This is a genomic window from Paraburkholderia monticola (genome assembly GCF_001580545.1).
Classification (GTDB): domain Bacteria; phylum Pseudomonadota; class Gammaproteobacteria; order Burkholderiales; family Burkholderiaceae; genus Paraburkholderia; species Paraburkholderia monticola.
The window spans coordinates 1-55965 of sequence record NZ_LRBG01000009.1 but is presented as its reverse complement, the minus strand read 5'-3'; the positions used below and the strand labels follow the sequence as shown (position 1 = coordinate 55965).

Annotated in this window: 56 protein-coding genes and 1 pseudogene (1 of these 57 only partly in view); 18 read left to right on the top strand and 39 right to left on the bottom strand. The window is 63.8% G+C overall.

What is annotated here, in order from left to right; translation table 11 throughout:
* The 8 genes and pseudogenes from CI15_RS35290 to CI15_RS12200 all read right to left on the bottom strand — a co-directional run.
* Positions 1-298: pseudogene (locus tag CI15_RS35290) on the bottom strand (two-partner secretion domain-containing protein); its annotated part reaches 2333 nt to the left of the window's first position; the annotation flags it as partial.
* A gap of 864 nt (positions 299-1162) precedes the next feature.
* Entirely contained in the window at positions 1163-2494 is a 1332-nt protein-coding gene (locus CI15_RS12230; RefSeq protein WP_062128082.1) for an MFS transporter, read from the bottom strand.
* A 76-nt stretch (positions 2495-2570) separates the two neighbouring features.
* The gene (locus CI15_RS12225) at positions 2571-3536 is read right to left on the bottom strand and encodes a hydroxymethylglutaryl-CoA lyase (RefSeq protein WP_062128081.1); all 966 of its coding nucleotides are present in this window, start codon (positions 3534-3536) and stop codon (positions 2571-2573) included.
* Positions 3533-4726, bottom strand: coding sequence for a CaiB/BaiF CoA transferase family protein (locus tag CI15_RS12220; protein WP_062128079.1), 1194 nt, complete (start codon positions 4724-4726; stop codon positions 3533-3535). The genes CI15_RS12225 and CI15_RS12220 overlap by 4 nt, the downstream gene beginning before the upstream one ends.
* A 104-nt stretch (positions 4727-4830) precedes the next feature.
* The gene (locus CI15_RS12215) at positions 4831-5820 is read right to left on the bottom strand and encodes a LysR family transcriptional regulator (RefSeq protein ID WP_062128077.1); all 990 of its coding nucleotides are present in this window, start codon (positions 5818-5820) and stop codon (positions 4831-4833) included.
* Between the two features lie 21 nt (positions 5821-5841).
* Positions 5842-6150 carry a type II toxin-antitoxin system RelE/ParE family toxin gene (locus CI15_RS12210; RefSeq protein WP_062128075.1) on the bottom strand — a complete coding sequence of 103 codons (309 nt, stop codon included), beginning with the start codon at positions 6148-6150 and terminating at the stop codon, positions 5842-5844.
* On the bottom strand, positions 6147-6431 hold the full coding sequence (locus tag CI15_RS12205) for a YlcI/YnfO family protein (RefSeq protein WP_062128073.1): 285 nt from the start codon (positions 6429-6431) through the stop codon (positions 6147-6149). The genes CI15_RS12210 and CI15_RS12205 overlap by 4 nt, the downstream gene beginning before the upstream one ends.
* 66 nt (positions 6432-6497) lie before the next feature.
* Positions 6498-7136: an HD domain-containing protein gene (locus CI15_RS12200; protein ID WP_062128071.1), complete on the bottom strand. Its 639-nt coding sequence runs from the start codon at positions 7134-7136 to the stop codon at positions 6498-6500.
* A gap of 249 nt (positions 7137-7385) precedes the next feature.
* Between CI15_RS12200 and CI15_RS12195 the strand changes: the two genes are divergently transcribed.
* The 5 genes from CI15_RS12195 (at position 7386) to CI15_RS12180 (ending at position 12916) form a co-directional block, all read left to right on the top strand.
* Entirely contained in the window at positions 7386-8348 is a 963-nt protein-coding gene (locus tag CI15_RS12195; RefSeq protein WP_062128069.1) for a GlxA family transcriptional regulator, read from the top strand.
* A gap of 53 nt (positions 8349-8401) precedes the next feature.
* On the top strand, positions 8402-9160 hold the full coding sequence (locus tag CI15_RS12190; RefSeq protein ID WP_062128067.1) for an SDR family oxidoreductase: 759 nt from the start codon (positions 8402-8404) through the stop codon (positions 9158-9160).
* Between the two features lie 890 nt (positions 9161-10050).
* Positions 10051-10428 carry a BON domain-containing protein gene (locus CI15_RS12185; protein WP_062128065.1) on the top strand — a complete coding sequence of 126 codons (378 nt, stop codon included), beginning with the start codon at positions 10051-10053 and terminating at the stop codon, positions 10426-10428.
* Between the two features lie 654 nt (positions 10429-11082).
* Positions 11083-11223: a hypothetical protein gene (locus CI15_RS37270; protein ID WP_162842047.1), complete on the top strand. Its 141-nt coding sequence runs from the start codon at positions 11083-11085 to the stop codon at positions 11221-11223.
* A 46-nt stretch (positions 11224-11269) separates the two neighbouring features.
* Entirely contained in the window at positions 11270-12916 is a 1647-nt protein-coding gene (locus CI15_RS12180) for an NRAMP family divalent metal transporter (RefSeq protein ID WP_062128062.1), read from the top strand.
* Positions 12917-13022: 106 nt separating this feature from the next.
* Here the strand turns inward: CI15_RS12180 and hpaC are convergent, their stop codons facing one another.
* Positions 13023-13559, bottom strand: a complete 537-nt coding sequence (gene hpaC, locus CI15_RS12175) for a 4-hydroxyphenylacetate 3-monooxygenase, reductase component (protein ID WP_062128061.1) — start codon at positions 13557-13559, stop codon at positions 13023-13025.
* A 174-nt stretch (positions 13560-13733) separates the two neighbouring features.
* Here hpaC and CI15_RS12170 point away from each other — a divergent pair, with 174 nt between their 5' ends.
* Positions 13734-14366, top strand: a complete 633-nt coding sequence (locus CI15_RS12170) for a response regulator transcription factor (protein WP_062128309.1) — start codon at positions 13734-13736, stop codon at positions 14364-14366.
* A gap of 28 nt (positions 14367-14394) precedes the next feature.
* On the opposite strand, the gene CI15_RS12165 is transcribed toward CI15_RS12170, so the two are convergent.
* From CI15_RS12165 to CI15_RS12145, 5 genes are read right to left on the bottom strand one after another with little or no spacing between them, the layout of a single operon-like run.
* Entirely contained in the window at positions 14395-15138 is a 744-nt protein-coding gene (locus CI15_RS12165; protein WP_062128059.1) for an SDR family NAD(P)-dependent oxidoreductase, read from the bottom strand.
* Between the two features lie 22 nt (positions 15139-15160).
* Positions 15161-16306, bottom strand: coding sequence for an amidase (locus CI15_RS12160; protein WP_062128057.1), 1146 nt, complete (start codon positions 16304-16306; stop codon positions 15161-15163).
* Positions 16303-16821, bottom strand: coding sequence for a nuclear transport factor 2 family protein (locus tag CI15_RS12155; protein ID WP_062128307.1), 519 nt, complete (start codon positions 16819-16821; stop codon positions 16303-16305). The genes CI15_RS12160 and CI15_RS12155 overlap by 4 nt, the downstream gene beginning before the upstream one ends.
* Before the next feature lie 4 nt (positions 16822-16825).
* Entirely contained in the window at positions 16826-17203 is a 378-nt protein-coding gene (locus tag CI15_RS12150) for a hypothetical protein (protein WP_062128056.1), read from the bottom strand.
* 35 nt (positions 17204-17238) lie between these two features.
* A complete protein-coding gene (locus CI15_RS12145) occupies positions 17239-18408 on the bottom strand; it encodes an acyl-CoA dehydrogenase family protein (protein WP_062128054.1) in 1170 nt (389 codons plus the stop codon).
* 216 nt (positions 18409-18624) lie between these two features.
* Here CI15_RS12145 and CI15_RS12140 point away from each other — a divergent pair, with 216 nt between their 5' ends.
* A complete protein-coding gene (locus tag CI15_RS12140) occupies positions 18625-20100 on the top strand; it encodes a PAS domain-containing sensor histidine kinase (RefSeq protein ID WP_062128052.1) in 1476 nt (491 codons plus the stop codon).
* 13 nt (positions 20101-20113) lie between these two features.
* On the opposite strand, the gene CI15_RS12135 is transcribed toward CI15_RS12140, so the two are convergent.
* Genes CI15_RS12135 through CI15_RS12125 form a run of 3 tightly spaced genes read right to left on the bottom strand, consistent with a single transcriptional unit; the run spans position 20114 to position 22278 of the window.
* On the bottom strand, positions 20114-20488 hold the full coding sequence (locus CI15_RS12135) for a tautomerase family protein (RefSeq protein ID WP_062128050.1): 375 nt from the start codon (positions 20486-20488) through the stop codon (positions 20114-20116).
* A 9-nt stretch (positions 20489-20497) separates the two neighbouring features.
* A complete protein-coding gene (locus CI15_RS12130; RefSeq protein ID WP_062128049.1) occupies positions 20498-20998 on the bottom strand; it encodes an aromatic-ring-hydroxylating dioxygenase subunit beta in 501 nt (166 codons plus the stop codon).
* On the bottom strand, positions 20995-22278 hold the full coding sequence (locus CI15_RS12125) for an aromatic ring-hydroxylating oxygenase subunit alpha (RefSeq protein ID WP_062128047.1): 1284 nt from the start codon (positions 22276-22278) through the stop codon (positions 20995-20997). The genes CI15_RS12130 and CI15_RS12125 overlap by 4 nt, the downstream gene beginning before the upstream one ends.
* Before the next feature lie 166 nt (positions 22279-22444).
* Between CI15_RS12125 and CI15_RS12120 the strand changes: the two genes are divergently transcribed.
* Positions 22445-23365 (top strand): LysR family transcriptional regulator, encoded by a 921-nt coding sequence (locus tag CI15_RS12120; protein ID WP_062128045.1) that lies wholly within the window; start codon positions 22445-22447, stop codon positions 23363-23365.
* A gap of 15 nt (positions 23366-23380) precedes the next feature.
* Here the strand turns inward: CI15_RS12120 and CI15_RS12115 are convergent, their stop codons facing one another.
* The 11 genes from CI15_RS12115 to CI15_RS12065 form a co-directional block, all read right to left on the bottom strand.
* Positions 23381-24349 (bottom strand): PDR/VanB family oxidoreductase, encoded by a 969-nt coding sequence (locus CI15_RS12115; protein ID WP_062128043.1) that lies wholly within the window; start codon positions 24347-24349, stop codon positions 23381-23383.
* A gap of 70 nt (positions 24350-24419) precedes the next feature.
* On the bottom strand, positions 24420-25853 hold the full coding sequence (locus CI15_RS12110; RefSeq protein WP_062128041.1) for a spinster family MFS transporter: 1434 nt from the start codon (positions 25851-25853) through the stop codon (positions 24420-24422).
* Between the two features lie 92 nt (positions 25854-25945).
* Complete coding sequence (locus tag CI15_RS12105) at positions 25946-27253, bottom strand: MFS transporter (protein WP_062128038.1); 1308 nt, start codon at positions 27251-27253, stop codon at positions 25946-25948.
* 158 nt (positions 27254-27411) lie between these two features.
* The gene (locus CI15_RS12100; protein WP_062128036.1) at positions 27412-28332 is read right to left on the bottom strand and encodes a LysR family transcriptional regulator; all 921 of its coding nucleotides are present in this window, start codon (positions 28330-28332) and stop codon (positions 27412-27414) included.
* A 49-nt stretch (positions 28333-28381) separates the two neighbouring features.
* Positions 28382-29086 carry an EthD family reductase gene (locus tag CI15_RS12095; protein ID WP_062128034.1) on the bottom strand — a complete coding sequence of 235 codons (705 nt, stop codon included), beginning with the start codon at positions 29084-29086 and terminating at the stop codon, positions 28382-28384.
* A 2-nt stretch (positions 29087-29088) separates the two neighbouring features.
* Complete coding sequence (locus CI15_RS12090) at positions 29089-29610, bottom strand: flavin reductase (protein WP_062128032.1); 522 nt, start codon at positions 29608-29610, stop codon at positions 29089-29091.
* Between the two features lie 20 nt (positions 29611-29630).
* Positions 29631-30848 (bottom strand): acyl-CoA dehydrogenase family protein, encoded by a 1218-nt coding sequence (locus tag CI15_RS12085; protein ID WP_062128305.1) that lies wholly within the window; start codon positions 30846-30848, stop codon positions 29631-29633.
* A gap of 35 nt (positions 30849-30883) precedes the next feature.
* Complete coding sequence (locus CI15_RS12080) at positions 30884-32236, bottom strand: MFS transporter (protein ID WP_062128030.1); 1353 nt, start codon at positions 32234-32236, stop codon at positions 30884-30886.
* A gap of 604 nt (positions 32237-32840) precedes the next feature.
* Positions 32841-33356 carry a hypothetical protein gene (locus tag CI15_RS12075; RefSeq protein ID WP_062128028.1) on the bottom strand — a complete coding sequence of 172 codons (516 nt, stop codon included), beginning with the start codon at positions 33354-33356 and terminating at the stop codon, positions 32841-32843.
* Positions 33357-33603: 247 nt separating this feature from the next.
* Positions 33604-34083 (bottom strand): nuclear transport factor 2 family protein, encoded by a 480-nt coding sequence (locus CI15_RS12070; protein ID WP_062128026.1) that lies wholly within the window; start codon positions 34081-34083, stop codon positions 33604-33606.
* A gap of 12 nt (positions 34084-34095) precedes the next feature.
* Entirely contained in the window at positions 34096-34752 is a 657-nt protein-coding gene (locus tag CI15_RS12065; RefSeq protein WP_062128024.1) for a TetR/AcrR family transcriptional regulator, read from the bottom strand.
* 121 nt (positions 34753-34873) lie between these two features.
* Between CI15_RS12065 and CI15_RS12060 the strand changes: the two genes are divergently transcribed.
* Positions 34874-35524 (top strand): YceI family protein, encoded by a 651-nt coding sequence (locus CI15_RS12060; protein WP_062128022.1) that lies wholly within the window; start codon positions 34874-34876, stop codon positions 35522-35524.
* A 42-nt stretch (positions 35525-35566) separates the two neighbouring features.
* Here the strand turns inward: CI15_RS12060 and tdh are convergent, their stop codons facing one another.
* Positions 35567-36598, bottom strand: a complete 1032-nt coding sequence (gene tdh / locus CI15_RS12055) for an L-threonine 3-dehydrogenase (RefSeq protein WP_062128020.1) — start codon at positions 36596-36598, stop codon at positions 35567-35569.
* A gap of 28 nt (positions 36599-36626) precedes the next feature.
* Entirely contained in the window at positions 36627-37832 is a 1206-nt protein-coding gene (locus CI15_RS12050; protein WP_062128018.1) for a glycine C-acetyltransferase, read from the bottom strand.
* Positions 37833-37969: 137 nt separating this feature from the next.
* Here CI15_RS12050 and CI15_RS12045 point away from each other — a divergent pair, with 137 nt between their 5' ends.
* From CI15_RS12045 to CI15_RS12035, 3 genes are all read left to right on the top strand, one after another.
* Positions 37970-38608, top strand: a complete 639-nt coding sequence (locus CI15_RS12045; protein WP_062128016.1) for a helix-turn-helix domain-containing protein — start codon at positions 37970-37972, stop codon at positions 38606-38608.
* A gap of 123 nt (positions 38609-38731) precedes the next feature.
* The gene (locus tag CI15_RS12040) at positions 38732-39142 is read left to right on the top strand and encodes a DUF2471 family protein (protein ID WP_062128014.1); all 411 of its coding nucleotides are present in this window, start codon (positions 38732-38734) and stop codon (positions 39140-39142) included.
* A gap of 115 nt (positions 39143-39257) precedes the next feature.
* Positions 39258-40340 (top strand): tyrosine-type recombinase/integrase, encoded by a 1083-nt coding sequence (locus tag CI15_RS12035; RefSeq protein ID WP_062128012.1) that lies wholly within the window; start codon positions 39258-39260, stop codon positions 40338-40340.
* Positions 40341-40410: 70 nt separating this feature from the next.
* Here the strand turns inward: CI15_RS12035 and CI15_RS12030 are convergent, their stop codons facing one another.
* Complete coding sequence (locus CI15_RS12030; RefSeq protein ID WP_062128010.1) at positions 40411-41640, bottom strand: DNA-binding protein; 1230 nt, start codon at positions 41638-41640, stop codon at positions 40411-40413.
* Between the two features lie 1930 nt (positions 41641-43570).
* On the opposite strand from CI15_RS12030, the gene CI15_RS12025 reads away from it, so the two are divergent.
* Complete coding sequence (locus CI15_RS12025; RefSeq protein ID WP_062128008.1) at positions 43571-44920, top strand: replication initiation protein; 1350 nt, start codon at positions 43571-43573, stop codon at positions 44918-44920.
* 59 nt (positions 44921-44979) lie between these two features.
* Here the strand turns inward: CI15_RS12025 and CI15_RS12020 are convergent, their stop codons facing one another.
* The gene (locus tag CI15_RS12020; protein WP_062128006.1) at positions 44980-46035 is read right to left on the bottom strand and encodes a ParB/RepB/Spo0J family partition protein; all 1056 of its coding nucleotides are present in this window, start codon (positions 46033-46035) and stop codon (positions 44980-44982) included.
* Positions 46036-46059: 24 nt separating this feature from the next.
* The gene (parA, locus tag CI15_RS12015) at positions 46060-46722 is read right to left on the bottom strand and encodes a ParA family partition ATPase (protein ID WP_062128004.1); all 663 of its coding nucleotides are present in this window, start codon (positions 46720-46722) and stop codon (positions 46060-46062) included.
* 715 nt (positions 46723-47437) lie between these two features.
* Between parA and arsC the strand changes: the two genes are divergently transcribed.
* On the top strand, positions 47438-47797 hold the full coding sequence (gene arsC, locus CI15_RS12010; RefSeq protein WP_062128002.1) for an arsenate reductase (glutaredoxin): 360 nt from the start codon (positions 47438-47440) through the stop codon (positions 47795-47797).
* A 29-nt stretch (positions 47798-47826) separates the two neighbouring features.
* Here the strand turns inward: arsC and CI15_RS12005 are convergent, their stop codons facing one another.
* Entirely contained in the window at positions 47827-48810 is a 984-nt protein-coding gene (locus CI15_RS12005) for a sulfonate ABC transporter substrate-binding protein (protein ID WP_062128000.1), read from the bottom strand.
* 244 nt (positions 48811-49054) lie between these two features.
* On the opposite strand from CI15_RS12005, the gene CI15_RS12000 reads away from it, so the two are divergent.
* Together CI15_RS12000 and CI15_RS11995 are read left to right on the top strand one after the other, a co-directional pair.
* Complete coding sequence (locus tag CI15_RS12000; protein ID WP_062127998.1) at positions 49055-50431, top strand: GntT/GntP/DsdX family permease; 1377 nt, start codon at positions 49055-49057, stop codon at positions 50429-50431.
* 79 nt (positions 50432-50510) lie between these two features.
* Complete coding sequence (locus CI15_RS11995) at positions 50511-50801, top strand: DUF1272 domain-containing protein (protein WP_062127996.1); 291 nt, start codon at positions 50511-50513, stop codon at positions 50799-50801.
* A gap of 47 nt (positions 50802-50848) precedes the next feature.
* Here CI15_RS11995 and CI15_RS11990 read toward each other — a convergent pair whose 3' ends face one another.
* Both CI15_RS11990 and CI15_RS11985 read right to left on the bottom strand, forming a co-directional pair.
* Positions 50849-51055, bottom strand: a complete 207-nt coding sequence (locus tag CI15_RS11990) for a zf-HC2 domain-containing protein (protein ID WP_062127994.1) — start codon at positions 51053-51055, stop codon at positions 50849-50851.
* Positions 51042-51650: an RNA polymerase factor sigma-70 gene (locus tag CI15_RS11985; RefSeq protein ID WP_062127992.1), complete on the bottom strand. Its 609-nt coding sequence runs from the start codon at positions 51648-51650 to the stop codon at positions 51042-51044. Before CI15_RS11985 ends, CI15_RS11990 begins: the two co-directional genes overlap by 14 nt.
* Before the next feature lie 464 nt (positions 51651-52114).
* Here CI15_RS11985 and CI15_RS38035 point away from each other — a divergent pair, with 464 nt between their 5' ends.
* Positions 52115-52249: a hypothetical protein gene (locus CI15_RS38035; protein ID WP_277621033.1), complete on the top strand. Its 135-nt coding sequence runs from the start codon at positions 52115-52117 to the stop codon at positions 52247-52249.
* Between the two features lie 140 nt (positions 52250-52389).
* Here CI15_RS38035 and CI15_RS11980 read toward each other — a convergent pair whose 3' ends face one another.
* Positions 52390-52605, bottom strand: coding sequence for a hypothetical protein (locus CI15_RS11980; RefSeq protein WP_062127989.1), 216 nt, complete (start codon positions 52603-52605; stop codon positions 52390-52392).
* Between the two features lie 292 nt (positions 52606-52897).
* Here CI15_RS11980 and CI15_RS11975 point away from each other — a divergent pair, with 292 nt between their 5' ends.
* Complete coding sequence (locus CI15_RS11975; RefSeq protein WP_062127987.1) at positions 52898-53452, top strand: NADPH-dependent FMN reductase; 555 nt, start codon at positions 52898-52900, stop codon at positions 53450-53452.
* Positions 53453-53500: 48 nt separating this feature from the next.
* Here CI15_RS11975 and CI15_RS11970 read toward each other — a convergent pair whose 3' ends face one another.
* Together CI15_RS11970 and CI15_RS11965 are read right to left on the bottom strand one after the other, a co-directional pair.
* Positions 53501-54547 (bottom strand): hypothetical protein, encoded by a 1047-nt coding sequence (locus CI15_RS11970; RefSeq protein WP_062127985.1) that lies wholly within the window; start codon positions 54545-54547, stop codon positions 53501-53503.
* A gap of 256 nt (positions 54548-54803) precedes the next feature.
* A partial coding sequence (locus CI15_RS11965) for an ATP-binding protein (protein ID WP_153041101.1) occupies positions 54804-55965 on the bottom strand: 1162 nt, incomplete at its 5' end.

Genomic DNA, 55965 nt, shown 5'->3' with positions numbered 1-55965 from the left:
CAGCCCCCGATGGCTTGGTGATATTCACTTGTGGAAGGCCATTTGCCGTGCTGATGACATTCGGCGCGTGCGCGCCCGAGGGCACAATCTGCGCATCCGCGAGAACAGGTGCGAGTCCGCACAGCACCAGCGCGGCGAATGCTGCGTGACGCATCGCGAACAGTGTGATGGGCCGCAGTGTCGTTGGCAAACGGACTTCGCCCTGACTCGCGTTGCCGTGGGCATTGGCGGTTTCCGCAACAGCGACGAGCATACCCCGGCACCGGCTGAAAACCAGCCTGAACATGTTCTTATTCATTCTGCGTAGCGTGCTTTTTAACTGCCCGAAATTACTTCAAGCCGCAGTTCGGGTGAGTCAAAGATTGTCAACGCAGTGCGGAACCACAACGGAAACTGAAAACAGGATGCGTCTGATAGACACACAGTGACAATATATGCGTCTTGAATATACAAAACGAATCGATGTCTGTTTCTCGCCGTGCAATTGAAAAAGGCGGCATCAAGCCGCCTTCATTGCGGCAACTGAAGCTCGCCGGGCGCCGCCCACAGCGTGCGGTTCATCTGTCGGCGTCATCGGCTTGTCTCGATCACTGCATGGGGCCGGGCCGGGCTGCGACCGGCGATGCCGCATGCGCTGCGCGGTGGCGCGTGCGTCGCCGAGGCGCTGGCGCTCGACCTGTGCGGCGATCCACGCGCGTTGCAGACGTACGCGGCCCAGATACGGGCGATGGTCCAGCCGTTCCGGCTACGCCATTCCGAGGGGTATGCAAGCCGGCGGCAATTGAATGTTGAGGATCGCGGAGTTGCAAACCCGCCGCAAAACTTGTCCACCTAAATTGTTGGCAAGCCTGTGGACAACCTTCTCACAGCGAACCTAAGTGCTTGAAGTGTGAGAACTATCTGCGCGCGGTGCAGGCGTAGGCAGGGCGCGTCGCTATGGAGTCCGTGATACCGGCAACCGTGCTTTGCAAGGATGCCGTATCACTCACGACGATCGCAAAGCGCAGTTGTCCACATAATTTGGGAACAAGCTTGTGGACAACCTGCGCACAGACCAGCCAAGTCATTGATGCGGCAGGCCTATCGTGCGCGGATGCGGTAGCGGGCAGCGGGGCGGCCCGTCATGCGATGCATGCCGACGGCCGCGACCTTCACCGGAATCTCACCGCACCGTTTCACGGCTGCGCAGCGACTCCGGCAGTCCGTACAGCACGATCAGCGCGCACACGAGACTCATCGCACCGATTACATACAACGCGGGCGTCGTGCTGCCGGTCAGATCCTTCACGCGTCCCACCATCACCGGGCTGACGATCCCGCCGAGTTGCCCGAGCGTGTTGATCAAGGCGATGCCGCCCGCGGCGCCGGCGCCCGTCAGCAGCTTGGGCGGCAGCGCCCAGAACGCCGGAATCGATGCGACCACGCCCGCGCCCATCACGGCGAGCGCGACCACCAGCAAGGCAGTCTGTTTGTCGAAGAAGCCCGCGGCGAAGAAGCCGAGCGCCGACATCAACAGCAGCCCGAACACGAACTTGCGCCGCTCGCCGCTCGCATCCGACAAGCGCCCGACGACCACCATGCAGATCGCGCCGCACACATAGGGCACCGCCGTCAGCAGGCCGACCACGGTGGGATTCTTCGTGCCCGCCACGTGAATCAGATGCGGCGCCCAGAAATTCAGTCCATACGACGCAACCTGAATCAGAAAGTACACAAGCCCGAGCGTCAGGAAGCCCGGCGTTTTCAGCGCGCCCAGCAGAGAATGGCCGGTCTCGGCCGGTCGACTCTGCTGCGCGATCTGCCCGGCGAGCAGGCTCTTTTCCGACGACGACAGCCAGCCCGCATCGTCGATGCGGTCCTTCAACAGCTTCAGCACCAGCAGACCGAGCACGACGCACGGCAAGCCGCCGAGCAGGAACAGCCAGTGCCAGCCCGGCATGCCGAGCACGCCGTCCATATGGCCGATCACGAGCCCCGCGAGCGGCGCGCCGACCAGCCCCGAAAACGCCGACGCGAGAAACAGCATCGACGTGATGCGGCCGCGATACTCGGTCGGAAACCAGAGCGTCAGGTAGTACAGCACGCCGGGCGCGAAGCCCGCTTCCATCGCGCCGATCACGAAGCGCAGCCCATAGAACTGCCATTCGTTGTTGACGAATACCATCGCCGCGGTCGCGAGTCCCCAGGAAATCATGATCCGCGCGATCCAGCGTCGCGCGCCGACCTTGTACAGAAACAGATTGCTCGGCACTTCGAACAGCACGTAGCCGATCACGAACAGACTCGCGCCGAGGCCGTACGCGGTATCGGACAAGCCCAGATCGCTCTGCAACTGGAACTTCGCGAAGCTGATATTGATGCGGTCGAAGAACGCGAACAGATAGCAGATCATGATGAGCGGCATCAGCCGCCACGCGACTTTGCGGACGATGGCCGCGAGATCGTCCGCGCCATGTTCGCGGGTGCTGCCCGCCACTACGCCCAGGTCACTCATGCTTGTCTCCAATGCCGGAATCGGCGGTGCCGTCCGGTCGTTTGATTGATTGAGAGGTTGATCGTCGGGGTGCTGTTCAGATCTGCAGAACGTAGTCGGGCGCCGGATGCAGATCGACATTGCGCCCCGCTTTGGCGAGTTGTCCCGGCACGTCGTGGCCGAGCAATGCAGGCAAACCGCGCGACAGTGCGAGCAGCTTGCGCAGATCGATCCCGGTCGGGATGCCCATTTCGTCGCACAGGTTCACGAGATCTTCGGTGCAGATGTTGCCCGACGCGCCCGGCGCGAACGGACAGCCGCCGAGGCCGCCGAGCGCCGCGTCGAAGCGGCGCGCGCCGGCTTCGTACGCGGCGAGCACGTTGGCGAGACCAAGGCCGCGCGTGTTATGAAAATGCAGCGTGAGCGCGGCGGCCGGCAGCCGTTCGAGCACGCGCGCGACGAGCCGCGCGACCTGGCGCGGATTCGCCATGCCGGTCGTATCGGCGAGCGTGATGCCCTCGATGCCCATCTCGCGATAGATATCGACGATACCGATCACGCGGTCTTCGTCGATGCGGCCCTCGAACGGACAGCCGAACGCGGTCGCCACCGTCGCGTTGAGCCGCACGCCCGCGGCCATCGCGTGACGCACGATGCGGTCGAACGCCAGCAGCGACGACTCGCAGCTCATGCGCATGTTGGCGCGGTTGTGGGTCTGGCTCGCCGACATCACGAGGTTCAGCTCGTCGGCGCGCGCGGACAACGCGCGCTCGGCGCCCTTCAGGTTCGGCACGAGCGCGACGTAGATCACGCCGGGCTGCCGCTCGATCTGCTGGAACACGGCTTCGCCGTCGCGCAACGCGGGAATCGCTTTCGGCGAGACAAACGAACCCGCCTCGATGCGCGTGAATCCGCAGCTGGATAGCCCATTGATCAACGCGATCTTGTCGGCCGTTTCGACCCACGTGGGCTCGATCTGCAGGCCATCGCGCGGGGCGACTTCCTGCACGATCAATGGGTCGAATGACGCGTCTTTGAGCGTGGAAAAGATCGGGGTATTCATTGCACGGTTCCTTCGCGGCGAAGCCGCTCGATGTCTTCGACCGCGAATCCAAGCTCGCTGAGTACGCTGCCGGTATGCTCGCCGAGCGTCGGCCCCTGCCAGCGCACTTCGCCTGGCGTGTCCGACAGCTTCGGCACGATGCCCGGCATCTTCACCGACACGCCGCCCGGCAATTGCGCCTGCAGCAACATCTCGCGCGCCTGGTAGTGCGGATCGGCGACGATGTCGGCCACCGAATAGATGCGCCCCGCCGGCACTTCGGCGCCTTCGAGCGCGGCCAGCACGTCTTCGGTCGAGTGATGCGAGGTCCACGCGGTGATCGCCTGGTCGAGCATCGCGACCTGCTTGACGCGGCCATCGTTGTGCGCAAGCGCGGGATCGTCGGCGAGATCGGGGCGGCCGATCAGATGCATCAGGCGTTTGAAGATCGGATCGCTGTTGCCCGCGATCACGACGAAGCCGTCGTCCTCGGTGCGATACGTGTTCGACGGCGCGATGCCCGGCAGCGCGCCGCCGCTGCGCTCGCGCACATGCCCGAGCAGATCGTATTCGGGCACGAGGCTTTCCATCAGATTGAACACGCTCTCGACGAGCGACACGTCCACCACCTGGCCTTCACCCTGCCCCGTCTTCACGCGCAGCAGCGACATCAGCGCGCCGATCACACCGTGCAGCGAGGCGAGCGAATCGCCGAGACTCACGCCGACGCGCGCCGGTGCGCCATCGACTTCGCCGGTCGTGTAGCGGATGCCGCCCATCGCCTCGCCGATCGCGCCGAAGCCGGGCCGGTCGCGATACGGACCGGACTGGCCGTAGCCGGAGATGCGCACCATCGTCAGTTTCGGGTTCAGCGCGTGCAGCACGTCCCAACCGAGGCCGAGCTTTTCGAGCGCACCGGGGCGCAGGTTTTCGATGACGACATCGGCATCGGCGGCGAGGCGCTTGACGACCTCGACGCCATCGGGCGACTTCAGATTCACGCAGACGGACTTCTTGTTGCGCGATTGCAGATACCACCAGAGCGATGTGCCCTCGTGCAGCTTGCGCCATTTGCGAAGGGGGTCGCCGGTTTCGGGCGCTTCGATCTTGATCACGTCGGCGCCGAACTCGGCCATCAGGCGCGCGGCGAACGGCGCGGCGATTAGTGTGCCGATCTCGACGACGCGAATACCTTGCAGTGGTCCACCCATGTTGCTGTCTCCGAACTCGTTTCGTATTGGGAGACAGCTTAGGAGCGGCGTGGCGGCGGCGTCCAACCGCAATTCGCCAACGACCTTTCGCGAACGACGAACGCTCAGCGGCGGCTGCGGGCTCGGCGCGGCGCCTGGGTGGTGGCCGGAGCGGGTTCGATTCGAGCGTCTGCCGCCGCTTCGCGCGCTTCGACCGTGCGCAGATGATCGAACAGCAGCCGGCTCACCGGCGACAACGCATCGACATCGCGCACGACGAGCACGAGGCTACGCTCGGCCCAATCGTCTTCGAGCGTCACGCCGGCGAGGCCGAGCGGGTGCCCCATCAGCTGATAGACCTTGCGCGGCAAGACGCCTACGCCCATGCCCGCCTGCACCATCCGGCACACCGCATCGAAGCCCGGCACGTGGATGCGCAGCCGCAGCGGCTTGCCGGCCTGGCGTGCGGCGAGGTGCGTGCGCGCGTTGATCGAACTGGCCGAATGCAGACCGACGTGATCGCCATCAAGCGTTTCAGCGAACGCGATGCTCGTGCGCGCCGCCAGAGGATGATCGTCGCGCATCACGATCACGAGCGAATCGCGCCGGTAGTGCTCGACGTGCAGTTCGCGCGTATCGGCGTCACCGGAGCAGATGCCGAGATCGGCGAGGCTTTCGTCGATCGCCTTGACGACGCCGCCGCTCGGACGCTCCTCGAGGTCGACCTTCACGCGCTCGTGCAGCAACTGGAACGCGCGTAGGTCTTCGGGCAGAAATTCGACGATCGCCGACAGGTTCGCCATCATCCGCACATAGCCGAGCACGCCGCTCGCATGGCCGGCGAGTTCGATGCCGATGTTCTCGATGTCGCGCAGCACCCGGCGCGCGTGATGCAGCAGCGTCTCGCCAGCCGGCGTCAGCGTCATGCCGCGCGCGTTGCGCTGGAACAGCGACGCGCCGACCGCCTGTTCGAGTTCGAGCAGCCGCTTGCTCGCGGCGGATACGGCGATCGCCTCGCGTTCGGCGGCACGCGTGAGCGTGCCCTCTTCGAATACGGCGAGAAACAGCTGCAGCGTGGTGAGGTCGAGCTTGCGGAGAAGGTTTTTGATGACCATGGCGCGGCGCCGGGAGTTCAGTCAGTGATAATCATCCTCTAGCTGATGGCGCACCGCCAGCACGGTCACGGTCTGGCTGTCGTCGATTTCGAACAAAGCGATGTAGCCGGCGCGACCAAATGGGATCAGCAGCTCACGCAGAAACGGCGTATCGCGTTGAACCTTGCGGCAAGTGAACGGCGATGTGCGCAGCGTGGCAATTCCATCGCGGATGGCTTGCAAGGCACGCTCGGCGAGCGCGAACTCCGTTTCGTCCCGCTCGAGGATGAAGTCGTACAGTCTTTGAAGGTCCTCTGCCGCGGCGCGTGTGAAACGTACCTGATACGTCATCGGTTGTGCTTTGCGCGGGCTTTCGCTTTTGCTTCGTCGAGCCGTGTTTCGAGACCGGCAAGCACCTCGTCGGCCGATACGTAGTCACCGGTTTGCTTCGCTTCAGCGCGCGACACGAGCCCTCGCGCGACGAATTCACGCAAATTCAGGCGCCGCGCGATGTTGTCGCGGATCGCCTGCTCGACGAAACTGGACAGGCTTTCGCCGTCCTGCAGCACGTCTTCGGCCGCGGCCCGCAGTTCGGGCTCGACCCGCACCGACGGAAAAGTAGCGCTTTTCATCCTTGACCTCCTGCATCGCATCTGCGATGCATTATCGCGCTACCCGGTTCGCGCCGCAAGCAAGCCCTACGACTCCCACGACGAACCCAGAATCATCGTGCAGAAACTCTCGCGATGATAATGCGGGTCTTTCAGCGCGAGCACGTCGGCCTTCACGTTGCCGAACGTCGTGTGCGGCTTGTGGATCGTGCCGTGCGCGAACGCGTCGATGATGCCTTCCTTGAAATGCGCGCCGCGCGGATGCGCATGCACGACCGCCTCGCGCTGCTGCTCGCTGAATTCGTCGTAGGCGAGGCCAAGCACGTCCATCTCGACGCCCGCGGTGACGAGCGCGATCACCGGCTTCATATGCTGCGGGATGCCCGGTGTCGTATGCAGTGCGATCGAGGCCCAAACCTGCTCGATGTCGTCCTCGCCGATACGATGCCGCAGCAGAAAATCGCGCGCGGCGTTCGCGCCGTCCACCTCGAAGCGCTCGTGCTCACTGCTGTACGGCGCGACGAGCCCCATGTCGTGAAACATCGCGCCGATGTACAGCAGCTCGGGGTCGTACTTCAACTGCTGGCGTTGCCCGGCCAGCGAGCCGAACAGAAACACGCGCCGCGAATGGTGATACAGCAACTCGGTTTCGGTGTCGCGCACGAGTTCGGTGGCTTCGCGCGCCATCATGCTGTCGGGAATCTGGATACCTGCAATCGTCGTCATGTGATGTGCTCCTTGGATCGATGGGAATGAACGGGACGCGCGCGCTAGCTTCAAGGCGCGTTTTGGTATGCTGGTCCGCGCCGCGATTTCGATGTTCGTCGCCTGCGCGTGAGACCGCGCGTCCCACGAACCCAGTATTGGCGAGTGCGCCGCCGCGAACAATCGCCGCGAGCCGTTGAACACTGCCAAACGCACAGCGTTGACTGCCGCGGCGTGCCTTTCACGTTCTCCGTCCAAGGAAGTCATTCGATGCCCACCGTCGCGATCGCGATCTTCCCAGGCGTGCAGGCGCTCGACGTCGCCGGCCCCGTCGACGTGTTCTCCGAAGCGAACGGCTTCATCGCGCCCGCGCAGCACTACGAGGTCAAGTTGCTGGCCGCAGACCCGGCGCCATTGCGCGCGTCGAATGGCATGACACTGATGGCGGATGCGACCTTCGACGAGGCCCGCGAACCGTTCGATCTCGCGCTCGTCGCCGGCGGCCCCGCGCTGCCGACCAAGGAAGTGCCCGACGCGCGCCTGCTCGACTGGCTCGCGAACGTCGCGACCCGCTGCGCCCGCTACGGTTCGATCTGCACCGGCGCATTCGCGCTCGGTCGCGCAGGCCTGCTCGATGCGCGCCACGTGACGACGCACTGGCAGCACGCGGCGCAACTCGCCGCGGAGTTTCCGCGCGCGCAAGTCGAGTTCGATCGCATCTATCTGCGCGACGGACCGCTCGTCACGTCGGCGGGCGTGACCGCCGGCATCGATCTGTCGCTCGCGCTGGTGGCCGAGGATCACGGTCCGCAGACCGCGCTCGCGGTCGCCAAACGGCTCGTCGTGTTCGCGCAGCGGCAAGGCGGCCAGTCGCAATTCAGCCCCTATCTGACCGCGCCCGCCGACGACACCTCGCCCGCCGCGAAAGTGCAGGCGCACGTGATGGCGCGCATCCACGACAGCTTCACCGTGAAGCAGCTCGCCGACGTCGCGGGCATGAGCGCGCGCAACTTCGCGCGCGTGTTCGTGCAGGAAACCGGCGTGACACCGCATGAATTCGTCGAACGTGCGCGCGTGGATGCGGCGCGCAAGCTGCTCGAAAGCAGCGGCGCCGCGCTGAAGACGATCGCCTACGATTGCGGCTTCGGCACCGCGGACCGCATGCGCATCGTGTTCACGAAGCGGCTTGGCGTGACGCCGATGCAGTATCGCGAGCGTTTTCGACAGGCCTGAATACGACGTGCGAAAATCGTTGGCTCTGCAAGTCAACGATCACAAGGAACGACATGACCTCCTCTTCTCCGATTCGCGCGATCGTCACCGGCCATACGCGCGGCCTGGGTGCGGCGCTCGCCGAACAGCTGCTCGCGCGCAACGTCACGGTGCTAGGTCTGGCGCGTTCGCGGCATGCCGAGTTGAAGGCGCGGTTTGGCGCGCAGCTCGAAGAGATCGAGCTGCCGCTGGCCGAGCCCGCGCGCGTCGCGCAATGGATCGCCACCAGCGCACTGCGCGACTTCGTGAGCGGCGCGCAGACGGTGCTGCTGATCAACAACGCGGGCATGGTGCAGCCGATCGGGCCCATCGAAGGACAGAATCCAGCTGAGGTCGCGGACGCAGTGAGCCTGAACGTCGCGACGCCGCTGATGCTCGCGAGCGCGCTCGCCGCCGCGGCCGTCGACGCGACCGACCGGCGCATCGTGCACATTTCGAGCGGCGCGGCGCGCAATGCGTATCCGGGCTGGAGCATCTACTGCGCGACGAAGGCCGCGCTCGATCATCACGCGCGCGCCGTCGCACTCGATACGAATCGCGCGCTGCGCATTTGCAGCCTCGCGCCGGGTGTGATCGATACGGACATGCAGGCGCAGATTCGCGGCAGCGGCGAAGAGCAGTTCCCGATGCGCGCGCGCTTCGAAGACCTGAAGCGCAACGGACAACTGTCGACGCCCGAGCAGTGCGCGGCCCAACTGATCGACTACGCGCTCAGCGATGCGTTCGGGCAAACGCCGGTCGCGGACATTCGCGAGATCGCGAAATCGGCCTGAGTGGGCTGTTGCTGACGGATTTGCACGCTCCCGAAAATCCTCACCTCAGGCACGGAGCGGTGGCGGATCGGCGTTGGGTGACGTCGCCGCTGCTCCCGAAAAGCCTCACCTTTGCGGTGAAAAGTGCGGTAAAGGGCGTACTTTGACGAGTGCGTTGCTGCTCTCGCACAGAGCTCCCGAAAACGCTCACCTTTGTTCGAATGCGGCCGGTTCGCTTCACCGATACCGGCCGCGCATGCGGCAGATCGCCTGGACATTCAACGACTTACGTCGCGTAGCCGGTATACGGTCAGCGCATCGGATGCAGGGATTCGCGACCGCACGGTGGGCCTTTTCCGCCTCGACAAGGTGTGCAATCTACGGATACCGCGTCCACGTCTCCCGAAAATCCTCACCTATGAGCCAATAGGCTGCGATGAGCGCGTTCGCGTTCACGTCTGGCCCCGCGGTGTATATCGTCGCCGGTGTGGCCGGTTAGTTGCAAAAGAACCGCCCACGCGCAACTCCCGAAAATCCTCACCTTTCGCGCGATGCACGCGCCGCACTCATTCGAAAGACACGCTCCTGAGCCCCTGAACCGCGGCGACGTTCTTCATCACGTCGACGATCGCCGGTCACGCCATGCGCTTCCACCTTCATCTGGACCACCTCCAGACGACTCCCGGATTTCCTCACCTTCAGTTTTGAAGTGCGCGTACAGGTGCGCATATTCTCACCTCCGCGGCTCCCGAATCTTCTCACCTATTGGCGTCGGCACGTTCGCCGCAGAATATAATCGGGGCCGACGGTCGATTACTCGTCGCGAGGCGGCAACGCGTGGCGCCGCCTCTTCCCCGCTGGCATTACGCGGCTCGAACGGCAGTTCCTGACAAACCGGCAAAGGAGGAAGAATGAAATCAAACGGCGTGAGCAGAATCCTCGGCGTGATGTTCGCGGTGGCCATCGCGAGTTGCGCGACCTATGCGAACGCACAGACGGGCGGCATGCCGAACGACGCGTCGATGCAAAGCCAGCCGGCGCCCGCGGCTTCGAACCGTAACGCCACCCGCTCCGACAGCGCCATCGTTCGCGACGTCCGCCGCGCTTTCACTCGCACGACGAGCCTCAATTCGGCGAACATTCATGTCCAGGCGCGCCACGGCACCGTGACGCTGACCGGCACGGTGCCGCAGCAATCGCAAATCGGGCGAGCCGGCAACGCCGCAAGATCGGTTCGCGGAGTCAGAAGCGTACAGAACCGGCTGACCGTGCGACGGCGCGCCAGTTAGTGAGCATTGCGCAGCGGCATCGGTCGAATCGATCGATGCCGCCTGTGCGACCTCCCCCTTCCTATCGGCCTCGACCCGCGCGTCGTTCAGCGTGCGCAGCGTTGTGCGCCGCACACTATTTCTGCTCTGCTTAAGAAACGGGTTGACCTTCGTGGAAGGCGCCCCCTAGAATTCAAGAATCTTCACCAATGGGGCTTACGCCTTGGACACCTGCAGTAGCCGACTTTCGAACAGATTCGCTGCCTGACCGGCAGGACGTCCGCGCTCTCTTCATCAGCCGCCGTCTTGCCAGCAGGCAGACGGTGCGCGCCGCAGTCTCTCCCCGTGCACCTTAAGTAACGTCGTATCGCGAGCCTCGCGCCCGCGGTTGCGTTTGCGCGCGCGTTGGCAGTCAACGCAGTCAGCTCAACGCAATGCGCGCGAACGCCTGGATAAACACGTGCGTAGCGAACGTATCAAGCGCCGTATGTAGCACCCGCTACACACCGACAAGGAGCCGCCATGCCTGACAGTGACAGTTATCCCTTATGCCGCTTCCCCGTTCTAAAAACTGAGGAAAGCGAGTAGACCTCCACCGCCGCGCCCGGACATACGCGGCCTCCGTGTCTGCTGGCTTTCCCCCAGCGCGCCGAAACCGGCGCACGGAGATACCCCATGCAATTCGGCCTCCTTCTTTCGAAGTTCCCGCGCGTAGAGGAATCGCGCGCCTATTACGACGCCCTGCTCGTGCTGCACACCCGCGATCCGCATCCGTTCGTCGCCTTCTGGCGTCGTTTGATGTCACGCGCGGCGTAGCGTTTCGCGATCCGTCCATCGATAAATACAACCAGGAGAGAACCACATGTCTACTCCGACGAACATTTCCTCCGCGCGCAGCGCCGTGCTCGATTCGGCGCACGTCGGCGATATCAAGGGCGCGCTCGGCACGATCGCTCACCATGACACCGCGCCGCGCACGAGCTGGTGGGCGCGCCTGCGCACGCTGCTCGCGATCCTCGGCCCCGGTCTGATCGTGATGGTGGGCGACAACGACGCGGGCGCTTTCGGCACCTACACGCAGGCCGGCCAGAACTACGGCACCTCGTTGCTGTGGACCATGCTATTGCTGGTGCCGGTGCTGTTCGTCAATCAGGAGATGGTGCTGCGGCTCGGCGCGGTCACCGGTGTCGGTCACGCGCGGCTGATCTTCGAGCGTTTCGGCAAATTCTGGGGCGCCTTCAGCGTCGTCGATCTGTTCCTGCTGAACGCGCTGACGATCGTCACGGAATTCATCGGCATCACGTTCGTGCTCGATTTCTTCGGCGTCTCGAAGATCGCGGGCGTGTGCATCGCCGCGGCGCTGACGATGGCCGCTGTCAGCACCGGCGACTTCCGTCGCTTCGAACGCTTCGCGGTGGTGCTGTGCGTATTGAGCCTGCTGCTCGTGCCGGTGCTCGTGTCGATCCATCCGCCGGTCGGCCAGATGGCACGCGACTTTTTCATTCCGAACTGGCCCGCGCATTCGAAGCTGTCCGACGTGATGCTGCTCGTGATCGGCATCGTCGGCACGACGGTCGCACCGTGGCAGCTGTTCTTCCAGCAGAGCTACGTGGTCGACAAGCGCATCACGCCGCGCTTCATGAACTACGAAAAAGCCGACCTGTGGATCGGTATCGTGTTCGTGCTGATCGGCGCGGTCGCGATGATCTCGTTCAGCGCGGCGCTGTTCGACGGCCGGCCCGAGTTCGGCAACTTCACGGACGCGGGCGGCGTGATCGCCGGTCTGGAGCGATATGCAGGGCGCACCTCGGCGGTGCTGTTCGCGATCGCGCTGTTCGACGCCTGCGTGATCGGCGCGGCGGCCGTGTCGCTATCGACCGCCTATGCGATCGGCGACGTGTTCAAGATCCGCCATTCGCTGCACCGTAGCGTGTCGGATGCGAAGGGCTTCTACGTCGTGTACTTCGCGATCGTCGCGGCCGCCGCGGCGCTCGTGCTGATTCCGGGCAGCCCGCTCGGTCTCATCACCGAAGCGGTGCAAACGCTCGCCGGTGTATTGCTGCCGAGTGCGACCGTGTTCCTGCTGCTGCTGTGCAACGACCGTGCGGTGCTTGGTCCGTGGGCCAACTCGAAGAAGCTCAACCTGTTTACCGGCGCCGTGATCTGGGTGCTCGTGATGCTGTCGATCATCCTGACCGCGTCGGTGATCTATCCGGACATCGAGGGCGAGACGATTATCGAAGTGCTCGCAGGCGGCACGTTGCTCGCGGTCGTCGGCTATGTTGCGACGCTCGGCGTTCGCAGGCTGCGCGGCGAGTCCGCAGCCGAGCCGACCCCGGTCTATGCGAAGGACGCCCGCAATACGTGGCGCATGCCGCCGCTCGACGAATTGCCGCCGCCGCGCCTGACGCTCGCCAAGCGCGTCTGGATGGGCGCGCTGCGCGGCTATCTGCTGCTCGCGATCGCGCTCGTGATCGTCAAGGTCGTGCAGATGGCGTTGCTGAAGTAGTGCGAATGGTGAGGAGTTCCAGGAGGTCCCGGCAATGGTGAGGGTTTTCGGGAGCCGAGTCTGAAGCGATGCCGGCGCATAGGCTGAGCGGCATCGCCTGAAAAAATCATTGCCCCTTCCAGGCCCGCGGCACGCGGTGAAAATTCCGGTCGAAGTAGATCAGACTGTCGCCGTCGGCGCGCACGCGAATCTGCGTGGTCTCCACGAACATGACCGAGTGCGAGCCGACTTCCTTCGCTTCGACGATTCTCCCCTGCAAGCTCGCGAGCGCGCCGCGCAGCACCGGCACGTCGTTTTCACCCTGATCCCACACAGGCAGCCTGAAGCGATCTTCCATCGAAAGACTGGTCATGCCCGCAAAATGACGCGCGATACTTTCGAGGCTCGCGGGCAGCACGTTGATACACACATGGCGATTGCCGACGAACACCGCATGCATCGCGCTCGAGCGGTTCATGCAGATCAGCAGCGTCGGCGGCGAATCGGTGACCGAGCACACCGCGCTCGCCGTGATGCCACAGCGCCCGTGCGGACCCGCCGTGGTGATCACGTTGACCGCGGCACCGAGGTGCGCCATCGCCTGTCTGAACTGCTGGCGGTTTTCATCGACCTCGGCGAGGGCTTGTACTGGTTGGCTCGACATGTTGACGTCTCCTGTGTTCCGTAGCCAGTCCCGCAAGATGAACTGGTAGTGTTAGCGAGGCTTTGCGGCCGCTTGTCGGCCAGCTATGATGAAAGCCTTCTGACGATATTTCCCCGCGTGCCATCTCCGCGCACGCGTCTGTAAATTCCCATGCCGCGAAGCGACCGCCCGTCCATCACCGATGCCGCCCCCATCGTCTACATCGTCGATGACGACAACGGCATGCGCACGTCGCTCGCGTGGCTGCTCGAATCGGTCGGCATCCAGTCGCAGGGTTTCGTCAGCGCGGCGGATTTCCTGCGCGCTTTCGATCTCAACGTGCCCGGCTGTCTCGTGCTCGACGTCCGCATGCCGGAGGTGAGCGGCTTCGAGGTGCAGGAGGAACTGAACCGTCGCGGCGCCACCTTGCCGATCATTTTCGTGAGCGGCCACGGCGATATCCCGATGTCGGTGCGCGCGTTGCAGCACGGCGCGATCGATTTCGTCGAGAAGCCCTACAACTCGCAGCAGATGCTCGAACGCATCCAGCGCGCGATGAAACTCGCCTCCCAACGTCACGCGAAACACATGCGCCAACTCGAGCTGCGCGAGCGGATCAACTCGCTCACGGCGCGCGAGAAGGAAGTGCTGCACGGTCTGATCGAGGGTAAGCCGAGCAAGGTCATTGCCGCGGATCTGTCGATCAGCGTGAAAACCGTGGACGTGCATCGCGCGAGCATCAAGGAAAAGCTCGGCGCTTCGTCGATTCCGACGCTCGTGCGCGGCGTGCTCGAAGTCTGGAGCCCGTCGGACGAGCGGCCGGAATGACGCGGCCGCCGCGGCTCATGCGCACGCTTCAGCGCATGTAGAGGCCTCCGTTGACGTCCCAGCACGCGCCGTTGGCGAAGTAAGCATCGCCGGAAGCCAGCATCACCGCGACATCGGCCACATACGACGCGGCCCCGAGCTTGCCGACCGGGATCGCTTCGATCACTTTTGCCAGCTTGTCCGCCGGCACGCTCTCGTGAACGATCGGCAAATCGAGCGGCCCCGGCGAGATCGCGTTGACCGTCACGCCGCGCGCGGCCAGATCGCGCGCGAACACTTTGGTCAGCGTCAGCACGCCGCCCTTCGCGGCCGCATAGTGCGCGCCCGTGGCAGACCCGCCGTTCTGTCCCGCCAGCGACGCGATGTTGACGATGCGGCCCACGCCGCGCTGCGCGAAATACTGGCCGAAGACCTGGCAGCCGAACAGCACGCTGCGCAGATTCACGTTGATGACCTGGTCGAACTGCTCGGCGGTGATGTCCATCACAGGCACGACCTTCGAGGCGCCCGCATTGTTGACGAGCGCATCCACCGCGCCCCAGCGTTCGAGCAGCGCGTCGCGCGCGGCTTCGAAGTCCGCCTTGCGCGTGACGTCGAGCCGGATTGCGCAGGCGCTCGAACCGTCGTCGCTGAGTTCATGCGCGAGCGCTTGCGCGGGTTCGATCGCGATATCGGCGAGGCCGACCTTGTAGCCTGCCTCGTGAAAACGACGCGCGAGAACTGCGCCAAGTCCGCCGGCGGCGCCCGTCACGAGCGCGATTCTGTTCGACATAGTGCTGACTCCTTGTTTGCCTTCAGGCGAATTGCGCGAGGCGCGCTTCGATATGCGCGGCGAGAGCGCACACCGTTTCGTCGTCGTTCTTGCGGCCGATGATCTGCAGGCCGGCCTTCAGCGTCGAGTGTCCGATCGGCACGGGCAGGCTCAACGCCGGATGCCCGCTCAGGTTGAATGGCCGGATCAGCGACGACATGCCGATCACCGACGTGCCGGCACGAGCCGCTTCGAGCGTGATCGGCAGCGAGGGCATCGTCGGCAGCACGAGCACGTCCACACGGTCGAGCGCGCGGTCCACTTCGTCGGTGAACGCGCGCCGCACGCGTTCCGCTGCGTCGAGATCGGTGGTGCTCGTGGCTGCGGCCGCACGCAGGCGCGCTTCAATATCGGCGCCGAGCTTGCCGCTTCCCACCAGATGGCCGAATGCGCGCGAGGTCTCAGCGTTGATCACCGCGAGGCCGGCCGCGAATGCGTCCTTCAACGACACGAGTTCGATCGCTTGCGTGGCGAGGCCGGCCTGCTCGATGGCCGTAGCGACCGCTTTGGCGACATCTTCGTCAGCCTCGACACTGACCACGCCGACACGCAGTTGCGAAACGTCGCGACGCGCATCGTCCGCGCGGAACGACGGATCGATCGCCGTCATCACGCGAATCAGTGTGTCCATCTCGCGCGTGAAGGGTCCAACGCAGTCGAGCGTCGTGACCTGCGGCGCCACGCCGTGTCGCGACACGCGGCCGAAGGTCGGCTTCAGGCCAATCACGCCGCAGCAGGCGGCGGGGCCACGCACCGAGCCACCGGTGTCGGTACCGAGCGCGGCGTCCACGAGCTTCTGACCGACCGCCGACGCCGACCCGCTCGACGAACCACCCGGAATGCGCGCCGCATCCTGCGGGTTGAGCGGCGTGCCGCAAAAATCGTTGATGCCGGTCATGCCGAACGCGAGCTCGTGCATGTTCGTTTTGCCGGTGACGCGCCAGCCCGCGTCGAGCAGACGCTGCACGACCTCGGCATGCTCCGGGGCAGGCGGTGCGTCGGCCAGCGCGCGGCTTGCCGCCGTCGTCGCATAGCCTGCGATGTCGATGCTGTCTTTGATCGCGATCGTCGGCGCATCGACAGCACTGTCCGTTGCGCTCAAATTGAATGTCCGCAGAAATGCGCTCATGCCGAAACTCCCTGGGCCGGGTTGACTTGCCACGGTGCATCGAAAAGACGCTCGGTACGGAAATGGCGGATCAGCCATGTCGTGCCCGCATCGTGAGCGGCGGGCACGAAGTCGACTTCGAGGCGCGCCGCGATCAGTTCGGCTTTCGCATCCACATAACCCGAAGCCTGCAACATGATCCAGCGACCCTTCGCCGTGTCGCCGTTCACCTCGATGTGCTCCGCAGTGAGAAAGTGCACGTTGGTCGCGAAGTGCGGCGTAGGGGGCAGATAACGCTGCAGCATCGCGACGATCTGCGCGGGCCCTTCGAGACGTCCGAACTTGTTCGCGTACTGCGGTCCGATGCCTTCCCAGATCGCGTCTTCGGCGAACAGCGCGGCGAGCGCTTCGCCTTCGAGCGCGCGCACGGGCACGTCGCACAGCGCCATGTAGCGCGCGATCGTCTTGCGTACCGCGTTCTGTGCTTCGAGCGCGTTGACGCGTGCAAGCAGCGCGTCGAAAGCCGCGTCAGTCATCGCGTCACGCATGGTTGGCGACCGCGGGCGGCACCGTCAGCGCACGGCCCACGCGCGCTTCGATCTTGCCGTAGCGCCACAGGTTGTACTCACCGACCGGTGTCGTTCGATACAGATTGCACACGGCCACCGCGGTATCGAAGTCGGCGACGTCGGCCATGATGTAAAAGGTCCACGGTGCGCCATCGGCATTGCCGACGACGAGCCGATCGTCGTCCATCACGCCGAGCACGCGCACGTTTTCCATCGCTTCGACCGCGTTCAGCATCTTGCCGTACGCTTGCCACACTTCGCCGATCTGTTCGCGCGGCAAGTCGAAGAAGTTCTGCGTGACACCGCAGCAGAACAGCACACGCAAAGGCAGGTTTCGGTTGTCGCTCATGGGTACGTTCCTTGATTCGGTTGATTGATGAGTGCTCACAGGTAGCCGGGAATCGGCTGCACGCCGACGAATACGGCGCCGGCTCCGTCGTAATTGCCTTCGCCGAGGAAGGCGTGTTGCGTGACGACCATCGCATCGCGCACCAGACGTTGCAGCGGATGGTTGCGATAGATCGCCATCGTGCCGCCCAGGCGATACGCGCGGTTCACGACGTCGGCGCCCTGGTGCGCGATCTGCGTGGCCGACAGGCGCAGCAGGCTCACCTGATCGGGCGTCACGTCGTTGCCCGCGAGGATCGACTGCCAGACGCTGTCGGTCGCTTCGTAGAAGAACGCGCGCGCCGAACGCAGTTGCGCTTCGGCCTTCGCGAGTTCGATGCGGTAATACGCGCGGTCCGCGAGTTGCGGCGCGCCGGTCGTCGTCTTGCGGCCGCCGGACATCGTGTTGGCGACATCGAGTGCCGCGCGCGCGAGGCCGAGATTGACGACCGCGAGGACTTGCGCCGCGTAGGCGACGGTCGGGTAGCGATACAGCGGCTCATCGACGGTCGGCGTGCCGCCGCGCACGAAGGTCCAGTCTTCCGTGACGAACTGATCGGTGACGCGCAGATCGTGACTGCCGGTGCCTTGCATGCCAACCACGTTCCAGTTCTCGACGATCTCGACCTGCTCGGGTCTGAAGACCGCCGTGCGCGGTTTGCCCGGCGCTTCACCCGCCTTGCCGGTGCCGATACCGACGCCGAGCCAGTCCGCGCCCTTGCAGCCGCTCGCGAATTTCCACGTGCCATTGACGCGAAAACCATTCGCCTCGGGCGTCGCGTTCTGCACCGGGAAGAGACCGCCCGCGAAGACCTGGTCGGGACCGCTGGCGTAAATCTCGGCCTGGGTCGCGAGCGGCAGCGCCGCAAGGTACAGGTTGGCCGAGCCGAAGCTCGCGACCCACGCGGCGGAGCCGTCCACTGTCGCGATGCGTTCGATCAGCGCGAGAAATTCGCCGGGCGCGCGCGCATCGCCACCGAAGCGCTTCGGCGTGGCCGCGCGATAGATGCCCGCGCGCTTGAGCATGTCGATGACTTCGCGTGGCACATGCGACAGGCGTTCGAACTCTTCGCGCCTCTTCGCGATTTCGGCGATTGCGTCATCCAGTGCCTGTTCCGTGGATGGGGCAAGGTAGTCCTGCTTTTTAACCGCAGCGGCGAGCGACATGGACGTCTCCGTATCCTGTGATATTGATTGGTAAGTGGACGTGTACTGCTTGCACACGATGAAGCCAGTCTAGAAACGCCAATAAACAGGAACAATTGGGAAGAGATGACGCGGCTTAGGCAAATCTCCCCATGCGGGTAAGGATTTCTTTAGGGATGCGCCGCAAAACCGGTGGTATGGTTGACGCCGACGGCATTTCCGCACTGAACGACTCCCATGACCCCGCCCACCGAATCTGATTTCCGCGTGCTGCTCGATGCGCTCAACCACTGCGTGCTGCTGCATGACGCCGAGACGAAAGCGATCGTGTGGGCGAATCGCGCCGCCTGTGTCGCGCTCGGCTTCACGCTCGAAGAACTGCTGCCGCTGAAGGCGCACGACATGACGCGCAACGACGCGCGCTACCGGCGCGAAATCGCCGTCGATGCGATGGATCGCTCGGCCACCCAGGGACCGCAAGCGTATGAGTGGTGCTACCGGTCGCGCACCGGTGTCGACATGTTGTCCGAAGCGATTGCCACCTATGTGCCGCTGAGCGGACGGCCGGTCGTCATGGTGCAGTTTCGCGACATCAGCGAAGAAGAGGCGATGCGTCAGAAGCTGCGCAGCTACGAAACGCGTTTGCGCGAGTACATGCACGATCTCGACGAAGGCGTGGCGCTGATCACGCCGCGCGGCAAGGTCGCTTATCTGAGCGAGTCCGGCCGGCGCGTGCTCGGTGTCGCGCCCGATACGCCACTCGGCTCGGCGCTCGACTATTGCACGCGCGCGGACCGCGACCGCCTCGCGAGCCAGCTGCGCGACGCGCCCCGTCAGCATTCGACCGACGCGCAGCGCTACCGGATCAAGCGGCGCGACGGCGTCGAACGCTGGCTGCGCATTACGTGCCGGCGCGTCGACATCGACGGTGAACTGAACGGCGTGCTCGTGCACTTTCGCGACGTGAGCGAAGAAGTGTCGCTGGAAGAAACGCGCCGCACCGAAGCACGCATGCTCGAATACGCGGGACGCTATAACGCCATGGGAGAAATGGCGACCGCGATCGCGCACGAGTTGAGTCAACCGCTCGCGGCGGTGCGCAATTTCATCGAAGGCGCGATCCAGCGTTTGAACCAGCCGAATGCGGTCGAGAGCGCGGTATGGGGATTGCGCGCCGCGGACCGGCAAGCCGAGCACGCGGCGTTGATCATCAGGAGCGTGCGCGAATTCGTCGGCAAGCGCGAACCCGTCGCGATAGACGCGGACCTGCGCGACGTGCTCGCGGACGTCGCGTACTTCATCCAGCTGCGTGCGCGCGACGAAGGCGTGAGCGTGACCATCGAACAATCGCCGCAGCCATTGCCGATTCGTTGCGAGCGCGTGCTGATCGGTCAGGTGATTCTCAATCTGGCGTTCAACGCGGTCGAGGCGCTGACCGAAGCGAAACAGGCCAATCGCGTGGTCACGCTCGCCACGTCGCGAAACCACGACGTGGCCGAACTTCACGTGATCGACAACGGCCCGGGCGTGCCCGAGGACGTGCTCGAGCGCCTGTTCGACGGCTTTTCTTCGTCGAAAGCGGCCGGCAACGGCATCGGGCTGTCGCTGTGCAAGAACATCGTCTCGCGACACGATGGGCGCATCTGGGCGCAGCGCGCGGCAACGGGCGGCCTCGACTGCCGCTTTGCGTTGCCGCTGCTGTCGCAAGCCTGAGCGCATCGCGAAGCTAGCGGCCCAGCGCCCGCGCGGTCTTGCCGCCGATGCCGAAGTCCGTGTTGGGGATGTCCTTGATCATGACGCGCGTGGACGGCAGCGGCACGTCGAGGATCGCGGACATCGCGTCGGATAGCTGAGCAATCAACGCCACCTTCTGCGCGTCGGTGCGACCCGCAATCAGGATCGCAATGGCGACCGGCAACGCGGCAGGCGTGAGCTTGCCGCCAAGACCGGCGTTCGTTGCCCCCAGTTCGGACAACAGGACGCGCACGGACTCCGCGGGCGCACCGATCGCCTGCACGGTCGCCTCGGTCAGGCTCTCGATCAGCTGCGCCTTGCGTTCGTCCGCGTAGCCTTGCGGCAGATAGACTTCGAGTGTCGGCATGATGACCCGTCAGAGCAGGAAGCCGATCGCACTCAGCGCATCGGTGGAATCGATCAGGCGGATCACCTTCTCGACCAGACGCGGCTCGCCGCTCGCCATGCTGATCTTGTGCGTCAGATTGGCCGCGAAGATCGTCGACGTGCCGCGCTTGTACGCGATGATGATCTGCGACGACTTCACTTCGATCATGTCCGCGCTGTCACTCGCCAGCGTGAAGCGCGACACCGTGCGCACCGTGCGCGCCGCATCCGAGGCGGACGCCGAATAGCCGGACGTCATGCGTTGCACGCGCAGCTCGCGCATGTGCTGATCGTCGTACGCGTAGTTCAGCGTCGCCGCGAAATCGGTCGTGTTCGGATCGATCGGCACCACGTAGTGGCCCGCCGGGTCCCACAGGTCGAGCCATTCACGGTATTCGCGCCGATCGAGCAATTCGGCTTCGCGCCAGATGAACTCGATCGCGCGTGCAAAGGTCTGGTGGGAAAAGAGTGCGTTTCTGTCGTCCATCATGCCTGCTCCATCATTGCGCGCCATTGCTTGTAGGCTTCGCGCATGCCGGTTTCATCGGTTGAGTGTGCGGTTTTCTCGCCGTTCGCGGCGGTCGTTTCGCGATTCAAACCGCGATTGACGAGGATCGGTACGTCCGGACCCGCATGCGAGCCGCGCTGCACACGCTCCCATGCTTCGGCGTCGTCGGGACTGCCGAAGCCGAACGGGCCCTGGAAGTGCTCGTGAATGCGCAGGCGCACGCGGTTCGCTTCGTCGGGACCGCCGTCCATTGCGAGCGCGACGTGGCGGATTTCCGTTTCCTCGGCGGAAATCGGCCGCAGCACGCGGAAGAACGCCATCGACAGGGCGAGATTCGGGAACAGGTTCAGGTTGAAGCCGACGCCCATCAGCGAGCGCACGATGCGGCGCACTTCTTCCGGCGTGTGCTTTTGCGCGAGCTGCGCGGCGAGTTCGCTGAAGCGCTCGGGCAGCGGCGCGCCATCGTCCTTGTCCAGATCGACGATCTCGGGCATCAGCACGGCGAGGCTATGGCCGTTGCCGAGCGAGCGGCAGAACGCTTCGTCGCTCGTCATGAAGCTGGTGATCGCGGCGGCCGTTTCTTCGTCGATCGACTTCATCCACGATTTGTGCACGACCGGGAAGTGATACAGGTCCGTCGTATTTTCGAGCTGGATCTTCCAGTTGCCCTTGAACTTGAACTTGTGCTCGCCGTTGGCCTTGATCGGATAGCCCGCGCCCTGCTTCATGAACAGATCGATCCACGGCTTCGCGCCGCCGAGGAAGTCTTCCAGCGGTTCGATCGTTTCGTTGAAGCTCGCGAAGATCAGGCCTTGATAGACGCCCACACGCAGCTTCTTCAGCGGCAGATCGCCCTTCTCGCAGACGCCTTCGTAGCCGTCGCCATACGGCAGCGCGCGCAGCGTGCCGTCGAGCGCATAGGACCAGCTGTGATACGGGCACGTAAAGCCCTTCGCATTGCCCTTATGCTCCTCGCACACGGTCGCGCCGCGATGACGGCAGCGGTTTTGCAGCACGTTGACCGCGCCGCTCTTGTCGCGCACGACGATGACCGGCTGACGGCCGATCGTCGTCGTGATGAAATCGCCGGGCTTCGGCAACTCGCTGTCATGCGCGACCCAGATCCACGTCTTGTAGAAAATGCGTTCGAGTTCGACTTCGAACAGCTCCGGATCGTAGTAGAGGGAAGGCGCGATGCGATCGGGCTCGGCACGCTTGGCTAAAGCGCTGATGTCGATGGTTTGATAGGTCGGCGTACTCATCGTAGGCGGGGGAAAGTTGCGGGTTTGGAATGAAGACGCACTTCGACGCGACAAGCCGCGTGCAACACATCAGCGCATCCTCTCGTTGACATCAGTCTCGCTTTGCGACGATCATGCGTCAAATCGATTAAAAACAGGTTGCCGGATAAATCCGGCTGATATCACCATGACTTCCATCGACCACGTCGATCTCAATCTGCTGAGGGTGTTCCAGGCGATCGTCGAAGAGCGCAGCCTGACGAAAGCGGGCGAACGCCTCGCGCTGTCGCAGCCCGCGGTCAGCTACTCGCTCGGCCGTCTGCGCACGATGTTCGACGACCCGCTGTTCATCCGCACGCGCGCGGGCATGCAGCCGACGCCCGTCGCGCTCGAACTCGCGGAGATCGTCGGTCACGCGCTCGATACCGTGCGTCAGGCGCTGCGTTACGCGGAACGTTTCGATCCGGCCACGAGCACGCGCACGTTTCGTTTGTCGCTCTCGGATGCGGGAGAAATGGCGTATCTGCCCTCGTTGTGCGCGGCGTTGCAGAAGGCCGCGCCGCGCGTGAAGCTCGTCGTCGAGCCATTGCCGGTGGAAGAGATCGAAGAGGCGCTGCGCTCGAGCCGGCTCGACTTCGCGATCGGCAATCTGCCGTCGCTGCTGCCGCGCACGCGGCATAGCCTGCTGTTCGAGGAATCGTATGTGTGCATGACGCGCAAGCGCCGTGACCTGCCGAGCGGAGACACGCTGAAGCTCGAACGGTTTCTGGCCGCCTCGCACATCCAGGTGCGCTCGCTCGAACACAGCCACCATGCGCTCGACGACGCGCTGCGCGCGCAAGGCGTCGGCCGCAATATCGCGTTCGCGTTGCCGCACTTCGTCGCGGTGCCTGGGGTGCTCGCCGTGACGGATCTGTTCGCGACGCTGCCCGAGAGACTCGCGCATATCCTCAATCGCGGCGACGCGTTCCGGATCTACGCGTTGCCCGTGCCGTTGCCGAAAGCGGCCGTGACGATGCACTGGCACGAGCACTTCCATGAAGACGAAGGCATCGCGTGGATGCGCGGCCTCATCGCCGAGATCCTCGCGAGCTTCGAGAAGATGTGATTGCGCGCGGGTGAATCAGAGGTCGAGCACGAGCACCGGCGTGCGCGAGCGCGACACGCAGCAGCAGATCACGCTATTGCTCGCACGCTCGGCCTTGCTCAGGCAGTGATCGCGATGCTCGGGCTCGCCGCTGACCACATCGACCATGCAGGTGCCGCACACGCCTTCGCCGCACGAGGTGTCCACTTCGATGCCGATCGACGCGAGCGCCGCGACGATCGACGTGTTCGCGTCGACCCGCACCGTCTGACCGCTGCTCGCGAGCTGCACGTCGAAGCTGTCGAGCGACGCGTCGGCCGCGGGCGCCGGCTCCGCCTTGAATCGTTCGAGATGAATCGCCTCCGCGGGCAAGCGCTCCTGTGCGCTAGCGACGACGAGATCCATGAACGGCGCGGGGCCGCACGTGTAGACATGCGCACTCGCGCCTGCATCGAGGAGGCAAGCATCGAGCGCGGGCTTCAACTGGTCGGGCTGCACGCCGAAATGCAGCTTCACATGCTGCGCGAACGGCTCGCGTGTGAGCAGCGTCATGAACGCCGCGTGCGCTTCGCTGCGGGCGAAATAGTGCAGCGTGAAGCGCGCCTGCCGCGCGGCGAGCCGATAAGCCATCGACAGCAATGGCGTGATGCCGATGCCCGCGCCGATCAGGATGTGCTCGCTCGCGCCCTCTTCGAGGCGAAACAGATTGCGCGGCGCGCCGACCGACAGCTCGGTGCCGACGCTCACCTCTTCATGAAGCGAACGCGAGCCGCCGCGTGATTGCTCTTCCTTCTTGACCGCGAAAATCTGCGAGTCGAGGCACTCCGGGTCGCCGCACAACGAATATTGCCGCGTGATGCCCGAAGGACTCGTCACGTCGATATGGGCGCCGGGTTCGTAACGCTCGAACGGCAGCCCATCGAGCCGCGAGATGCTGAACGAGCGGACGCCATGTGCTTCCTCGCACAACGCGTCGACGCGGACTTTCAGGGTTGAAGCTTGCATGATTGCCTTCCGATATGCTCCTGGGACGATATGCCGAGATTAGCGCCGCCCGTCGAATAAGCAAAATAGATTAAAAAGCCTCTCTCGCATCAACTGCATTGATATTACCGGCGAGCGGCGTTGCGGCTTCCGCCGTTGCTTGCGTCTGCCCGTTCATGCGCGCCTGCAACGCCTCGCGGTCGAGGCTCACGCGATAGTGCCTGCAGCCGATGAATAGCAGCGCCACCGTCAGCGCGGTCGCAACCGCGTTGACGGTGGTCATCGAATGGCCGACGGCGAGCGGCGAGCCGAATACCTTATCCGTGATCAGCGCGACCAAGGTCGTGCCCAAGCCCAGCCCGATCAGGTTCGACACGAGCAGAAACATCGCGGAAATCTGCGCGCGCATCTGATTCGGCGCGAGCGACTGCATCGCGGCTGCCGACGTCGCAAGCGGGAACGACGCGAAAAACATCGCAACGACGAACCACGCAAGAGACGAACCGAGGCTTGTGCTCTGCGCAAACGCGACCGCCGGCACGAACATGCATGCCGCTCCAATGCTCGCGGCACGCAACGGCGCATCGGCATGGCCGCGATGCAGCAGCCAGTCGCTCAGCCAGCCGCCGCCGAAGACTCCCGCCGTATTGGAGACGAGCAGCACCGCACCGAGCGTGTAACCGGCCTCGACCGGCGACAGTCCGAAGTGACGCATATAGAACGCGGGACTCCAGCTCATCAGGCAATAGAGCGTCATCGCGTAAAACGAGAATCCGACGTAGTGGCAGAAGAACGTCTTGCGATGCGCGCCGATGAAGCGCAGCGAGTCCGCCATCGACACCCGTTTGACGTGGCCGCTGCGATCCTGCGCGAGCCCCTTGCGCGCGGGGTCGCGTACCGTCAGCCGGAAAAGCAGTGCGATCAGCAGGCCGGGCAAGCCGACGATCAGAAACGTGATCTGCCACGCGCGCACGTCGCCAATGACGGGCACCGTGAATACGCTCGCATGCTTGAGCAAGGCGATCACATAACCGCCCAGCAGAAACGCCACACCACCGCCAATGAACGAGCCGAGCGAATAGACGCCCACTGCGCGGCCCAGTCGCGATTTCGGAAAGAGGTCGGCGAGCATCGAATAGGTTCCGGGCGACAGCGCCGCTTCGCCGACGCCGACGCTCATCCGCGCAAAGAACATCTGCACGAAATTCTGGCTGATTCCGCACGCGGCCGTCGCGACGCTCCACAACGCGATGCCGCCGGCGATGATGCGCGGCCGCGGGAAGCGGTCTGCCAGATACGCGAGCGGCATGCCCATCACCGCATAAAACAGCGAAAAAGCGAAGCCTTGCAGCAGGCTGAACTGCGTATCGGTCAAATGCAGATCGCGCTTGATCGGTTCGATCATCAGCGCTATCACCTGTCGATCGACAAACGAAAAAATGTAAGCGAGCATGCAGATGACGACCACATACCATTCATAGGTATAGCGCTTACTTTGTGGTGGGATTGGGCTCGGCGCGCTCATCGCGTGTCTCCGGTAAGGGCGTGGAAAAGCATTCGCGCAAGCGGACGCTTCGCGAATGCTTTTGGGTATGGCGGGGAGAAAACGCGTTGCAGTTACCGCTGACGCGTTTCGTGCGTGAACTTCAGCGTGACGACCGTGATGAGACCGAGCACGATCAGGAACACGGCCACCGGCCAGTAGGCCTGATAGTGCGCGAGCAGCGCGGTGGCGATCAGCGGCGACAGGCCGCCCGCGAAGATCGACGCGACTTCGTGGCCGAGCGCCACGCCGGAATAACGGACCTCGGTGCTGAACAGTTCGCCCACGAGCGCGGGCAGCGTACCGATCATCGCGCCGTGGCACACAGCCGTGCCGAGCACCAGCGCGAGCCAGATCAGCGGCGTGGACTGCGTGTTGAGCAGCCAGAAGAACGGAAACGCCATCACCACCAGCGACACCGCGCCGATCATATACACCGGCTTGCGCCCGATGCGGTCCGACAGCCTGCCCCACGCGAGCATCGCGCCCATTTCGACGACCATCGCGAGCATCACGCCCGTCAGCATCACCGAATTCGAAATGCCGACGAACTTGCCGTAGACGAGCGAGAACGCGAGAAAGATATAGGCGCCGCCGTTTTCCGCGACCCGCAGACCCATCGCCATGAGGATCTCTTTCGGATGACGTTTGATCGCTTCGAGCACCGGCATATGCGCGGTCTTGCCGGCTTTCTCCGCATTCTCGAAGTCGCGGCTCTCCGGCAGGTTGTGGCGAATGTATACACCGAGCGCGAAGATCAGAATGCTCGCGAGAAACGGCAGACGCCATCCCCATGAAATGAACTGATCGTGCGGCAGCGCCTGCACCGCGAGAAACGCGCCCGCCGACATCACGAAGCCGCCGCCCACGCCGAGCTGACTCCACGCCGCGAAATAGCCACGTTTTTCGGGCGGAGCGTTCTCGCTGATCATCAGCACGCCGCCGCCCCATTCGCCACCTGACGCGATGCCTTGCAGCAAGCGCAATCCGGCGAGCGCCGCGGGGGCGGCGAGACCGACATGCTCATAGGTCGGCAACAGGCCGATGCCGAACGTCGCGAAACCCATGATGAGCAGCGTCCAGACGAGCGACGCGCGGCGTCCGTACCGATCGCCGATATGACCGAACACGATGCCGCCAATCGGACGCGCGACGAAGCCGATCGCAAACGCGGCAAACGCGCCGATCGTGCCGATCAGCGGGTCCGCGTGCGCGGGAAAGAACAGTTGGCCGAGCACGAGCGCGGCCGCGGTGCCGTACACGAAAAAGTCGTACCACTCCATCGCGTTGCCGGCCACCGACGCAATGACGATTTTCCTGAGTGCGCGATCCGACTCTGCCGTGGCGCGCCCGGCCGTGATCGGGGATTGAACGGAAGCCATGTCTGCTCGCCTCTGAATTGGGGGGACTGCGGCCTTTCAAAAAGGCTTCGCACCATACGCAGTGTCGAGGCGGCAGATAGCGGCGTCAAATTAGCCGAAAAGCAGGGCGGGTATCAGTGCAGCTAATATGCCCGCCGTGCGCGGGTGTGCGCGGGCGCTCAGCGCACCGGTTGATGAAACATCGTATGGATGGTCTCGCGCAGCCACGTAATGCCGGGGTCCGCCGCGAACTGCGTGTGCGAATGCACCTGGATTTCGATCGGCGGCAATGAAAACGGCAGCGGCAGAATGCGGAATGCCTTGCCGCGGTTGAAGCGTTTCGCGATGCTTTTCGGAAAGATCACGGCGAGATCGGTATTCATCACGATCTCGGGCGCGACGACGAAATGCGGCAGCCGCAGCACGACCTCGCGCTTCAGGTTCAGCTCGTCGAGCCATTGCTCGACCATCCGATGCCCGGTCGCATTCGTGCTCGCATAGACGTAGCGCAGCGCGGTCAGATCTTCGCGACTCGGCTTGGTCTTGCGCAGCGGATGACCCGCGCGCACCACGCACACGTGCTCGTCGACGAACAGCGTCTGACTCACGCAGCCCGCGTCGAGACCCGGCACATAGCCGAGCGCGAGATCGATTTCACCGGCGCGCATCGCCGCGCTGACCGACTCGACCGGCACGTTGGCGACCTCGATGCGGATACCGCGCGCCTCGCGATCGAGCAGCGCGACGAGCGGCGGCAGAAAGTAGAACTCCGACATATCCGACATCGACACGCGAAACACGCGCCGCGCGCTCGACGGCTCGAACTTCGCCAGTTGCTGCACGGCTTCGTTGATGATCGCGAACGCTTGCGCGAGCGGCGGATAGAGGCGGAACGCGGCATCGGTGGGCACCATGCCGTTGGGGGTGCGCGAGAACAGCGGGTCTTCGAACAGCGTGCGCAGACGGCGCAGCGCATGACTGACCGCCGGTTGCGTGAGACCGAGCCGATCGCCGGCCGCCGTCAGACTTCGCAGGTCCCAGATCGCGAGGAACACGCGCAGAAGATTCAGATCGGCGATGCCGAGATTCAGCTTGTTCATGCGCGGCTCTCGCAAACGAAGGCATGTCGCTGGACCCGCGACGCGCCGGTCAATATGCCGCGAGGTTACCGTAGATGCTGCGCATTGCAAAATGCGGTGTCGCCCCGCTGTACGGCGGTAGCGCGTGAAAGTCGCGGCGCATCGCGTCGCGCACCGGCGAGGCGAGCGCATCGGTGAGCGCGCTCGCATCGTCGAACACGACCTTGTTGCGTTGCATCGCGCTCGCGTGCGCGAACGGCAAGCCGCTGCGGCTGTCGATGCGCGTGTAGATCTCCAGCTCGCGCAGCGCGGGCAATTGCAGCATCAACGGCGGATGATGCGCGAGATAGTGCGTGAGCCATGCGTTGAAGTCTTGCGCGACGCCTTCGTAGGCGACCAGGTAAGTGCAGCGTGGCGCGTTCTCGTGCGCCGACGTGGCGTGCGGTGGCGTATAGGTGCGCACGGCCATCACCTGCTGCGTCAACGCGCGTGGGCTGATTGCCGCCTCGCGGTTCGCTGCGTGCAACGCTTGCATTATCGAGCCGTCCGGTTCGAGCGCGGCTTCGAGCGGCGCAAGGCCGTCGAAGTACCACTGCAGGACGCAGGACGGCGCATCCGCCGTCGCGATATGCGCGTCGACCTGTCCCGCGATCGGCTCGTGCACGATCAGCTTGCGCAACCCCGCGACTTGCGTGGCGGCCCCCCGCAACGCGGGCGTGTCCGTCAACAGCCGCCGCGCGTCGCTCGTGCCGGTCAGAAAGAGGCAGACCTGCATCGTCACGCTGCCTCGCAAGCAACGACACCGGCACGTGCGAGCCGGTGGAACTGCCTGCCGAAATAGACGAGACCATCGCCATCAGCGCGCGTGGCGATCCGCTCGATGTGCACGAACATCACCGAGTGCGAGCCGACCGTCTTGCTGTCGACGATCTGCCCTTCGAGACTCGCGAGTGCCTCGCCCAGCACAGGAACGCCGAGCGCGCCGGGCTGCCATGCGCACTGATCGAAACGCGCGTCCATCGAGCACCTCGTCATGCCCGCGAACACGCGCGCCAGTTCCTGGCAGTGCGCGCCGAGGATGTTGATGCAGACGTGCGCATTCTCCCGCAGTACGTCATGCACATAGCTCGATTGATTGATGCACACCAGCATGGTCGGCGGCGTATCGGTCACCGAACAGACCGCGCTCGCCGTGATGCCGCAGCGTCCGCGCGGTCCATCGGTCGTGATGATGTTGACGGCCGCGCCGAGGCAAGCCATCGCGTTGCGGAAGTGCGTGCGGGTTTCGTCGTGCGTCATGACAGTCGTTCCTTGGTCGCTCAGGGATAGGGCGTGACCGGCGCAATGCCGACGAATAGCGCGCCCGATGCGTCATACGTGCCCTCGCCGAGAAACGCGTGCTGCGTAACGACGATCGAATCGCGCACCATCCGCTGCATGCGGCTCTCGCGATAGATCGCGCCAATGCCGGCCATCTTGTACGCCTGCATGACCACCTCAGCGCAGGTGTGCGCGGCATGCGTGGCGGAGAGCCGCAGCAGATTGGCTTCGCTCGGCGATACCGGGTCGCCCGCCATGACCGTGCGCCACGAGGTTTCCGCCGACTCGAAGAAGAACGCGCGCGCGCTGCGCAGATTCGCTTCGGCCTGCGCAAGACCCGAGCGATAGTACGCGCGGTCGGCAAGACGCGGCGCGCCGGTCGTCGTTTTGGTGACGCCCGACATGCCGGCCAGCAGGTCGAGCGCCGCGCGTGCGAGCCCGAGGTTGACCGCCGCATGCACCTGCGCCTGGTACGCGACAGCGGGGTAGCGATAGAGCGGCTCGTCGATCAGCGGCACGCCGCCGCGCACGAAGGTCCATTGCTCGTCGACGAACCTGTTTTTCAGGCGCAGATCGTGGCTACCGGTGCCCTGCATGCCGACCACGTTCCAGTTGTCGACGATCTCCACTTCGCTCGCGGGAAACACGGCCGTAAACGGCTTGCCCGCATTCGCGTCTCCGACCTTGCCCGGTGCGCCGCCGATGCCGACGCCGATCCAGTCCGCGCCCTTGCAGCCACTCGCAAAACGCCATTGACCCGACACGAGGTAGCCGCCCGGCGCGCGCTCGGCGGGTTGCAGCGGATATAGGCCGCCCGCGAACACCTGGTCGGGACCGGACGCGTAAATGCGAGCCTGGGTCTCGACCGGCAGCGACGCGAGGTAGGTGTTCGCTGAGCCGAAGGCCGCGACCCATGCGGTCGAGCCATCGGCAATTGCGATGCGTTCGAGCATCGCCAGAAACTGCGGCGGCGGCAGCGCGTCGCCGCCGAAGCGTTTCGGCGTGCTAGCGCGGAAGATCCCCGCGCGCTTCATCTTCGCGATCATGTCGCGCGGGACGTGTGAAACCGCGTCGAACTCGTCGCGCCGACGCTCGACTTCGACGATGAGTTGATCCAACGACAACGGGCCCGTGTATTCGGGGTAGTCGTCCTGCGTATCGATGATGCGTGCGTCGGCGGTGCAAGCGCGGGCGCTGGCGGTATGAACGGCGTGCATGCGCGTTACCTCTTGATCCAGTGATGTGAACGATGTCATTCGGCTTCCTGATGCGCTTTGATGCGCATCGCCTTCGGATAGGTCTCCCGGGCGAGCAGCGTGGCGATCACGGTGATCAGGCCGAGCACGCCGAGATACAGAGCGACCGGCGTCGCGCTGCGATAGTGAGCGAGCAGCGCCGTGGCGATCATCGGCGACAGGCCGCCGCCGAGCACCGAGGAGATTTCGCGGCCGATGCCGAGCCCCGAGAAGCGCAGATGCACCGGCAACAGTTCGCTGATGAACGCGGGCTGCGCACCTTCGAGGATGCCGAGCGTGACGCTGTTCGCGAGCACGAGGGCCGTGATCACTTTCCAGTATTCGCCGGAGCCGAGCAGCGCGAAGTACGGCCACGCGACGAGCACCATCGCGATCGCGCCGGCGAGATAGACCGGCTTGCGTCCGACCTTGTCGGTCAGGTAGCCGAAGAACAGCGAGAACGGAATCATCAGCAGCATCGACAGCGTGAGTCCGCCGAGAATCCAGCTCGATTTGATGCCGAGGAACTGGCCGTACGCGATCGAGAACGCGAAGAAGATGTACGACGCACCGCCTTCGCCGAAGCGCAGACCGAAGATCGTCAGCACTTCGCGCGGACATTGACGTAGCACTTCGATCACCGGCATGCGGCTCTCGCGACGCTTTGCCTTCGCTCGAGCGAACGCGGCGCTTTCGCCCACCGAGCGGCGCATCCAGAGGCCGAGCGCGACGAGCGCGGCGCTGCAAAGGAACGGAATGCGCCAGCCCCAGCTGAGAAAATCGGCCGTTGCCAGGTTCTGCACGAGCAGGAACGCGCCGGTCGACAGCACGAAGCCGAATGCGGCACCGCATGGACTCCATGCAGCCAGCGCACCGCGCTTCGATTGCGGCGCATTCTCGTGAATCAGCAGGATGCTGCCGCTCCATTCGCCACCGGCGGCGAGCCCCTGCACGATGCGCAGACACACGAGCAACACCGGCGCGGCGAGGCCAATCTGTTGATACGTCGGCAGCACGCCCATCAACATGGTGGCGGAACCCATCCCGAACAGCGTCAGCATCGTCACGAGCTTGCGCCCGTAGCGGTCGCCGAGATGCCCGCACAACACGCCGCCGATCGGCCGCGCGATGAAGCCGACCGTGAAGCCGCCAAATGCCGCGATCGTGCCGGTGAGCGGATCGCTGCCGACCGGAAAGAACAGCTTGCCGAAGACGAGCGCCGCGGCCGTTCCATACAGGAAGAAGTCATACCATTCGAGGACTTGACCGAGCACGGCGGTCGTGACCGCGCGTCGTACGCCGCTCGTCGCGGCGGATCGGTGTGAGGCGAGCGAGGCGCCCAGATCGGGATTCACGGCGTCAGAGTTCATGGCTCAGGGAGAACGAAGATTGAGGTTCCCGCATCACGATGGCGCTGCGCAGCGGGGCGAATCACATCCGGACGACATGGCTGCACGATATGAGCGGCGCTAGACGCGGTCAAATTCGAGCCAAAAATGGTCGATATGAATCGCGTGCATGGGCGATGCCCGGTTCGCGCGACACGCGAATGGTGAGGAGTTCCAGGAGGTGAGGCTACGGTGAGGTTTTACGGGAGCGGTGCACGGGATGCGCAACGGCTCACTCGATGTGAGCCGAATAGGCGATAAGAGGGCGTTGCATCGAAGCGTGCGGGACGTGCTTCGTTGGCTTTAGCGTGGCCGTGAGCGACGGTGTTTCGCAGCGGCCGTCGCGTAACGCATCGGTTTCCAGCGCGCGGAAAGTGCGCCGGAATGCGGGGCTAAAAGCTGAATCGAGCCTGTTGAGGTGAGGTCTTCCAGGATGGTGAGGATTTCCAGGAGTCGCGCGGACGGCGCTTGCGCGCAATGGTGAGGAATTCCAGGAGATTGGTCCGCACGCGAGGCCTCGCGCCGGAGGCGTCAACTCCCGAAAAACCTCACCTGAGGGCGATCGCCCTCATGGCTTACAACTCGGTCAGAACTTCACCTTCACCTGAAACCCAATCGTAAAGGGCAGATTATCCGAGGGGATGGGCGGAACGATGATGAAGTTCGCGCCGACGCGCTTGTAGTCGACCATCACGATAGGCGCGACCACCGGGCCGACCGTGTGATTGCGGCCAAGACCCCAGTTGCCGTAGTTATAGCCGGAAATGATCCCGCCGATCGCCGCAAGCCGCACGATGCCCCAATGCGCGAACTCGGGCGCCCATACGCCACCGCCGTAGTAGGACGGCCGACGCAGCGAGTTACGAAAGCCGCCGACCGTCAGCGCCCATTGGTTGTTGAGCCAGCATTCGACGCCAAGCCCCGGATTGAATTGCTCGAAGTGCGTATCCGGATCGGGATTGATGTGATACGAGCCGAGCATCGCGTCGACCCAGATACCGCCGTCGCACCAGCTCGCGTGCGCCGTGGACACCGCAGCGAAGCTTGCGAAAAGCGCCACCGCGGCGCGTCGGATATTCTTGTTCATCTGCCGAAAGTGCATTTCTTCTCCGTCACCGGTCGAGCGCCGGTGTCATCGTGTTCTGGCGATCCGCGTGCCGCCCGTCGCGCACTGTACCTGAAGCGGCGCGGTCGATGTTGAGGACTCGCTCGGCCGGCCGGGCACGCGACCTGCCCCCAGCCGAAACCGCCACGATAACGGAGAACCGATGGCGTTGTGATGAACAGGCGCTAAAGAAATTCGCGGCGCGCATCACGCGCGCCGTCGGCGATGAATGTGACGGAAATGCCTACAGTCCGAGATCGGACAGGCTGGGGTGATCGTCGGGCCGCCGTCCGAGCGGCCAGCGATACAAGCGGTCGGCTTCACGGATCGGCAGATCGTTGATGCTCGCGTGACGCCGCGCCATCAGGCCATGCTCGTTGAACTCCCAGTTCTCGTTGCCGTACGAGCGGAACCAGTTGTTCGAATCGTCGCGCCATTCGTAGGCGAAGCGCACCGCGATGCGATTGTCGGTGAATGCCCACAGTTCCTTGATCAGCCGATAGTCGAGCTCCTTCACCCACTTGCGGCGCAGAAAGCCGACGATCTCCGCGCGGCCATGCACGAATTCGGCGCGGTTGCGCCACACGCTATCCGTCGTGTACGCAAGCGATACGCGCTCGGGCTCGCGCGTGTTCCATGCGTCTTCCGCGGCGCGTACTTTCTGGATCGCGGTGTCGCGCGTGAAGGGCGGCAGCGGGGGACGGCTTTCGATCGGATCGGCCATGATGGCTCCTGGTCAGGTTCTGGTGCGCCGGGGTGGCGGACGTTGGGTCGTGGTGGGTTTGGTTGCCGCATCGAGCAAGGTCTTGCCGACCGCCTGTGCGTCGAGCGCCGCATCGGCTTCGCCGCTCACGAGCGCCACGGCGATCGCGCCGTCGAGCAACACAAGCCATTGCCGCGCGAGCGGCGCCGTGCGACGCGCATCGAGTTGCGTTTCCGTCGCTAACGCGTCGACTTCGGCGCGCACGACATCGAGCAAACGTGCCTTGTGTTTGCGCGCGACGACGCGAATCGGATCGTCGGCGGACGCGATTTCACCGGCCGCGTTCAGAAACGCGCAGCCATGAAAATCCGCCGATCCAAACCAGTCACGCAGTACGTCGAACATGCCGAGCAGGCGTTTGCGCGCGCTCTTGCCGCGCCGTTGCGTGCTGGCGATGAACCAGTTCATCCAGCGTTCGTCGCGCCTCTCGAGCGCGGCCGCGATCAGCGCATCTTTCGATTCGAAATGCGTGTAGAAGCTTTTGCGCGCAGTACCGGACTGCCGCACGATCGCGTCGACGCCGGTTGCATGGATGCCGCCGGCGTAGATCAGCGCCTCGGCGGCGTCGAGCAGGCGTTCGCGCGCCGAGCCGGGTTGCGTCGGGTCGGTCGGGGTCGGTGCGTGTGTCATGGACGAAAGGTAGAACGATCATTCTCCTTCGTCAAGTTTTTCTTCGAGCTCCCGTGCTCTGGTGCGCTTGCTGCTATCGTGATGGAGATCGCCTGACCATTGCACAACCGGAATCGCTTCGATGAACCCGTCCTCCGTTCGCACCGCGTGGGTACGCGCCCTGCTCGGCGTCATGCTGCTGAGCGCGGTGGCCTGCACCCCCTTGCAGGTGCTCACGCATTCTGTCAGTCAGAACGAAGCGCGCGTGCCGCCGGGGCGCTACGACATCGATCCCGACCATACGAGCATCACGTTCGATATCGATCACTTCAAATACACGCGCTTTACGATGCGTTTCGATCGCAAGCAGGGGCAGCTCGACTGGAACGACGGCGGGCTCGAGCGCAGCACGGCGTCGGTCACGATCGACGCCGCGAGCATCGACACGAACGTGCCGCTGCTCGACAAGATGGTGAAGAGCGACAGCATGCTCGGTGTCGCGCGCTATCCGCAGATCCGCTTCGCAAGCACGCGTTTCGTGCGCACCGGTGACGCGCGCGGCACGTTGACCGGCGATCTGACGATCCGCGATGTCACGCAGCCCGTCACGCTCGACGTCACGTTCAACGGCTTCGCGCCCGATCCGCTGACGAAGAAGGACACGCTCGGCTTTTCCGCGGACGGTCATTTCAGCCGTGCGAAGTTCGGCTTGGCGACGTGGTATCCGGCCGTCGGCGACGATATTCACGTGCGCATTCAGGCCGAGTTCGTGAAAACGCCCGCAGGCGCGTGAGCGCACTGCGGGCGTTGACCCATCGAATGACGCGTTGCCGACTCAGGCCGTGGTCCAGTCGAGAATCACCTTGCCGCTTTCGCCGGAGAGCATCGTCGCGAACGCCTGCTGGTAATCGTCGACCTTGAAATGGTGCGTGAGGATCGGCGACAGATCGAGGCCGCTTTGCAGCATCGCGACCATCTTGTACCAGGTCTCGAACATCTCGCGGCCATAAATGCCCTTGATTTCGAGGCCTTTGAAGATCACCTGGGTCCAGTCGATCGCGGTTTGCGCGGGCGGAATGCCGAGCAGCGCGATCTTGCCGCCGTGGTTCATCGCTTCGAGCATGCTCGTGAACGCGCTCGGCACACCCGACATTTCGAGGCCGACGTCGAAGCCCTCGGCCATGTGCAGATCGTGCATCACGTCGCGCAACGATTCGCGCGATACGTTCACCGCGCGCGTCGCGCCCATCTTGCGCGCGAGTTCCAGGCGATAGTCGTTGACGTCGGTGATCACGACGTTGCGTGCGCCGACGTGCTTCGCAATCGCGACCGCCATGATGCCGATCGGTCCGGCGCCGGTAATCAGCACGTCCTCGCCGACGAGGTTGAACGACAGCGCCGTATGCGTCGCGTTGCCGAACGGATCGAAGATCGCGGCGAGGTCGTCGGAGATTTCGGGCGGGATCTTGAACGCGTTGAAGGCCGGAATCACGAGGTATTCGGCGAACGCGCCCTCGCGATTCACACCGACGCCGATCGTGTTGCGGCACAAATGCCGACGCCCCGCGCGACAGTTGCGGCAAAAACCGCACGTGATATGTCCTTCGCCCGACACGCGATCGCCGATCGCAAAGCCGCGCACTTCCTGCCCCATCTCGACGATTTCGCCGACATATTCATGGCCGACATGCATCGGCACCGGAATCGTCTTCTGCGCCCAGTCGTCCCACTTCCAGATATGAATGTCGGTGCCGCAAATCGCGGTGCGCGTGATGCGGATCATCACGTCGTTATGGCCGACTTCGGGCTTCTTCACGTCCGTCAGCGTGAGGCCCGGTCCGCGTTCGAGTTTTGCCAATGCTTTCATCTGTTTCTCCATTCGAATCACGCGGCGACTAGGCCTGGATCACGCCAAGCTCGCGGCCGACGCGGGCAAACGCCTCGACGGCGCGATCGATCTGTTCGGGCGTGTGCGCGGCGCTCATCTGCGTGCGGATGCGCGCGCGCCCGCGCGGCACCACCGGGAACGAAAAGCCGATCACATACACGCCTTCCTTCAGCAGCGCATCGGCCATCTTGCCCGCGAGTTGCGCGTCGCCGAGCATCACCGGAATGATCGGATGTTCGCCCGGCACGAGCGTGAAGCCGAGCGCGCTCATGGCGCGGCGGAAATGCGCGCCGTTTTCGCGCACGCGCGCACGCAACTGCGCGCCTTCATCGCTGGCCAGCAGTTCGAGTACCTTCAGCGACGCGGCCGCGATGCTCGGCGTCAGCGTGTTCGAGAACAGGTACGGACGCGAGCGCTGCCGCAGCAGTTCGACGACTTCCTTGCGCGCCGCGACGTAGCCCCCCGATGCGCCGCCGAGCGCCTTGCCGAGCGTGCCGGTAATGATGTCGACGCGCGCCAGCACCCCGCAATGCTCGGGCGTACCGCGGCCGTGTTCGCCGATGAAACCGACCGCGTGCGAGTCGTCGACCATCACCAGTGCGCCGTACCGGTCGGCCAGGTCGCAGATGCCGGCGAGGTTCGCGATGATGCCGTCCATCGAGAACACGCCGTCGGTCGCGATCAGCTTGAAGCGCGCGCCGGCCGCGTCGGCTTCCTTCAGGCGCGCTTCGAGATCGGCGAGGTCGTTGTTCCGGTAGCGAAAGCGCTTCGCCTTCGAGAGCCGCACACCGTCGATGATGCTCGCGTGATTCAGCTCGTCGCTGATGATCGCGTCGCTTTCGTCGAGCAGCGTTTCGAACAGGCCGCCATTCGCGTCGAAACAGCTCGAATAGAGAATGCAGTCGTCGGTTTGCAGGAACGCGGCGAGCGCTGCTTCGAGTTGCTTGTGGACCGTTTGCGTGCCGCAAATGAAGCGCACCGACGCCATGCCGAAGCCGTCGTTATCGAGGCCTTGCTTCGCGGCCTCGATCAGCCGCGCGTCGTCGGCGAGACCCAGGTAATTGTTTGCGCAGAAGTTCAGCACGTCGCTGCCATCGGCAAGACGCACGTCGGCCGACTGCGGACTCGCGATCACGCGCTCGCTCTTGTAAAAGCCGTCGGCGCGGATCTGTTCGAGGGTGCCGCGCAGATGGGCAAGGTATTGGTCACGCATGAACGAGACTCCTGAGGGTAATGGCGCCCGCGTTCGCATGGGCGCAGGGAGGGCGGCCTGTTATAGTCAGCTGTCAGCTTTACCGGATATTTTCGTTTTTTCGAACTAAAATCCGGTATATCGAACAACTCTAAACGATGGGTCAGGAAATGGCAAGTTCGGGTACACGCCGCGCCGCGGCCAATGCGGCGCCCTCCTCCGCTACCGCGCCGTCACCGGCGAGCGCGGCGCCGCCTCGTGTTGGCGAGCAGATTCAGCGATTGCGCGCCGAGCGGCGCATGACGCTCGACGATCTGTCGCGCGCGGCTGGCGTGTCGAAATCGATGTTGTCGGAAATCGAGCGCGACAAGGCCAATCCGACGATCGCGGTTGCGTGGCGGCTGACCAATGCGCTCGGCGTGAGCCTCGATTCGCTGTTTGCGGCGCCGAAGCCGCCGGAAGCCATCGCCGTTTCCGGTCCGCACGATATTCCTACGCTAAGCGGTCACGACGCGAAATACCAGTTGCGTGTGTGGGGACCGATCGAACTGGCCGGTAAGTTCGAGTGGTACGAGTTGACGCTGCAGCCAGGCGGGGCGCTGGTGTCGAACGCGCACGAGCCCGGCACGCGCGAACATCTGACCGTGCTGCAAGGCTCGATCGAAATCGAGGCGGCCGGCGCGGCGAAGCGGCTCAAGGTCGCGGACACCGCGCGCTATGTTGCGGACGAGCCGCACGCGATCCGCAACGTCGGCAAGGGCGAAGCGAAAGCGCTGCTGGTCGTGATTCACGGGTAACGGGGCCGGCTGGCGGGGGCTGGCGTCGTATTGGTGCGTAGTTTTCGGCGCCTTAGGCCGTTCGGCCAGGTTGCGCCTGGTACTGTATGTTTGTACAGTATCAAGTGTCGATTGGAGCCGAGAATGAACAACCTGAAAGCCGTCCCTACCGATCAAACGCTTGCCGCGCTGCGCTACCAGAGCGCCGCGCGCGATCTCGAACATATCGTGCGCAACATCGCCGCGCGCTATATCGTCCAGCAGGTGCCGCTCACGTGGCGCCTGCTGCATGCCATCGAAGCCGAGGCGCTGGCCGACCTCGGGTTTGCAAGCCGCCACGACGCGCTGATGCTCGGGCTGTTCCAGCGTCCGTCCGATCTGCCGTACCCCGAAACCGACGAGGGCGTGGATTTTGGCGCGTCCAATGCGTTGCCGGCCGTTTTCGCGTTTGCCGTCAATGCCTACGAGGAAGCCGCGCGGCAGGCGGAGCGTCGTGCGGCGCGGCCACTGGCGGTTCATGCGGCGTCGAGACGCGCGCGGGCATGGGGCGGTTGATGGCGAGCTTATGTGCGGATAGGTCGGATCTTCCTCCGTTCCTTGCGGTCTGCATTGCAGCGCTCGGCGCCTACAATACGCGAACCAAACGGAGCAACTAACGGAAGGAATGCTCATGTCGCCCCCTCATCTGTCCGAGCCCGTTCCCCGTCCCGCGCCCTCTACCGATCTGTTCGATCAGCAGCGCGAAGACTGGCGTCGCGACCCGCAGATCGCATTCGATGCATGGCTCGCGAAGCAGCATTTTCGTCGCTCTTCCGCGTTGGTTTATCAGGCGCAGTGGGGTCAGTTTCTCGACTGGCTCGGCACGCGCCAACAAAGCCTCGCAACGGTCGACACGCCCGCGATCGCCGAATTCGTCGCCAGTCTCGAGATTCGTAGAACGCAACGGATCCGCTATTTGCGGCTCATCGAGCGCGTGCTCGATCATGTGCGCGAGGTCGAATCGGCATCGACCAATCCGGCCCGCTTCATTGCTCAGGATGGCGAAGCGGCGTGGCGCAACGCGCGCGACAATGAGCCGACCGGCTTTCTCACGCATGTCGAGCGCACCGCGTTGATCGCGCAGTTGTTTGCGCCGTTGCCGGCGCTGTCGACCGCGCAACGCTGGAGAGAGCGACGCGATCGCGCGTTGATCGCCGTGTTTCTGGGTGGCGGATTGAAGACAGGAGAGGCGGGAGCGCTCACGGTTAGTTGCGTGAAGACGGGCTCGCCGTGGATTACGATCGAGTCCGCGAACCCGATGCTGACGCGTCGCACGCGGCTCGCGCCATTCGCGACGGCGATTCTCGACGCATGGCTCGCCGAACGTCGGCTAACCGAGTTGGCCGGCAATCTCGTGTTTCCCGCGTCGCCGTCCGGACGCCCTATGCACAAAGCCACGATGCTGCGCGCGGTGGACGCGCTGGTCGATGCCGCGGGAATCGCCGCATCGCGCCATTCGCGCGCGAGTCCGCAGACCTTGCGCAACACGTTTGCGGCGGACCTCTTCGAGAGTGGGGTGGAGGCCGAACAGGTCGGCCAATGGCTCGGCTTCGTCCAAGGGGTGTCCGCGAACCGGCTGTATCGCGCGTGGCAAACGTGGATCGATCAGCAGGATTCGCCTGCGGCACAGGAGCCGGATCCGGCTGCGGCGCCATTGCCCGAGCCCCGGCGCGACGGGCGTTTGACGAGGAAAACGGGAGCTGGGGAGCCCTGAATAGCCTCACCTTTGAGGTCCCGAATTTCCTCACCTTTGGCGTTTTTTCCGCTGGATTGGCGATGCGCCGTTAGCGCACCGCGTCGACGGAACGGGAGGACGGCGCGGTGCTCGAATCGTTCGACAGAAACTGGCTCACGGCCGCAAGCCGCGATTCGCCGAGGCCCGACGAGTGCTCGCATTCCGGGCACAGCAGTTCGAAGCGGTGATCGACCTGCGACAGCTCCGGCTCACCTTCCTCGCATTTCGGGCATCGCGCGGGCAGCGTCACGTGGCCGTCGGCCGCGGTGCCGATCATGCCCAGCTCTTCGCTCGTGAGCCGTCCCTCGCTAACCAGCGAGCACAGCAGCACGGCGATGGCCGGATCGATACCTTGCTGGCCACGCAGCGTGACGACTTCTTTCGTCAGCGCATCGACTTCGTCCGACTGCTCGCGCACTTGCGCGTCGAGGCGGTCCGCGCGCGCCTTGGCGGCGGCAATCTGCTGAATGAACTCGAATTCCTTGCGGCTTGCATCACGGACACCGGACTGGTACGTGGCGGCCATGCTACGCAGCGAATCGAGCTCGACCAGCATCGGCTTGACGCGCCGCTCCGCTTCGGCGACCGCATCCTTGATCTGTTGTGCATAGTGCTCGGTGCTTTGCCGCAATTCGACGTGCAACGCGTCGATCCGGTCGCGCAGCGCCGCATTGGCGCTCTGCTCGTTTTCGAGCCGTTGGCGCAGCGTTTCATTTTCCTGGTCGAGCCGGCGCGTGGTTGCCTGCAGGCCTTCGAGGTGAACACTGCCATGCGTGGTCGCGCTGGATAGCTGGGTTTCGAGTGCGCGAACCCGCTCCCACGCGGCTTCGGCGCGCGCCTCGCTGCGCCTGATGGCGTCGTCGGCTGCGTCGCGGCGAATTTCCGCGTCGCGTACGCGCAGTTCGGCGGCGCTGATCTGTGCGCGGATCTCTTCGCGTTCGCCCTCGAGCGCCGCCTTGGCCTCGACGACCGCTTCTTCGAATAGCGCGCCTAGCAGTTCGCCGGCGCGATCTTCGAGTGCCTTTGGAATCGCACCAGCTCCCACCTTGACCCGCAACACGTTGCGTATACGTTCCCAGAAATGATCGATGTCTTTCGGGATGTCGCTCGCGCTACCGGTTTGGGTGAGATCGCGTACGGCCGCCATCGAGGGCCGGATGCCAAGATCGAAAAAGAGCCGCTTGCAGGCATGGAGCGACAGATCCTGCCGGCGTATACCTTGTGCGCGCATCGTTTCAAGCTCATCGCGGATGGCTTGGCGCTCCTGATCCAGATTCATGTTTACCTCGATGTCGCTCGAATTGGATAAATCATAACAATTTACGTAGTGTTTGCTACTAACTCATGAGTGACGAGCGAATTGGCGTATGCAGACGGGCTTTGATGGGCGACTTGGGGCTGTAAACATGCGTGTCTGGCTTTTTTCCGTGAAACAAAACGAAGAATAGCTGATAAGCCATTGTATTAGAAGCGCTTTGCCTGATTTCCTCATGATCGCGCACTGTTTCACGGGAGAAGATCCTATGGCGATTGGTGGTAGGAGACCGTGTGTCACGGGCTCGCGGGGGTAAAAGGCTTGAGAGTAATAAAAGTAAACACCTTTGAACCCTTGTTAAAGACGTTAACGCTCCGGCAAACCCTTATCTGACGGGGGTTTCAGGCCGACAAGGTGAAGCTTTGCGGGAGCCTTGGTGAGAGTCTGCGGGAAACTCGAGTGATGGTGTTCGGGGAGCTCGGTGAGGAGGTCCGGGACGGAACGTGAGCGGGTTCAGGAAACGCCGTATACGTGGGGTTTGGGCAAAGGTGAGGTTTTGCGGGACTTCGAAGCCGCGAAGTGCCCGAGCGCTCGCGAAAGTGCCTTGTCGGTCCGGCCAGTACTAAGGTGAGCGCTTTCGGGAGGGGCGAGAGCGTGGGTTTTCGGTGGTTTTTTGGGGTGGTAAACCGCTTTGGTGAGCCGACACGGGAGAAAACGCGAAACGAAGGTGAGGTTTTGCGGGGTGAGGGCGACCATTTCGCCTGCTTTTTGAGCAATCACGGCGTTGAGGTGAGGTTTTACGGGAGCGTAGGTGGATTGCGATGCATCGATCGTCGGGAAGGCTGGCAGGCTGGAACCGCTGGCGATTGGAAAGGTGAGGGGATTCGGGAATCTGACGTATACGGCGGATCGGCCACCGGGTTTTTCCAGCGATTCCCTCAAAGGTGAGGCTTTTCGGGAAGCATGGGAAGGCGTTTTGAACGCTAAGGTGAGGAAATTCGGGATGAGAAGGAGGGCTTTGGGCTGGAAATGCCCGGCTGATCGCGGTTTGCGTATGGCTGTATACCCAGCTTCGGATTGCAAAGGTGAGGCTTTTCGGGAAGCGCGAGATGGGAAACGAAATGTGCTGCGGTGCGAAAAACAGGCTTGAGGTGAGGTTTTACGGGGGCACCCGTCAGGTGCGGACTAGCGGGGATTATCGCAAGTCATTGAAAGTATGGAGTTTTTGTGTTGGCGATTGTAAAGGTGAGGGTTTTCAGGAGTTCTTGGGCGTGATGCGCTGAATCCTTCGGAAAGCTCAAAGGTGAGGCTTTTCAGGAGGTGTCGTCGGCCCGGTGCGGTATTGGCGCGGGATGAGAGCGTGTCGTGTTGCGCCGTTCAACGATGTTACGGTGAGCTTTTTCGGGGGGCATCGAAGCGGTGCGGATTTGCATGTAGCTCGATCTCCCCTTGGCAGTGGCTCCGGATCGGGTGCGAAGTCGAATTTTGCGGCTTCGGAACGACCCGCCCGTGCCGAAATGCGGGCGCCTGGTAGCGCGCTTCGGCAAGACCATGCAGGCATTCCCTTTATTGAGCCGGATTTTGCGTCGCCGGCATCATGCGGTAACTGACAAGTCGCTCTCCTGGCCGTACGACGAGGCCGACACCCGCCACAGGGCCCGCTCCGTTTACTCAAGGTCTCGAAAAATCCGTGAAAAATTTTAAGGTGAGAAGATTCGGGATCGAATGCTCCCGGTTGCCGAGTGCCACGAAATTCGCTGGATTCGCAAATGCCGCGACCGACAAGGAGAGCCCGAACCTGGTTGCAGCGAGGGGAGGTGAGACTTTTCGGGAGTCGCTCGCGGTGAGTCGCGCTTCGTAAACTCGCTTCACCGGCAACGGTGAGATGGGCGCTATAGACGCGTATCACCACAGCCGGTATGCTCTCGCGAAATCCCCCTCCTCACCCCGACGCATGGCCACGAAGCGCGCGAAAAAGACCGATGTTGTCAGCCAGAGCTCGGCTGAGCTGCGCAAAGCCGTCGAGGCGATCGCGATCCAGCCCAAGAGCGGCAAGATCACGCTGCTTACGCGCAAGCTTTTCAACGTGTTGCTCGCGGTGGCCCAGCAGGCGGACGAGTCGGGTGACACGTATCGCGCGCTCCTGTCCGACATCGTCGCCAATTCCGCGTTCGATTCCAATGACACCGCGCTCGTCAAGGAGCACCTGCGCCGCATGGTGTCGGTGCAGGTCGAGTGGAGCAGCGGCACGTCGAGTCAGAAGCCCGGCCGCAAATGGGGTATTTCGACGCTGATCGCGGACGCGGAAATTCTCGAAGATCCGACCACGCGGCGCGTCTGGGTCGAGTTTTCATTTGCACCGAAGATCAAGAAGAAGCTGCTCGATCCGGTCCAGTATGCGCGGCTGAGTCTGCAGTTCCAGAGCCAGTTGCGCAGCAGCGCGGGCCTCGCGCTCTACGAGATCTGCGTGCGCTATCTGACCAACCCGAGCCATCTGACGATGCGCGAGACCTGGGAATGGTGGCGCCCGATTCTGTCAGGCACGCCCGATACCGAAGCCGGCGACGAAGCGAAGCGCGAGTACAAGTATTTCAAGCGCGATTACCTGCGCCCGGCCATCGCCGAGGTCAACGCGGTCACGAATATCTTTGTCGAGCTGATCGAGCATCGCGAGGGTCGGCGCGTCGCCGAAATCCAGTTCCGCGTGACTGAGCGCAAGCAGCCGATGCTCGCGCTCGACGAACATCCGAACGTGTTCGACAGCACGCTCGTCGACCGGATGGTGAAGATCGGCATTCCGCTCAAGGAAGCGCAGACGCTTTACGCCGACAGCGAGGAGAACCGGATCCGCGCCGCTCTGCAGATGACCGAGCAGCGTATGCGCAGCACGTCGCTGCCGCCGGTGCGCAGCGCGCCGGCGTTGTTCAAGGATGCGTTGAAGAAGGGCTATGCGCCGCCGGTCGAGGCGCTGCCATCGGGTGGCGGCGCGAGCAAGGCCGTGGGGGCGCCAGCCGACGATCTGAAGGCGCGCCTGCTCGGCGAATATTCGGCTTACCGTCGCAAGCAGGCCTACGAGCTGTACAACGAACAGGGCGAGTCGGAGCGCGATATCGCGCGGCAGTCGTTCGAGGAAGAGGAATTGCCGGGGCTCGGCACGCACATGCGCGACGACTGGCGACGTCGCGGGCTCGACTCGAAGATCGTCGAGACAGCTTTCTTCGACTGGCTCGCGCGTAGGACCTGGGGCGAGCCGACCGACGGCGATCTGCTCTCCTTTACGCTGAATCAGTCGCGCGCGGCCTGATCGATCGATAACGGCCTTTCAAATCAGAGCGGCAGTGCACGCGCACCGCCGCTCTTGTCTTACTTCAGCATCTTCTCAATCTGCAGCAGGATCTCGTCGCGCTTTTCGCGCGTGAGACCTTTCAGTCGCAACTCGAGCCGGTCCTCCCCGTACGACTTCAGGTCGCCCACCGACACGCCGCCAAGCTTGATTTCCAGACGTTGCGCGTAGCGCTGCCGGCCCGCTGGTTTTGCGCTTTCCTGCGCGGTCGCCCGGCCTTTCACGATGTCGGCGACCTGGCGCGTGCTCAGATCGTCGGAAAGGATCCGGTTGATCAGCCGCAACGTCGCGTCCGCGCCGCGGGCCGAGTGGTAGCGGCCAACCTGATATGCCATGTTCGAGCCGAAGCGGTCCGGGCGCGCGACCATCTCCTGCATCACCGGTTCAGGCAGCTTGGCAATCGACAGCGCGACCGCGATCGTCGATTCGTCGAGTCCGAGATGTTCGGCCAGTTCCTTCTGACTCTGGAAATGCCGCTCGTCGAGAAAGCGTCGCCAGACGACCGCGTTGTCGAATACCGTCTGCGAGTCGCGCTGCACGTTGAGGTCGTAGCCGAGCTTGTAGCTCTGGATGCCGATCGGCAGATCGATGACGATCGCTTTCACCGACTCCTTGTTCGCTTCTTTCAACGCACGCACGCGTCGGCCGCCATCACTGACGAAGTAGGTGCCGGGGTTGTCGTAGTCGGGAATGACGTGAATCGCCTGCTGCTGCCCTTGCTTCGCGAGATTGACGGCGAGCTCCGCAATCGACGACTTCACATAGAAGTACCGTGGATTGAACGGGCTCGGCTTGATCGTTTTCAGCGCCAGCTCGATGACCTGGCCCGGACGATAACCGTGTTCGAGTCGCCACGCGCGGTAGGCCGCCGATTCGTTGGCCGGATCCGGCATCTCGGCGTCCTGCAAACTCGACGGTATGACGGCCGGGATCGGACGCCCGACTGTCGTCGGCGTTTTCGGTTCGTTTCTAACCAGACCGTCGATCGCATTCAGACGGTCGAGGGCGGTGCGCTTTTCGCTGCTGGTCGTGTCAGGACGTGCTTGAAAGCCTTTGGCGAACTGGGACGGTTTCATTCAGGGTCCTTTATGCGCATAAATTCACGGGAGCAAGGCGGCGATCTCGTTGGCGCACGCCCGTACTTCGAGCGCGGCGAGCTTTGCGCCGCGGTCGTTCATCTGGAGCACTGTTTGCCCTAACGCCATGGCCTGCTTGTAGGCCTCGCGCGTGGGAATCTGGGTTTTCAGCAGAGGGAAGCCGAGTTCCTCCAGCGCGCGCTTGAGCTCGCGCGTCAGCATCCGTTTCTCCTCGGTCTTGTTGAGCAGGAACACCGCGCGCAGGTCTTCGTTCATGACCTGAGCTTGCTGGACCAGCTTGACGAGGCCGATGCTCGACCAGTAATCGGCGGGGGAAGACGACGTGGGAATCACGGCGACGCTCGCTGCGAGCAGAACGACGCCGGAGACTTTTTCGGTGATGGAGGGCGGACAGTCGACGACGATGATGTCGTAGTCAGCCACGAACTTCTTGATCTCGCGATGGATCTGGCTACCTGCCTCGGACAGGTTGACGACCGCGAAGGGAATGCCGCTGTCGCCGTCGGAGGCAGCGCTGGCCCAATGAATCAGGGTGTTTTGGCCATCCGCGTCGACGACGAGAACGCGTTTGCCTTTCTCGTGAAATGCAGCGCCGAGATGCATCGCGATGGTGCTCTTCCCGACCCCGCCTTTCTGCTGTGTTACCGCGATGATTTCTGCCGCCAAATTTCACCTCCTCTTTTTAGACGCAAATGGATTTTACCTGGTTGAATTGCTATTTCAAATGATTTATGTAAGCGAAATTCGGAAATAGGCCATTCGGCAGAGGGTTTATGCGCATAAAGAGGCGTAAGGGGTGGGGTGATGGTTTGAGCGATTCGCGAGGAAGCGTGAGAGGCGGCTTTAGCGCAGCTGTTTTCGTGGAGTCGACAGCGCAGGGAGATGGCTGGTGCTTCATGTACTGCGTGTGACGACAGAAGCAACTGCTGAGCGTCCTCGGTCGAGCTATTCCGTCGCGGAAGAGAGGAGGCAGGTCCGAGGAATCGAGGGGCGGACTTTATGCGCATAAAGTCCACGTGGTGATCTGCACGGAGAGTGCATTCCTCACGTGCACGCTCACCTCGTCCTCATAGCAATCGGCAAAGGCGAACGCGCCGCCGACACGTCGCCCGCAGACACAGACGGTTCACATCGCCCAGGAGCAATCGAATTGCGAGCGCCGCAAGAATGCCGCGCCGGGTCGAGCTAAGCGACGTGCCGTTCCGCCTCGAAAGAGGCGTCGGTTTATGCGCATAAACCGGCACGCCCTACCGATCGTACAAACAACGAGCCAGCCGCATCGTCCGTCGCCCAACGCCACGCAACCACGTCACCCGCTAAAATTCCCCCACCCTTCTGACCGCCCCAGCAACCCTCAACGACGCAAGCCCCAAAACCAGCCATGATCACCATCTACCACAACCCGCGCTGCTCCAAATCACGCGCCGCCTGTGAACTCGTCGCGAACACCTACAACGCCGCAAACGAGGCGACGGAAATCGTCGAGTATCTGAAGAAGCCTTTGGGCGTCGCCGAGCTGAAGAAGCTCAACGCTCAACTGGGCTGTCCCGTCCGCGAAATGATCCGCGACACCGAAGCCGAATATGAAGAACTGAATCTCGCAGATCCGACGCTGACGGACGCCCAACTCTACGACGCATTGGCGAAGCACCCGATACTGGTGCAACGTCCGATCGTCGTCAGAAATGGGCGTGCGGTCATCGGTCGCCCGCCGGAAAACGTCGCCGCGCTCTTTGCGTGAGCGAGCAACTGTCGAAGTAAAACGCCGCGCTAGGCCTTGCCCGACAGCGCGGCATCCCTGGTGACGATCTTCGTCGGGATCAGGTGCAGTTCGGCGAACGTATCCGCGATGCGCTGTTGCTCCGCAAGCACATTCGCGTCGACGGGCTTGTAGATATGCGCGTAGTGGCGCAAGCCTGATTCGATCACGCTCGCGTCGAGCCCTTGAATCGGCGCGAGTTGTGCGGCGGCCTCGCTGTAGTGGCCGCGTACCCACTCCCCTTCCTTGCCGACTTCATCGAGGACGATTGCAAGGACTTCGCCGTTCTGTTGCGCGAATGGCCGCGCGCTCAGAAAGAACTGGTGGTGACTCACGATACCGTCGGCATCGGCGAGCAGCCGCGCGTTCGTTTGCCGTTTAGCGGCTTCGAGGAACGGATCCCAGATCGCCCAGGCATCGACCGCGCCGCGCTCGAAGGCCGCGCGCGCGTCAGCGGGCGGCAGATACACCGGTTGAATCTCGTTGAACTTCACGCCGTTCTTCTGCAATGCGGCGACGAGAAACCAGTGCACATCCGAGCCTTTGTTCAGCGCGATCTTCTTTCCCTTCAGATCGGCCAACGTTCTGATCGGCGCATCCGGATGCACGAGGATGCCTTCAGCGTGCGGCGTCGGAATCTCGTAGGCGGTATAGACGAAATTGGCGCCCGCGGCCTGCGCGAACACCGGCGGCGCTTCGCCGACATAGCCGAAGTCGATCGCACCGACGTTCAGCCCTTCCAGCAATTGCGGCCCAGCCGGAAACTCGGTCCATTTGACCGCGATGCCGAGCGGCGCGAGCCGCTTCTCAAGCGTGCCGTGCGCCTTCAGCAATACCAGGGTGCTGGCAGCCTTCTGATATCCGATGCGAAGTTCTTTCGCATGTTCATCGGCGGCGAATGCGGCGGTGGATAACACCGGCAACGCGGCAGCGGCCAGCGTTGCGCCTACGCCGGCAAGAAACGTTCGGCGCGTCAGCAGCGGATCACGGGACATGAGAATACTCGTCGAAAAAGAAAATGACGGACGCCAGAAGATGGTCCGATTGGCTCCGACGATAATTCGTCTGCCGGCCTGGACGAACCGATAAATTCGCATAAGCAAATCAGGCTCCAGTAGCGAAGCATTGCCAAACGCCCCACATCCCCTCCCGCTACAATCCACCAGCAAAACGGCACTCGCGACAACCCACTCGCGGCTGCCGCGACCGACTGAAAATCAAGAGAGGAAAAAAGCCACCGTGCCTGTTACGACAACACTGACACCCTGGGCCGCCCACGACACCCAACTGATCCTGTCGTGCGCGCTTGGGCTCGCACTGATCATCATCTTCATCGGCGTGCTGAAGCTCGCGCCGTTCCTGTCGATTCTGGTCGGCACGTTCGCGGCGGGCTTCGCCGCCGGGCTCCCGCTCGAAGCGGTCGCGAGCGCGTTCAGCAAAGGTGCCGGCGCGTTGCTCGGCGACGTCGGCATCATCATTGCGCTGGGCGCGATGCTCGGTGCGTTGATGGCCGAATCGGGCGCCGCCGACCGGCTCGTATCGACGATCCTCGGGCACTCGACCCCGCGCACGCTGCCATGGCTGATGGCCGTCGTCGCGCTGCTGATCGGCCTGCCACTGTTCTTCGAAGTCGGCCTCGTGATGATGGTGCCGATCATCTTCGTGATGGCGCGTCGCTCGCAGCAACCGATTCTGCGCATCGCGATTCCCGCCCTCGCCGGCATGACGACGCTGCATGCTTTGCTGCCGCCGCATCCGGGCCCGCTGATCGCGGTGAGCGCGTTGCACGCCGATCTCGGTTTGACGCTCGGTCTCGGCCTGATCGTCGCGCTTCCGGCGGTGATCCTCGCCGGTCCGCTGTATGGCATCTGGCTGTCGAAGCGGATGCACGTCGCCGAGCCCGAAGAAATGGGCAAGCTGTTCACCGCTCACGAGAGCGGCATCGAACCGCCGGGCTTCGCGATCTCGCTGATCACGATTTTGCTGCCCGTCGTGCTGATGCTCGGCCGCACGGTCGCGAAGCTGCTGCTTCGGCCCGAAACGTTCATCTTCGATACGCTCAATTTTCTTGGCGAGCCGTTGATCGCGCTCGGCCTCACCGTGCTGTTCGCAGTGGTCGCCCTCGGCTGGTCGCGCGGCATGGCGCGCGATCGCGTCGGCGGCATTCTGCGCAAGAGCCTGCCGCCGATCGCCGCGCTACTACTGACGATCGGCGCGGGCGGCGGCCTGAAGCAGGCGCTGGTCGTGGCGGGTATCAGCACGACGATCGGCAAGATCGCGGTCGGCGCGCCCATGCCGCTGATTCTGCTCGCATGGTTGATCGCCGTCGCGCTGCGCCAGGCCACCGGCTCAGCGACGGTCGCCACGACGACGACGGCCGGCATCGTCGCGCCGGTCGTCGCGGGCCTCAGCACGACGCATAATTCGCTGATGGCGCTCGCGATCGGCGCCGGCTCGGTGTTCTTCTGCCACGTGAACGACGCCGGATTCTGGATGGTCCGCGAATACTTCGGACTCCAGCTTAAACAGACTGTGCTGGTGTGGTCGGTCTTGCAGACGATCGTGTCGGTCGTTGGCCTCGCGTTGACGCTCGTGCTGTGGAGCGCGTTGACCTGACGACGGCGCGGCAGACACACTGTAACGTACCCGAGAAACCGCCGGCGACGCCCTCGCGACCGGCAACAGGAGCCCTGCCATGCTCGAATTGCGACCCACCTGCGAGGGCTGCGGCAAGTCACTTCCGCCGAACGCAACCGACGCGATGATTTGCACGTACGAATGCACGTTCTGCGAGGTCTGTGCGCTGACCAGGCTGCGTAACGTGTGTCCGAATTGCGGTGGCAATTTCGCGCATCGGCCGATTCGCACGCGAGCCCAACTCGCCAAACATCCGGCGCGGGCCGACGCGCATCCTGTGGCCATCGATGAAGCATCGCACGCACGCTTTTTCGAACGCTATCGGGACGTGCCGCCGAGCGAGCGCTGAGCGGCGCGGCAAGGCAACGCTCAGTGGGGTGCTGCGTCCCCGACGCCTCACTCGTCGCGGCTCGCCGCTCCATCCACGCTCGCCGCGCCACTCGCCACCTGCGCCGCGACCCGCAGCAACCGGATCTGCTTGCGATAGTTCCTGCATCCGCTGCAAGTCGGCAGATGCAGCCTGATCGCAACCCACTCGCCGGTCGACAGCGAGCGGTCGAGCGCATCGGATAGCAGCCGCGTGATGTCCTTACACTTCCCCATTCGCATCCTCGCTGGATAGGCCTTTTTCGCTCAGGCACGTGCGCAGCCGCAGCCGCGCGCGATAGATCAGCACGCTGCAGTGATTCGCGTTGATCTGCAGTTCGGTGCAGATCGCCGCGATGTCGAGATCGAGAAACTCACGCATCATGAACACGCGTCCGATGTGCTCGGGCAAATGCTCCAGGCACATCTCGAACAACGTCCAGAACTGCTGCTGACGCAAGGCGGTTTCGGGTGTCGGCCACGGACGCGGCTTGGTGTCGCGCGACCAGTGTCCGTTGTCCTTGAAGAGCTCCCGATCGAGCAGCGCCTCGCCGTCGAGTTCGGCCTCGAGCGCCGACAGATTGACGGTGCGCTGACGCGCGCGCAGCGTGTCGACGAGCTTGTGGCGCAGGATGCCGAACACCCAGGTCTTGTGCTCCGACTGCGCGGCGAAGCGCGCGGCCTGAGTCCATGCGGCGGTCAGCGCTTCCTGCACGGCGTCCTCGGCGGCTGCGGCATCGCGCAATTGCAGACGCGCGAAACGCACGAGGTCGCGCCGCAATTGCGCGAGATAGATGGGGTCGTCGAGCGAGGGGCCGCCTGGCTGCGTCACGGGGTGCTCCGGCGCTGCGCTGTCGGCCGGCCGCCACGCTGCGCGTGCGGCCCTGAAACGTCGTGATTCATGAGCGGAAGGTCGTCCTCGCACGGTCTGCGGATGGGTGCGCCATTCTCCCTCACGTTCGTGCCCAAGCGAATCGGTATTGAACATATTCCCATTGAAATCGTTGACCCGATGAGCTTGGTCGCGCGGCGCGACGGCTTATGACAACGGAAGTTAACTATTGCGAAAAATGAAATTGCGAGCCCGGGAGCGCGCAAGCCTGGGAATCCAGGCATTGACCCATCAGGGTGTCCCGCTGGAGCGCCGAACCAACGCGATCAGGCAATCGCGATTATTTCAATTTACAAAAAAATGTCTTTTCGTCTTCGTGGTTTGTGGGCGCAGGCCGCATCGCTATTCTTCACGCCATCGATCGCATCAGATCGTGCAATCACACGCAAACGAGGACCCGTACCATGAAACGCATTTTTTCCGCCCTGATCGCTTCGGCCGCACTGTTCGCAGCGGCTTCGGGTGTCGCGCACGCCGCCACCCCGGAGTCGACCTGTAATGGCCCGGCGTCGTACTGCAACGTATTTTTCGGCAACTGATCGGCACGTCGAAACACATCGCCAGGAAGAAAGAAAGGGCACCGGTAGCGGCGCCCTTTTTCGTATTCAGCGCGGACGGGAGCGTCGAGCTGCGTCAGGCAGCCGCTTCTATCCACAGTCGATCGACACCCCTCACATCCCTACCGATCCGGCGTCTTCCCGCCGCCATCGAGTCCGGCGCCTGTGCGCCACACCTGTTTGCCCCGCTCCGACAACTCGCCGCAACTATGCGTGGCATCGGCTTCGACGCCGTCGACGGCCATCTCGCCACCGGCCGGCTCCTGCGCGCGTTGCCGCGCTTTCTTGCGTGCGGCGAGCGCTTCGTCATGCGATTTTCCTGCGTAGTCGAGACTCATGATCCGGTCCTCCAGAATGTCAATTGTGAGCGCTTGCCTCAAATCGGCCAGTCCCGAAGGCAGGCTTGATTGACAAGGCAAAAGTTTCACTTATCCACAAGGTTATTCAGCGATTCTGTGGATAACTTTTCGGCTTGCCAGGTTATCCACCGACAGAGGGCGCAAGAATCTGTCCCGATCCGCTATCGCCCCGCCAAATCCGTCAACGGGCTGGGTGCTTCGCGCGGCTTTTGCCTATGATGGACAGTCCGTACCCTTGGCGCGTCGAGCGCCTTACCTGAGGAAGCGAACCATGGCCTATCACATTGCAGTGGTCGTCGGCAGCCTGCGGCGGGAATCGTTCAATCGTCATCTGGCTCAGGCGGTGATTTCTCTCGCGCCAGCCGATTTCACCTTCGAATACATCGATATCGGTTCCCTCCCGCTGTACTCCCAGGACTACGACGCCGACTATCCCGAAGCCGGCAAGAAGCTCAAGGAGCGCGTGCAAGCCGCGGACGGCCTGCTGTTCGTCACGCCCGAGTACAACCGCTCGATGCCGGGCGTGCTGAAGAACGCGCTCGACTGGGGCTCGCGCCCGTGGGGCACGAACTCATGGGCCAACAAGCCCGGCGCGGTGATCGGCACCTCGGTCGGCGCGACCGGCACGGCGCTCGCGCAGCAGCATCTGCGCAACGTGCTCGCCTATCTCGACGTCCCGACGCTGGGGCAACCCGAGGTCTTCATCAAGCACGATCCATCGGTCATCAATGACCAGGGCGAGATCGCCAACGACGGCACGCGCAAGTTTCTGCAGACGTTCATGGACCGTTACGTCGCGTGGGTCAAACGGCACGCGGCGGAGTAAGGAAACCTCGCCTCACGCGGCTGAGCGCGCCCGGACCGGCCGCATCGCCTACACGTGGTGATGCCCGGTCACCCGCTCCCAGCCGTGACGCACCGCGAGCTTGAAGCGCTCCCACGTGCTGTCCGGCGCCGTGGTTTCCCAATAGCGGCGTGCTTCGGGCTCGATCTCTTCCCACGGACGGTCGCGGAATCGCGCGTCGCGTGCGATCTCCGTGCCATACCGATAGGCCGGCACGTAGTCTTCGTAGCGTGCGTCCGCGGCCGCGTACTGCTCGTCGTAGTGCGTGCGGAAGTCTTCTTCGTACTCCAGATATTCGTTCGGCATCTGTGCGCCGGGACCGGTGCCCGGCTGCCCGCCTTCGGGGACGATGTCCGCCGGCTGCATCACCGCGCCCGAACCCGGCACGGAGCCGGCGGCGAGCGCGCTGCGTCCGGGGTCACCAGCGAGCGGGTCCGCGAAGGTCTCGGATTGCGGTGTGGCAGGAGCTGGCATCGTCTCCGGTGAGCTCGTACCGGTCGCCGAAGTGGCGCCGGTCGCGCCGGCGATGCCAGTGGACTCGGCCATGCCCGCGGCAGTCGCTGCGCCGCTGCTTGCCGCGGTGGTGTCCCGCATCCCCGGCCTCTCGCCCGCTTCTGTCGTCACGCTCGCCGTGCGGGGCGTACCCGGCATCACCGCGCCGATGCCCAGTTCGTCGAGGACCGAGTGATCGCGCGCGGTGGGGGCCAGCGTGTCCACCTCAGGCTGGCGGTCGCCGATATCGGTCGCGCCGAGCCGCACGAGCGTATTGCGCGCGAGTTCCGCATGCGATTCGCTCGCCGCGTGGACGCACACGAGCACCGCACCGCGCCGCATCGCCTCGGCATAGCGCGCGGTGTCGCCCGCGCGCGGACCCGTCGAGAACAGGCTGGCGAGAAAGCGCTCGATATTCGCGAGCACACCCGCGTTGGCGACTTCGCTGGTGGCCGAGCCGACGGAAGGTTCGGCGCTCGCCTGCAACTCGATCTTCTCGCGCGCGAAACCGGTTTGCACGAGTGTGTCGCGGGCGACTTCAGCCTGCATGTAGGTGTCGAATAAACCAATCACGGTATGTTGCATGGTCGTCTCCCGACATGTTCTGCTGGAACGGGCGGCGCGAGACGCGCCGTTTGCCTCCCGTACAGACGCACGCAACGTTCATGCCCCCGCGCCGCTGTGCGGCGGCACCGAGCCCCAGGGGCGGCCGCGATGCCCGCTGCGCTACGCATGACGCGGCTCGTAATGAAAAAAGCGCTACGTGTGGCCGCCGCGCTTTTTACAAGGTCTGGTAAATGACGCCTGGATGACGGCGTGCGATCGATGTAGGCGATCGCCCTCAGGTGTCGGCTGGATGCGTGGCCGCATCGGTGCCCGCTTGCGCCACGTCGTGCTGGATCGTTTCGAGCAGCTTCTCGAGCAGGCCGATATCGAACGGCTTGGACAACACGCGCACGTTCACGTGCCGCGCTCGGTCGAGCTCTTCCGCATAGCCGGTGACGAGAATGACCGGCAGCCGCGTGTCGAATCCGAGCACCGCTTCAGCCAGATCGATGCCGTTCATCTTGCCGGGCATGTGAATGTCCGACAGCACCAGATCGAACGGCAACGGCTCGCCGGTGCTCGCGCGCGTCGCGCGGGCGTCGTCGAGCACCCGCAGCGCCGTGTCGGCGTTGAACACGCAGGTGACCTGGTGGCCCATCATCTGCAGCAGCGCCTCGGTGCCGGCGGCGACTTCTTCGTTGTCCTCGACGAGCAGCACGCGCAGACCGCACGGCGAGCCGCTTTCGGGCTCGAGCGCTTCGATCGGCCCGGCCGTGTGCGGCTCGGTCGCCGCGCGCGGCAGATAGAGCCGCACCGACGTGCCCGCGCCGATCGCGCTGTCGATCGCCGCAAGCCCGCCCGAGCCCTCACAGAACGCGAATACCTGCGGCAGCCCGAGGCCGGTGCCCATGCCTTTGGACTTGGTCGTGAAAAGCGGCTCGAACGCGCGCGCGAGCACTTCGGGCGCCATCCCGGCGCCGGTGTCTTCGAGCGACAGTTGCACGAACTCGCCGGTCAGCGGAAAGCCGTCCTCGTGGCGGAACACGACGTTGCTCGCACGCACGGTGAAGCGCCCGCCATTGGCCATCGCATCGCGCGCATTGACGGCGACGTTGATCAGCGCGAGCTCGAGCTCGGCGACGTCCACGCGCACCGGCCAGGTATCGAGGCCGCTGTCGATCACGAGCGACACCTTCGCGCCGAGCGAGGCGCGCAGCAACTCGCGGCACGACGGCAGCCAGCGTTCGAGCGACAGCGTCTCGGTGCGCAGCGGCTGCTTGCGCGCGACGCCGAGCAGCTGCCGCGTCAGCGACTGGCCGCTTTTCAACGCCCGCTCCATCGCCGACATTTCGCGCTCCAGGCCGCCGACGCCGCGTCGTCGCATGATCTGCACGTTGGCCGACAGGATCATCAGCAGGTTGTTGAAGTCGTGCGCGACGCTGCCCGACAGCCCACCG

Bases quoted from the DNA above. Each gene is read 5' to 3' on its own strand.
- CI15_RS38035 (WP_277621033.1), top strand. From the start codon at position 52,115: ATGAAACGCATTTTTTCCGCCCTGATCGCTTCGGCCGCACTGTTCGCA.
- CI15_RS12215 (WP_062128077.1), bottom strand. From the start codon at position 5,820: ATGGTCATCAAAAACCTTCTCCGCAAGCTCGACCTCACCACGCTGCAG.
- CI15_RS11970 (WP_062127985.1), bottom strand. From the start codon at position 54,547: ATGCAACATACCGTGATTGGTTTATTCGACACCTACATGCAGGCTGAA.
- CI15_RS12050 (WP_062128018.1), bottom strand. From the start codon at position 37,832: ATGCGTGACCAATACCTTGCCCATCTGCGCGGCACCCTCGAACAGATC.
- CI15_RS12080 (WP_062128030.1), bottom strand. From the start codon at position 32,236: ATGAACTCTGACGCCGTGAATCCCGATCTGGGCGCCTCGCTCGCCTCA.
- tdh (WP_062128020.1), bottom strand. From the start codon at position 36,598: ATGAAAGCATTGGCAAAACTCGAACGCGGACCGGGCCTCACGCTGACG.
- CI15_RS37270 (WP_162842047.1), top strand. From the start codon at position 11,083: ATGCAATTCGGCCTCCTTCTTTCGAAGTTCCCGCGCGTAGAGGAATCG.
- CI15_RS12120 (WP_062128045.1), top strand. From the start codon at position 22,445: ATGACTTCCATCGACCACGTCGATCTCAATCTGCTGAGGGTGTTCCAG.
- CI15_RS12140 (WP_062128052.1), top strand. From the start codon at position 18,625: ATGACCCCGCCCACCGAATCTGATTTCCGCGTGCTGCTCGATGCGCTC.
- CI15_RS12075 (WP_062128028.1), bottom strand. From the start codon at position 33,356: ATGCACTTTCGGCAGATGAACAAGAATATCCGACGCGCCGCGGTGGCG.
- CI15_RS12230 (WP_062128082.1), bottom strand. From the start codon at position 2,494: ATGAGTGACCTGGGCGTAGTGGCGGGCAGCACCCGCGAACATGGCGCG.
- CI15_RS12070 (WP_062128026.1), bottom strand. From the start codon at position 34,083: ATGGCCGATCCGATCGAAAGCCGTCCCCCGCTGCCGCCCTTCACGCGC.
- CI15_RS12025 (WP_062128008.1), top strand. From the start codon at position 43,571: ATGGCCACGAAGCGCGCGAAAAAGACCGATGTTGTCAGCCAGAGCTCG.
- arsC (WP_062128002.1), top strand. From the start codon at position 47,438: ATGATCACCATCTACCACAACCCGCGCTGCTCCAAATCACGCGCCGCC.
- CI15_RS12090 (WP_062128032.1), bottom strand. From the start codon at position 29,610: ATGACGCACGACGAAACCCGCACGCACTTCCGCAACGCGATGGCTTGC.
- CI15_RS12105 (WP_062128038.1), bottom strand. From the start codon at position 27,253: ATGGCTTCCGTTCAATCCCCGATCACGGCCGGGCGCGCCACGGCAGAG.
- CI15_RS12200 (WP_062128071.1), bottom strand. From the start codon at position 7,136: ATGACGACGATTGCAGGTATCCAGATTCCCGACAGCATGATGGCGCGC.
- CI15_RS12030 (WP_062128010.1), bottom strand. From the start codon at position 41,640: ATGAATCTGGATCAGGAGCGCCAAGCCATCCGCGATGAGCTTGAAACG.
- CI15_RS12190 (WP_062128067.1), top strand. From the start codon at position 8,402: ATGACCTCCTCTTCTCCGATTCGCGCGATCGTCACCGGCCATACGCGC.
- CI15_RS12135 (WP_062128050.1), bottom strand. From the start codon at position 20,488: ATGCCGACACTCGAAGTCTATCTGCCGCAAGGCTACGCGGACGAACGC.
- CI15_RS12020 (WP_062128006.1), bottom strand. From the start codon at position 46,035: ATGAAACCGTCCCAGTTCGCCAAAGGCTTTCAAGCACGTCCTGACACG.
- CI15_RS12095 (WP_062128034.1), bottom strand. From the start codon at position 29,086: ATGCAGGTCTGCCTCTTTCTGACCGGCACGAGCGACGCGCGGCGGCTG.
- CI15_RS12045 (WP_062128016.1), top strand. From the start codon at position 37,970: ATGGGTCAGGAAATGGCAAGTTCGGGTACACGCCGCGCCGCGGCCAAT.
- CI15_RS12065 (WP_062128024.1), bottom strand. From the start codon at position 34,752: ATGACACACGCACCGACCCCGACCGACCCGACGCAACCCGGCTCGGCG.
- CI15_RS11995 (WP_062127996.1), top strand. From the start codon at position 50,511: ATGCTCGAATTGCGACCCACCTGCGAGGGCTGCGGCAAGTCACTTCCG.
- CI15_RS12160 (WP_062128057.1), bottom strand. From the start codon at position 16,306: ATGAGCGCATTTCTGCGGACATTCAATTTGAGCGCAACGGACAGTGCT.
- hpaC (WP_062128061.1), bottom strand. From the start codon at position 13,559: ATGTCGAGCCAACCAGTACAAGCCCTCGCCGAGGTCGATGAAAACCGC.
- CI15_RS12205 (WP_062128073.1), bottom strand. From the start codon at position 6,431: ATGAAAAGCGCTACTTTTCCGTCGGTGCGGGTCGAGCCCGAACTGCGG.
- CI15_RS11975 (WP_062127987.1), top strand. From the start codon at position 52,898: ATGGCCTATCACATTGCAGTGGTCGTCGGCAGCCTGCGGCGGGAATCG.
- CI15_RS12125 (WP_062128047.1), bottom strand. From the start codon at position 22,278: ATGAGTACGCCGACCTATCAAACCATCGACATCAGCGCTTTAGCCAAG.
- CI15_RS12150 (WP_062128056.1), bottom strand. From the start codon at position 17,203: ATGAGCGACAACCGAAACCTGCCTTTGCGTGTGCTGTTCTGCTGCGGT.
- CI15_RS12195 (WP_062128069.1), top strand. From the start codon at position 7,386: ATGCCCACCGTCGCGATCGCGATCTTCCCAGGCGTGCAGGCGCTCGAC.
- CI15_RS12130 (WP_062128049.1), bottom strand. From the start codon at position 20,998: ATGATGGACGACAGAAACGCACTCTTTTCCCACCAGACCTTTGCACGC.
- CI15_RS11990 (WP_062127994.1), bottom strand. From the start codon at position 51,055: ATGGGGAAGTGTAAGGACATCACGCGGCTGCTATCCGATGCGCTCGAC.
- CI15_RS12180 (WP_062128062.1), top strand. From the start codon at position 11,270: ATGTCTACTCCGACGAACATTTCCTCCGCGCGCAGCGCCGTGCTCGAT.
- CI15_RS12225 (WP_062128081.1), bottom strand. From the start codon at position 3,536: ATGAATACCCCGATCTTTTCCACGCTCAAAGACGCGTCATTCGACCCA.
- CI15_RS12185 (WP_062128065.1), top strand. From the start codon at position 10,051: ATGAAATCAAACGGCGTGAGCAGAATCCTCGGCGTGATGTTCGCGGTG.
- CI15_RS12220 (WP_062128079.1), bottom strand. From the start codon at position 4,726: ATGGGTGGACCACTGCAAGGTATTCGCGTCGTCGAGATCGGCACACTA.
- CI15_RS12165 (WP_062128059.1), bottom strand. From the start codon at position 15,138: ATGTCGAACAGAATCGCGCTCGTGACGGGCGCCGCCGGCGGACTTGGC.
- CI15_RS12110 (WP_062128041.1), bottom strand. From the start codon at position 25,853: ATGAGCGCGCCGAGCCCAATCCCACCACAAAGTAAGCGCTATACCTAT.
- CI15_RS12035 (WP_062128012.1), top strand. From the start codon at position 39,258: ATGTCGCCCCCTCATCTGTCCGAGCCCGTTCCCCGTCCCGCGCCCTCT.
- CI15_RS12040 (WP_062128014.1), top strand. From the start codon at position 38,732: ATGAACAACCTGAAAGCCGTCCCTACCGATCAAACGCTTGCCGCGCTG.
- CI15_RS11980 (WP_062127989.1), bottom strand. From the start codon at position 52,605: ATGAGTCTCGACTACGCAGGAAAATCGCATGACGAAGCGCTCGCCGCA.
- CI15_RS12005 (WP_062128000.1), bottom strand. From the start codon at position 48,810: ATGTCCCGTGATCCGCTGCTGACGCGCCGAACGTTTCTTGCCGGCGTA.
- CI15_RS12155 (WP_062128307.1), bottom strand. From the start codon at position 16,821: ATGACTGACGCGGCTTTCGACGCGCTGCTTGCACGCGTCAACGCGCTC.
- CI15_RS12145 (WP_062128054.1), bottom strand. From the start codon at position 18,408: ATGTCGCTCGCCGCTGCGGTTAAAAAGCAGGACTACCTTGCCCCATCC.
- CI15_RS12210 (WP_062128075.1), bottom strand. From the start codon at position 6,150: ATGACGTATCAGGTACGTTTCACACGCGCCGCGGCAGAGGACCTTCAA.
- CI15_RS12085 (WP_062128305.1), bottom strand. From the start codon at position 30,848: ATGCACGCCGTTCATACCGCCAGCGCCCGCGCTTGCACCGCCGACGCA.
- CI15_RS12115 (WP_062128043.1), bottom strand. From the start codon at position 24,349: ATGCAAGCTTCAACCCTGAAAGTCCGCGTCGACGCGTTGTGCGAGGAA.
- CI15_RS12060 (WP_062128022.1), top strand. From the start codon at position 34,874: ATGAACCCGTCCTCCGTTCGCACCGCGTGGGTACGCGCCCTGCTCGGC.
- CI15_RS12100 (WP_062128036.1), bottom strand. From the start codon at position 28,332: ATGAACAAGCTGAATCTCGGCATCGCCGATCTGAATCTTCTGCGCGTG.